The sequence below is a fragment of the Virgibacillus halotolerans genome (genome assembly GCF_016908515.1).
In the GTDB taxonomy this organism is placed as follows: Bacteria; Bacillota; Bacilli; order Bacillales; family Amphibacillaceae; genus Virgibacillus_M; species Virgibacillus_M halotolerans.
The window spans coordinates 288357-346027 of record NZ_JAFBEA010000001.1 but is presented as its reverse complement, the minus strand read 5'-3'; the positions used below and the strand labels follow the sequence as shown (position 1 = coordinate 346027).

Genomic DNA, 57671 nt, shown 5'->3' with positions numbered 1-57671 from the left:
ATCTCCGGTCATCATCCGCCCAATATTAATCGGATGAAAACCATCAACATCCTTAGCTGGGCTAATCGCTTCTATGATTTGTTTTTCGCTAATTTGATCTGGGAGCGGTAGTTGGACTAAAATTCCATGTACAGACGCATCCTCATTTAATTTTGTTATTTCTTGCAGTAATGCATCCTCTGTTGTGGATGCGGGCAGTTCAATAACATCCGAAGACATGCCTGTTTCAGCAGCTGCTTTTTCTTTCCCGCGAATGTAGGACCTTGATGCAGGGTTATCCCCTACTAAAATAACCGTCAAATGTGGTGTGATACCACTTTGTTTCAATTGACTGACCTGTTCTTTCATTTCCATTCGTAATTCATGTGCTAATTCTTTTCCATTAATAACTTCAGCTGACATAGCTTCCATCCCCTTTATGCTATGATCTTTGACAATACGCCATTAATAAATTTGCCTGACTTCTCGTCTCCGTATCTATTACCTAATTCAATTGCCTCATTGATGGAAACGTTTGTAGGTATGTCTTCCATATAATGAATTTCATATGTGGCCACGCGTAAAATAGTTTTTTCAACAGATGCGAGGCGTTGTAATGACCAATTCGCAAGGTTGTCCGAAATGATACGATCCACTTCGAGCTTATTTGTTGTAACTCCTTCAACTAGCAATGTTAAAAACATATCGTGTTCTTCTGCCTCTAAAAAATCATTCATTGCCTGTTTTGGTTCAAAATCATTCATATCCAGTTGAAATAATATCTGAAATGCCTTTTCCCTTGCTGTGTGTCGATTCATCTTTCATTGCTCCTTCTGAACATATCTCCTACAAATAATAACATGATTAACGGGAAATAGAAATTAAAAAACAATGTCAGAGGATCAGGTCCTCTGACACACATAATCTATTCGTCATATTCATCTGTTTGGTCTTTTCCATCCATTTGGATACCCACAACATGAATATTAATTTCATCGATTTCCAGTGCAGTCATATTTTTTAATGTCTGCCTTATGTTAGATTGCAGTTTTTCTGCTACTTTGGGAATGGAAACACCAAAATTCAGGACAACATACAGATCAATAAGTATGCCCGAATTCGTCAGTTCCACCTTCACCCCTTTACTATGCGCCTTCTTTCCAAAACGTTCTACAACACCAGTAGCAAAATTTCCTCTCATAGCGAAAAGTCCATCAACTTCTGTTGCTGCAATGCCAGTAATAACTTCTATTACCTCAGGGGCAATTTCCACTTTACCTAAACCAGTGTCATCACTTACATTCAATAAAGGTTGTTCACTCATGTTTTCACTCCTTCATTTTAGTAAATATTAGAAAACTTGGCTTTTTGCCAGGCTCTATGGCGAAAGCCTTAGTTGCACTTATGCAGAAAGAAAATGTGGATATAATTTCTTTCTGCGATCCAAAACGTAAAGCACTTTATTCCTCATTTTCCAGAATCGGATGTTCCTCTAGGAAGTTTGTGTTGAAATCGCCTTTCACAAAAACATCGTGATCCATTATGAGGCGATGGAAAGGAATCGTTGTAAATATTCCTTCAATGACAAATTCATCTAATGAGCGTTTCATCCGTTTGATCGCTTCTTCACGTGTTGGTGCATATGTGATTAACTTTGCAATCATCGAGTCGTAATATGGTGGGATGGTGTACCCTGGGTATGCTGCGGAATCCACTCTTACACCATATCCACCCGGCGGTAGGTACATATCAATCGTACCAGCAGAAGGCATAAAGTTTTTAAATGGATTCTCTGCGTTTATCCGACACTCAATTGCCCATCCCTCAAATGTAATTTCTTCTTGTGTAAACGAAAGGGCTTCATTATTTGCAATATTGATTTGTTCTTTGATTAAATCAACTCCTGTAACCATTTCCGTCACGGGATGTTCTACTTGAATACGTGTATTCATTTCCATAAAATAAAATGCCTTGCTTTTTCTGTCAAAAATAAATTCAATGGTTCCAGCACCTGTATAGTCAACTGCTCTTGCAGCCTTCACAGCCGCTTCTCCCATTTCCTTTCGAATGTCAGGCGTAATAGCGGGAGACGGTGTTTCTTCTACGAGCTTTTGTAGTCTTCTTTGAATCGAACAATCTCTTTCACCCAAATGGACGACGTTTCCATGTGTATCGGCTAACACTTGAATTTCTACATGACGAAAATCTTCAATGAACTTCTCAATATAGACCCCTGGGTTACCAAAAGCTGTTTCTGCTTCCTTCTGTGTAATCCGAATACCATTAATAAGTTCCGTTTCCGATCTTGCTACCCGGATCCCTTTACCACCGCCACCTGCAGTAGCTTTTATAATCACTGGGTACCCGATTTCTCCAGCCAACGCTTTCGCCTGTTCTTCACTCTCGATAATGCCATCTGAACCTGGAACAATTGGGACATCTGCATTTTTCATTGTTTCTCTTGCAACATCTTTGATACCCATCTTCTGAATGGCTTCCGGTGTCGGTCCTACAAAGATTATATTACACGCTTTACAGATCTCCGCAAAATCGGCATTTTCGGCTAAAAAACCATAGCCGGGATGAACAGCATCAACTTTTGTTAGGGTGGCAACACTCATGATATTGGTAAAATTAAGGTAGCTGTCCTTACTCAATGTTGGTCCGATACAATATGCATCATCAGCCAGTTGAACATGTAATGACTCTTTATCTGCTTCTGAATATACGGCAACTGTTTCTATATCTAATTCTTTACATGCTCGTATAATTCTTACAGCAATTTCTCCTCTGTTTGCTATTAGAAGTTTTTTAATCACATGCTCACCCCTCAGTTTTTCTTCACTCTGAATAACGGTTGGCCATATTCCACCAGCTCGCCATCTTCAACTAATACTTCTACAATTTCTCCAGTAACTTCTGCTTCAATTTCATTGAATAATTTCATTGCTTCTACTATACAAACAACGGTATCATTTGTTACTTTACTGCCTTGACTTACGAATGCATCTTTTTCGGGTGATGATGCAGCATAGAGTGTCCCAACCATTGGGGAAACAATTTCATAATCATAAGCTACTTCACTTTCTACAACAGGCTGTTCAGTCTGCTCCCCATTTGCTGACGGTTGCTGCACTGTCGGTGTCGCCACCTGTGTATGATCGATCGGAGCAATAATTTTTTCATGCTGGGCAACGGTTGGCTCTGATGACTTTTTCAATGAGACTGACGTTCCTTCTGTTTCATAAGTAAATTCGTTAATGGATGATTGATCAATCAATGCAATGATCTCACGTATTTCCTCAATTTTTAACATATATGACACTCCTTCATTTTCATTCTATTGTAATTAGATACGAATAACTCCTATTACATATTACGATAAACAAGTAGTAAACATCAAGAATTAATCCAAAAGCAAGTAATTCCATTATGTAAAAAGAAACTTAACCATTGTCATCTATATAATTATAACAATGTTATTGGTTCAATGCGAATCAAAAATCCGAACCATTAAAAGCGTTCGGATTTTACCAGTTTATTATTTACTTTCAGGTGTCTGGAAATTTACATCTACGGGAATTTCACCGAATTCATCTCTTACTATCTGCATGATATTATTTGCTTCTTCGCCAGATAATTTGTCCGTTTTAACATGAACATGTACTTTGTCTTCATCTGAACGTACTAACACGTCCTCATATTCTGCTTCATTTGCAATCGACTCTTCCAGTATCACCTCTTTGGATGACAAGTCCTCCAGCACATCTATATCTTTTAAAGCTTCGTCTTTCTCATTCGTTGTGGAACTACTGGAAGCAACCACATCTGTTAGCCGTTCTTTCTTCATATTACGCTCATCTTGTAGCTGCATGCGGATGGTTGTGAACAATTCATCATCTGCGACGTTCGTAATATCTGTTACTTCCGAGTCATCCTCTGCTTCTGTTGAATCCGTTGGTACCGCTTCCTGCTTACTATCCTGTCCATTATCAATATAGGCCAGATTTTCACTTCCATCTGAAAGCATGTAATAAGCACTTAACACAATCATTAAACTAAGCATTGTTAACAACCATACCGTTTGTTTCTTCATCATATTTTTTTCCTCCTTAATTTTTTGGCATTACAGATATTTTATGTGTTGGAACATCGAGTACACGTGAGACAGATTCAATCATCCATTTCTTTACTGTTGCATGGTCTACGCCTTTTGCTACAACAAACACACCCCTAACGTCCGGCTTTTCAGTTTGGATGAGCAGCGGCACCTCCTTTTCTCCCTGCCTAACTAGTACGGCTTGGGAATCCTCTGTGTTGTCTTCCACTTTTCTTGTCCCGCCATTACGATCCGATTCATCTGTTGTTTGTTGACCTTTCACTAAGTTTTTTTCATATACCTTCACGTTGGTGGAATCTAGATTTACCATTACCTCAACTTCAGATACGCCTTTTATTTTGTTCAACATTTCCACCAAATCCTTTTCATAGCTTTTTTCTAATTCGTTTACATCAGATGTCGCTGTTTCTTCTTCAGAAACTGATTTTTGCGCAGGCTGCTGGTTTTGACTATCCAATTGGTAGTCCGCATCTGTATCCGTTTCGTTTTTTGATGTACTAAATACATTACTGATAATGAGCAGCAGTAAGCCTGCAAGCGCAAGTACGATAATATACCTTGTTTTCTTCGATGGATTTTTCAATTTTTCCTTTACTTTTTCTGAATTGAATAGTTCTTCCGGTTTTTTTTTCAAGATGCCCCTCCCTCCCAATTCACCGTCAACTTCTTATCATGAAGCTCCCATATTTCATATAACAGTGATTTGATCTGTTCATCATCCTGTCCTTCTTCATGAACTATCGGGTCGTCATCTGTGTCAATTACCACTTCATCAATCGCATTCACTGCTCCCTCCCCGCCGTCTGATTCCCGAAGATATACAATGACTTCCTCCAGATCCTCAAATGTATAGTTATTCTCAGTTGAAAAGAGAAATTCTATATGTGCGATTTCTATTTGAAATTTCTCTAATAAAGGATCCTTTGCTATATCTTTTAATTGGACAGCCATTTGTTCTAAAATATATGCATCCTGTGTGCCTTCTATTTCACTTTTTTGCATTTCTATTAAATTTTCTACAGATTCATCTTTCCATTTCTCCTGATTAAGCTGTGAGAATGAGGTTTCCAGCGCTTGATGAATATCAATATTAAATAAAAAGAATACCGGCTTTAAGAAGATTAATATTAAAACCAGCCCAACCACAAGTCTGATATACTTCTTCATCGCAGTAGCTGGAATGAGTAAATCAATGACAGCTGCCAAAAGTAAAAATACAATGATTTGTGTCACCCATTGAATAAGCAAATCCATTTTTTATCACCTTATCGTAAGAGCAGTGTTATATTACTCGCCACAACAATGATGACGATGGCTAACAAAAACATAAATGATACCGCCAGCAAACAGGCTAAAATATAAACAATATATTTACTGATCGTATTTAAACTTGTTATGATAGGACCGTCGCCAATTGGCTGTAACACAGCTGCCGCTATTTTATATATGACCGCTATGGCGAAAATTTTAATTGCCGGAAATAAAGCAAAAAACAAAATGACAATAACGCCAACGAGCCCGACTGCATTTTTTAATAATAAGGAGGCACTTAACATCGTATCAGCAGCATCTGTAAAGGTCCTGCCTACAACCGGGATGAAATTTCCAGTAATAAACTTAGCTGTTTTCATAGCTACACCGTCCTGTACAGCACTAACAGCTCCTTGTACAGACATCACCCCAAGAAATATCGTCAAAAACACGCCAAGGACACCTAAACCGATGGACTTAAATAAGTTTGCCAAATGGGTTACTTTATAATTCTCATTTAAGCTGCTAACAATCAGTAACAATGCTGAAAAAAACAGTAATGGTAAAATAAAGTTAGAAACAAGCACACCACTGGAATGAATAAGGAAAATGACAATCGGATGAAAAAAGGATACTGCCGCAAGATTTCCAAACGATGCCATTAACCCCAGTACAAGCGGAAGTAAGGCAATCATAAAGCTACTCATTGTGTCAATGGCTTCTTTTGCATACCCAACTGCCGCGTAAAAACTATTTAAAGCAATAAACAGCAGGACAATATACACAACAAAATAGGCTATTTTACTGACTGCACTGCCTTCAAACGCAGTGTGCATCGTTTGTAATACGATAGAAAACAATGTAAGAATAAGCAATAACCCAAGTAATTTACCATTTAAAATAAGCTCGTGAAATAAATATTCAATAAATCCGAAAACGGTATTTTTAATCGAAAAGGATCCCTTACTCTTAATAAAATCATAGATCCCTGTTTTTTGTAGTTCTGGTATATAACCCCCATATTCATCTACAAGTTCATTCCAGTAAGACTCCACATGGTCAAATGAGATATCGTCTAAAATGGTATCTTCTGCGTTGTTATCGTCCGATTCCGATTCCGATTCTGATTCTGCTGTCACAGGTGCTTGTCCCATCAGGAAGAAAATTAAAGTGAATAAAATGGCTATGAACAACTTATTTGGTTTCATTCACTATAATTGCCTCCTTTATTTCCAAGCTTTGTAACTAAGTGGTAGGTAGAAAACTTAAAATAGATTCAATGACCGCAGTAATAATCGGTACGGCCAATAATAAAATAAAAATTTTACCGGCCATCTCAATTTTAGTGGCGACCGAAGTAAGACCAGCATCCTTGGTAAGACTTGCTCCTAGTTCAGCAATATAAGCAATGCCAATAATCTTTAAGATCGTTTCCATGTACATGCCTTCTACATTCGCTTTATCACCTAGAGACTGGATTAACGTAAGGATGGTGCCAATTTGTTGAATGATCGCTAAAAATATAATGATTCCGGTTATCAGGATAAGAAAAAATGCAAAGGATGCATGAATGTCTTTTAAAACAATATATAAAATGCTCGCTATAATCCCGAGAAGCACAATTTGTATGATGTCCATGTTGATTACCCCTGAAAAAGAAATACAGATTTAATCTGTTGAAACAAATCATCAAGGCCATTGATTACGATGACAAGGACGATAATAAATCCGAGTAATGTGGCAAATTGAGCGATCTCTTCTTTTCCCATTTGTTTTAAAATGGTATGAATTAATGCCACGATAATTCCAATTCCTGCAATTTGAAATAAGATAGTTGCATCGGTAAACACGGATCTACCCCTCTCTATCTAAATGAGCAGTAATACGATAAATAACCCACATAGAAATCCTAAGCTCTTTGCCATTTTGTTATATTTATTGTGATTATCCCTTGCATCTTCCAGCTCCCGATCCAAGTGGTTCACTGTAAGCTGAATGTGCTTTTGCTGTTGGTAGAAGTCATGCTGTCCCAATGTACGCCCAAATTGTTTTAGTATTTCCTTTTCTGTATCGCCTAAATACGATATCTGCATCAATTGGTCAATACTTTCATTCCATAGTGAAAATAGCTCCGTATTTTCACTTTGCATATGTTGACCCAGTAATTCAAAAAAGGATTTTGTTGGATCCGGGATTTGTTTAGCAACGACCGTAAAAGCGTCCTGTAATGGTAATTGACTATATAAAATCTCTGCCTCCAATATTTGCAGTGCACTTTTAAACTGTCTAATATGCTTCGGTCTTTTGGATAACCGTTTACTCCATTCAAACCCCATCCATGTAGTTGTGCCTATAAGAAGAAGTGCTCCTATCCATTTCATCTGATAAGCGCCTCGATTTCTGTAAAATATTTTCCTCATTCTGATTATAAATACGGTGAATATGGCCCGGTGTTGTATGCCTTTCTAAAATAACGATGCGTTCGAAAACTTTTTGTTGAAATAAACTGGTTAACGAGGGTCTTCTTTTTAGCTCTATTAAATCGCGCCCATGGATCGAACAAATAACAGTAACACCAGCATTGATCGCCTCAAGTAACGCATCCACATCTTTCCTGCTGCCAATCTCATCTACAACTAAAACATCAGGAGACATAGATCTGATCATCATCATCATACCTTCTGCTTTCGGACACGCATCCATAACGTCCGTTCTCGGTCCTAAATCATGCTGTGGGATACCTTTGATGCTTGCACCAATTTCAGAACGCTCATCAATAACACCGACCTTCTTTGCTGCAACGTTTTTCCAACCTGTTGCAATTAATCGGGTTATATCTCTAATCAACGTTGTTTTCCCTGTTTGCGGCGGGCCAACAAAAAGCGTATTAAAATAATTGCGCTTATATATATAGGGGAGTACTGGTAATGCTGCACCAATTTGTTCTTTGGCAATTCGAATATTTAAAAATGTAATATACTGAATCGCTTTTACTTCCCCGTTGCGCGTGTTTACTTTACCAGCTAATCCAACACGATGACCGCCTTCAATCGTCATATAACCTTCGCGAAGTTCATCCTCCATACGATACAATGAGAATTCACTAAGCTGATTGACTACAAATATGCTGTCCTGCTTTTCAGGTCTGATTGTTTCAATCGTTTCAATGTGTTTATCAAAGATGAATTCGATTGGCTGATCTAAGCGAAAACGAATTTCCTGAAGCAGATGCCATCTACCCGCAATTTTAATTTGGATGGCCTGTCTCATTTCAATTGGAAACAAGCGTAATATTTCTTCCATAGACATTCCCCGTTTTTAGTTGTAGCTTTATAGTAAAATGTATGTCACATGAAGCAATTTATGACTAACCTGTCTAAGCCAATTTATATTTTTCGCAAAAAAAGCAGCCCTATCAAATAGGACTGCTTCTAATCTTGGTAAATTATTAAGCTCTGGAAACATACTTTCCATCCGAAGTATTGATCACAAGTTTATCTCCCTTATTAATAAAGAAAGGAACTTGTACCGTAAGACCTGTTTCCAATGTTGCAGGTTTCGAGCCGCCACTTGCTGTATCCCCTTTAATTCCTGGTTCTGTTTCACTTACCTCAAGTTCCACATTGTTTGGCAGATCAACACCTAAGATTTCTCCTCCATACATGATTACGGATACTTCCGAGTTTTCTAGAATAAAGTTTAATTCATGTTCGATTTGGCTTGTCTGCATTTCAAGCTGCTCATACGTTTCTGTATCCATAAAGGCATGTGTATCACCAGATGCATATAAATACTGCATGTTCTTATGATCAATATGTGCCCTGTTTACTTTTTCTCCACCACGAAACGTTTTTTCCTGGATGTTACCACTACGTAAATTACGAAGCTTAGAACGAACGAATGCAGCACCTTTACCTGGTTTAACGTGCTGGAACTCCAACACCTGCCAAATACTGTTATCCACTTCAATTGTCAATCCTGTTTTAAAATCATTAACTGAAATCACATGTGTTTCCTCCTTGATTGTGAGCTTATAGTTGGATTAATTCCTTTTTCGCGAACGTTAGGCGCTCATTACCTGAATTTGTTACAACGAGATCATCTTCAATCCGGCAACCGCCAACGCCTGGAACATAAATACCCGGTTCAATAGTGACAACCATACCAGGCTCTAATTTTTGCTCTGACCGAGAAGCTAAACTAGGTGTTTCGTGTACTTCAAGCCCCACCCCATGTCCGGTAGAATGCCCGAAATAATCACCATAGCCTTTTTCTGTAATATAGTCACGCGTTATCGCATCAGCTTCTTTTCCAGTAATACCTGGCTTAATCCCATCTACCCCACGTAATTGTGCCTCTAATACTGTATCATAAATGGTACGCAGCTGCTCGTTTATTTCCCCAACAGCTACCGTACGGGTGATATCTGAACAATACCCTTGATACAATGCGCCAAAATCCAAGGTAACCAGTTCACCAGATTGTATTTCTTTATCTGATGCCACACCATGTGGAAGCGCAGAACGTTCGCCCGAGGCAACAATCGTATCAAAGCTAGAAGAAGTCGCACCTAATTTACGCATGTAAAATTCCAGTTCATTAGAAATATCAATTTCCTTCGCACCTGGTTTAATATAGCCTAGAACATGTTCAAATGCATCATCCGCTATCTTTGCTGCTTTTTTCATAATCGCTAATTCTTCAGCTGTTTTAATGGAACGGAGTGCTTCGACAATACCACTTACGGGAACTAATTCTGTTTCGAATATTGCTTTATATTTTTCATATTGACTGAATGTGATCGTATCTTTTTCAAAGCCCAACCGCTTGACATCCAGTGCTTTTAACTGATCTTTTATTTCCAATTCAATCACTTGTTTATGTTGGATAACTTTGAATTCCTTAGCTTGTGCTGTTGCTTGTGACGTGTACCGAAAATCGGTAATAAAACGCGCATCGTTTGTACTTATAATAGCAACACCAGCTGTTCCAGTGAAGCCCGTAACGTATCTTCTATTAATTGGGCTTGTAATTAAAATGGCATCTAAATTGTTTGCTTCAAGTGCATCTCTTAATTTTGTAAGTTTCTCCATGGGTTCATTCCTCTCTATGTAATTTACAACTTATTGCAGCTGCTTTTTAGTTTATCATAAACCAATTCATTTGAATAACGATTTTGTTTAAAAGGTTAGCTTCTTGCCTGCTTTCGATGCTTTTCTCTAACTTTCATATTATGATAATCAAAAGAAATAGCGTATCCAATAAATGCACCATATAATACAAATAGGCATATGCTGGAAACAACTGACTTAAATTGGAGATCTGTAAGCTGCGGAACATTGGAGAATAAGGGATGTAACACATAGAAGATCAACCCCCAGAGGATTACCCCATAAAGTATTCCTACCAACATGGAATTTATTTTTTTAAATACAGCAAAGTATATCACAGCTGGCAATAATGAAATGAAACCGGCCAGCAAAATCGAAAGGACATCCCCAAGCCAACCATTTGTCCATTCAGCAGTCAGCCATGATCTTAATAAAAACGATTTTGGTCCTACCTCAGAGAATTTAAAATAGTACATAATAACTCCAAAAGCACTCCATAGTAAACCGCCAATAAAACCCGTTAGCAATGCTTTAGAAAATATGCCTGATAAATTATCTTGTTTTTCTGAATGACTATCTTTTTTCATATCCAACACCTCCAATCTTATTATTGCCAACTACGCTAATTGCAATCAAAAACCATTTGAAGTATATAGTTATCTGAAAAAGAAAAATTTAACAAACACTTAACTAGTTATCTTGACACATTTCTAGTAAAATTGGAGATAAGGAAAATAAATAAACTTGAATAATTTTAGATTAAGAAGGAAAGAATTTAGAGTAATACCAGCTTTCTTGATTATTTTGCGATAATCATGATATAAAGCAAGTTAATTGTGGTATATAATATATAGAAGCATCATCATCTAATATAGAAGGGAGGACAAACAGATGGCTCGTAAGTTATTTCCCGTATTGATTGCTGGAATCATCGGTTTGGCAGCTGTTGGATTAATTACACAGCTATTCACTAATACCATGAGCTTTTTTACTAGTATCTTTATCATGATTGGTGTAGGTATCGTCATTTTTGCGGTAATCTATTTTGTCTTTCTCAATAAGAAACCCACTCCCAATGAAATGAAGAAATATAAAAAGGCAGTTAAACAATCAAAAGCCAAATACAAGCAGGAAAAACCCGCAAATTATACTGTAAATGCCAATAAAAAGCAGGGCATTCAAAAGAAGAAAAGAGGTAAACGTCCAACGCATTTGCGTGTGATTGATGGAAACAAACCAAAAGGAAAAGACCGGGCTTCGTTTTAAAAGCACGGTCTTTTTTTTATGTTGGCCAACGTGCTAAAAAACGATCAGCACTTTGCCTTCCGGACTGAAACAACTGCTCCTTGGTAGCTGTATCTAATTTAAAATTCATGGATTGAACATCATTTACGGGGATAAAAATAATATTATTTTTGTCTGAGGTTGAAATATATCGGGCATCGTGTGCCAATTTCATTGTTGAAAATAATGCATGAAACATATCCAGTGCATTTTTAATATACCGTGGCTGATTTTGCTCCTCGACTGATCCAGTCAATTTAACACCTAAAATAGGACGTTCTCTTTTGTATTCCCCTTTTTCAAATACCCATAAGGGGAAATTACTTAACAAGCCACCATCAACAATGATACTTTTATTCGATTTACCCGGCAATTTCTTCGGCATAAAAAAATAAGGAAATCCTGCACTCATTCTTACAGCTTTAGAAACGGGAAAATAGTTGGGTTCGATCCCATAAACCCTTTTTAAATCATCTGGGATAACAACCAGCTTCCCTAATGATAGATCACTGACAATCACCTTAAGATAACCTGGTTTCAAGTCACTAAATGTATAAATACCTTTGGCTGCTAACTGATTGTACAGCCAATTTTCCAGCTTATCACCTTTATTGATCCCAAGTTGAAAATAAAGAAAAAACCATTTACTAAATGGAATTATTTTTGTTAACGACGGTGGATCTGAGAATTGTTTTAAGTCCAATTTATCCATCAATATCTTTATTTCATTAAAAGGGTAGCCAGCTGCTATTAAGGAAGCAACAATCGCTCCTGCTGAGGTTCCCGCTACACGCTCCAAAAGTAATTGCTTTTCCTCGATACTTTCGAGTGCACCAACAAATGCGAAGGCTTTGACCCCACCACCAGAAAACACACCATCAATTTTCATGCCCTCTCCCCTTGTACTTTTTTAGACACTTATACAGATTACGCTTTTCTATCAGTGTAAGCATGGGGGACAGTAAATAGAACGTTTTTATAATTTAAAAATCCGCACGATTGCCTGAGTGCAACCGTGCGGATTCCAATTATTTCTCATCTCTTGCATGTATTTCTCTTAAATGAACCACGCGTTCCTTATCGGCTTTAAAGTAATTTACAAGATCTCCAATCCGATCAATCGAATTCCAGCTCAGATGGTGTTCTATTCCTTCTACATCATCATAAATATTCTCTTTCTCTACACCAATTATTTCAAGGAAATCTTCCAACAGCTCATGACGAAACACCAAACGTTCACCGATTTTTTTCCCTTTTTCGGTTAATACAAACCCTCTATATTTTTCATAATTTAAGTACGCATCTTTATCTAGTTTTTGAACCATTTTTGTTACAGACGATGGATGTACGCTTAATTGTTCAGCCATATCTGATACACGGGCGTAGCCTTTTGTGTCAATTAAGTTATAGATCAACTCTATATAATCTTCCATACTCGGCGTTGGCATAATGTCTCCCCCCATTTCTAGAATAGTTTTTAGTCAAGGCAACAATGTTTCTACCTATGAGGATACAGGATGTTTGCAAATTAGACAAGTAATTTTGATACAGCAAGAAGAAAGGATCAACGTTTGTCTGTTGATCCTTTCCGTATAAATACGCTTATAATCCACACTTCAGTTGTGCACCACAACTTGTACATGTATTACAGCCGCCAATATCCTCGATACTTCCTTCTCTACACACTGGGCATGTATCGCCAATCTCAGAACCAATCGTTACATTCGTGTTTCCCAGTTCCTGGATGGTATCCATTAACACAACTTTAGGTTGTTCTGTTTCAGTGAATAGTTCTGTTTGTTCACCGACTATATTATCCTCTGCTTTTAGAGTTAGTACTTGTGAGTCACGGCTGCCATCCACATAAACCGTTCCACCTTTCGCACCACCATTGTATAATCTACGGTAAACATTTTCCACTTGATCCACTGTATATCCTTTCGGTGCGTTCACCGTCTTGGAAATGGAGCTATCAACCCATCGCTGAATAACACATTGTGTATCCGCATGTGCTTCAGGCGGTAATTTCATTGCGGTAACAAACCACTCTGGTAACTTATCCGGATCGGCATCAGGATTTCGATCTAAATATTCCTGCACAATATCTGCTTTTACTTCTATAAATTTACCTAGTCTTCCACTTCTGTAATAAGAAAAGGAAAAATATGGTTCTAGTCCAGTTGATACGCCAACCATTGTCCCAGTGGAACCGGTTGGAGCAACGGTTAATAGATGTGAGTTACGAATACCATACGCTAGCACGCCTTCTCGAATATCTTCAGGCATTTGTTTCATATAGCCTGTATGAATAAAAGCGTCTCTTAATGCTGTTGTTTCCTCATCTGTCTTTCCGACTAAAAATGGGAAGCTTCCTTTTTCTTTGGCTAGTTTAATCGATTCACGATAGGCTGTGGTTGCAATCGTTTCGAAAATTTGATCAACCAACTTGTTACCTGCTTGCGAACCGTAAGCTGTTTCACAATAGATCAGCAGGTCATGCATACCCATAACACCTAATCCGACACGTCGCTCACCGAGTGCTTGCTTTCTATTTTCTTCTAGGAAATAAGGTGTTGCATCAATTACATTATCCTGCATTCTTACACCTGTTTTCACCGTTTGTTTTAACTTTTCAAAGTTAACTGTTTTTGTATCTTTATCAGCCATTTCAGCCAGATTAACTGCAGCTAAGTTACAAACAGAGTATGCTGCGAGCGGTTGTTCACCACATGGATTTGTTGCAACTACTTGATCTCCATAGGCTTTTGCATTTGTCATATCATTCGCATTATCAATGAAGAAGATACCCGGTTCTGCGGAATAGGTTGCACAAATATTAATCAAGTTCCATAGTTCTTTTGCTTTGACACGACGATAAACGCGTACACCATAACCCATTTCTTCCCATTTCCGTACATCTCCAACCTCATGCCAGTTTTCATTATATGCCTTCATTTGTTCTGGCGTATAATTTTCTACATCAGGGAAACGAAGGTCATACATATCATCATTTTCTACAGCTTCCATGAATTCCTTTGTTAAACATACAGAAATATTAGCACCTGTAAGAAATTCTGAGTTATGAACGGAATACCTTCCGCCTGTCGTCAGTTTTTCCTCTGCTTCACGAATTGCCGCTTCCGTAAACCCACCTAATCCAGGCATGGATCTGTAATTCACAATCCCCTGGTATAGATCGGATTCGGTGTCTGTTAAAGGGATAAAATCTAATTTTTCTTGTGCCTGACGTTTTATTTGCTCATCCGACGTATTTTCAATTAAATATCGAAGAATTCTTGGGTTTTGCATTTTTGAAATGATAAATTCAATAATATCAGGATGAGAATCAACTAGCATGATCATTTGAGCCCCACGTCTTGAACCGCCCTGTTCCACTAAATGTGTTAACTTCGCAATGTCATCCAGCCATGAAACAGAACCGGATGATTTGCCGTTAACACCTCTTGCTAATGTGTTTCTCGGTCTTAGGGTCGATCCATTTGTTCCGACGCCTCCACCCCTACTCATAATCTCCATCACTTGTTTACGATGATCGGAAATACCCTCACGGGAGTCCCGGATGAAAGGCATGACGTAACAATTAAAATAGGTCACATCTGTTTCAGCCCCAGCACCATATAACACTCTGCCTGCTGGTATAAAATTCAAGTTTGCTAATTCTTCATTAAATTTATTGAACCATTTTTGTTGATTTTCCTTCGTTTCTTCCACGCTTGAAAGCCCAGTTGCATTTCTCTTGGCTATTTGTTCATAGAACACTTCTAACGGCTTATCAATAACATCCAAACTACGATGGACTACACCAGTTGCTATTTCATCTTCATTATCCAGTACTGAAACAAAGTCCGGATCTACCTCAATTGCTGCTACCTTGTTTTCCCAGTCAATAGATTGGATAAAGCCTGTCCCACGTGCTGGAAATTTCGGATCTGCTTTTACTGTTAAAACAACGAAATCCCCTGTCTTTAGTGTTTTCTTTTCAGTATCTTTAAAAGCGTACCGATCGAGCATAACTAAACGGGAAACTCCTTTATGAGTTAGTTTCATATCTTCCGTAATCGGGTGCACCTGTGGATACATTTTAATATCTTGATTTAATGAGGCAACATCAATTGCCCTGATCGATTCTACAATAGTCGACATTTCACCGCTCCTTTATCCTATCAAAAAATATTCATTATTTACTATAACACGCTCATTATACAATACCATAATTCAACAGCTTAGAACAATATCTTGTATAACTTTTAGAAAAAAGCACTATATATGGTGTTAAAGCAAAAAGTGTTGATTTTGTCAATAATAAAAGCAGTAAAATATAGCTAATAGAAGTAATAAATGCATCTTATACTAAAAGTAGTCCATTTTATCACTTGCATAAATGTAAATGGTGTATTCCCCTCAATTGAACATCAAAATTCAAGTAACTTCACTTCATATTCGCTAATCTTTGAAAAAAAACCAAAATAACCATATAATAGAGGATGAATAAAAGTGAAAGACGGGGGACAATCATGCTAACAATTCTTATATTTGTATTAGTAATCCTAATCGCGGTTACTGTGTTCCGCTTCTTCAAACAGCGGACTTATTTAAAAACCTTAACGGAAGATCAGTTTAGAGAAGGCTATCGTAAAGCGCAATTAATAGACGTGAGAGAGCCGCAGGAATTTGAAAAAGGACATATTCTTGGTGCCCGAAATATTCCAGTGACACAATTGAAACAACGATTGGTCGAACTCAGAAAAGATAAACCTGTCTATCTTTATTGTCAGAGTGGATCACGATCTGGCAGAGCTGCACAGCTCCTGCACAAAAAGGGCTATGAAGACATCAATCAACTACAAGGCGGCTTTAAGAAATGGACTGGAAAAGTTAAAAAAAAATAGACATCTTTAAAACATACCTGGAGCAGCTAATGCTCCAGGTATGTTTTATTTAATCTGCTTTATTGTATCTTAGAATTGGTTTTCTCGCTGCTGTTGTTTCATCCATCCGTTTTACAATTGTATTATGCGGTGCTTCTTGCACCAGCTCTGGATTGTTCTTGGTTTCCTCAGCAATAGTCAGCATCGTTTCGATAAAACCATCCAGCGTTTCTTTAGATTCAGTTTCAGTTGGTTCAACCATCAAAGCTTCTTCCACATTAAGTGGGAAATAAATGGTTGGCGGATGGTATCCATAATCAAGCAAACGTTTCGCGACATCCAGTGTACGCACACCCAATTTCTTCTGTTTCTTACCAGATAGAACAAATTCATGCTTACAGTGCTGGTTATACGGTAATTCATATTCTTTTTCCAACTTGCGCATCATATAGTTTGCATTTAATACTGCAAATTCACTGACCTTTTTCAAACCTTCTGCACCCATTGTACGAATATACGTGTAGGCTCGAAGATTAATTCCAAAGTTACCATAATACGGTTTCACCCTGCCAATTGAATTGGGTCTGTCGTATTCAAATTTATAGCCATCATTAGCTTTCACAAGGATTGGCTTTGGTAAATAAGGTTCTAATTCTTTAGATACCCCTACTGGGCCAGAGCCCGGTCCACCGCCACCATGCGGGCCTGTAAAAGTCTTGTGGAGATTTAGATGGACAGCATCAAACCCCATATCTCCTGGTCTTGTATATCCCATAATTGCATTTAGGTTTGCACCATCATAATATAATTTTCCTCCGGCACCATGAACAACTGCTGCCATTTCCATGATTTCCGTTTCGAATAATCCCAATGTATTCGGGTTGGTTAACATCAGGGCTGCCGTATCTTTTCCTACCACCCGTTTAAGATCTTCTAAATCAACCAAACCTCTATCATTTGATTTCACGGTAACCGCGTCAAATCCCGCTACTGCTGCCGATGCTGGATTCGTCCCATGTGCGGAGTCTGGTACAATGACTTTGGTGCGTTCAAAATCGCCATTTGCTTCATGAAAAGCACGGATCATCATTAGTGCTGTCCACTCCCCCTGTGCGCCCGCAGCCGGTTGAAGTGAAACTTCATGCATCCCTGTAATCTCCCTTAATGCGGTTTGTAGATCATAGAGCATTTCTAATGCACCTTGAACACTTTTTGCATCCTGATGGGGATGAATGTGGCTAAACCCATCTAATCGAGCGACATCTTCATTTATTTTTGGATTATACTTCATTGTACAAGAGCCAAGTGGGTAAAAACCGGAATCTACTCCATAATTCCGATTAGAAAGCCCTGTATAATGGCGCATTAGTTCTAGTTCACTCACTTCCGGTAAATCCGGTGCTTCCTGACGAATATAGGCAACGTCCAGTTCAGCATCAAGATCCACTTCCGGAACATCCAATTCTGGCAGACTATAACTCGTTCTACCTGGTTTACTACGTTCAAAAATTAATGGAAAGTCTTTATTAGCCATTGATATCCCCCAATTCCTTTACAAAAGCATCAATTTCTTCTTTTGTACGAATTTCTGTAACCGCAACTAACATGTGTCCTTTCAGTTCCGGATAAGCAAACGCTAGATCATAGCCACCAATAATTCCTTGATCTAATAGCTGTTCATTTATTTCGGAAACTGATTTATGCAACGTGACAACCAACTCATTAAAGAAAGCTCCTTTGGTAAACACCGTGAAGCCTGCTTCTTCCAATTTCTGTTTTGCATATCTTGCTTTCTGCATATTTAATGCAGCCATTTTCTTTAGTCCATGTTTTCCAATGGAAGTCATTGCAACAGAGCTTGCCAGTGCGTTCAATGCTTGGTTGGAACAAATGTTCGAAGTGGCTTTATCACGACGAATATGCTGTTCTCTTGCCTGTAAAGTTAATACAAAACCACGAACACCATCTTCATCTGTTGTTTGCCCAACTAAACGGCCCGGGGTTTTTCGCATTAATTTCTTCGTTGTTGCAAAATATCCACAATGCGGACCACCAAATTGCGCAGGGATACCGAATACTTGCGTATCTCCTACTACGATATCAGCACCAAATTCTCCTGGTGGTGTTAAATAACCAAGTGCCAATGGATTACTTGATACGATAAACATCGCTTTCTTCTGTTGATCCATCAAATCCTTTACCTGTTGTAATGGTTCGATTTGGCCAAAGAAGTTAGGATATTGGATGACAACACTTGCTGTATTTTCGTCTAATTCTCTTTCTAATTGGTCTAAATCGGTCAATCCATTCTGATGATCGATTTCCACAATTTCAAGATTTGGTCCTTTAGCATAAGTTTCTATAACAGCTCTTGATTCTGGATGAATTGCTTTCGATACGAGAATTTTTTTCTTCTTCGTTTGTGCCGCTGATAAGTTCACCGCTTCAGCAAGTGAGGTACCACCATCATACATGGATGAGTTAGCCACCGGCATACCTGTCAATTCGGAAATCATCGTCTGAAATTCAAAGATCGCCTGTAGCTCGCCTTGGGAAATTTCCGGTTGATATGGCGTGTATGCTGTATAAAACTCCGATCTGGAAATCACATGATCAACAACAGATGGGATAAAATGATCATAAACCCCAGCACCTAAAAATGAACTATATTGTTTTAAATTCGCATTTTTATTTGCCATGGAAGACAATTCTTTCATTAATTGCTGCTCATTAGCAGGCTTTTTTAAATTCAGATCCCCTTGAAATCGAATCTTTTCAGGTATATCTGAGAATAATGCATCTGTTGACGGAATACCAATTGTATCCAGCATGTCTTGTTTATCTTCATTAGTCATTGGTAAATAACGAAATTCCATTGCTGTTCCCCCCTATTTTTCCCGTTTATAAAATGGTGATTTTACTACAACAGCTTTTAATGTACGTTTTCTTACTTGTACGTAAAGTTCTGTTCCTTCTTGCGCAAATTCTGATTTCACTAAAGCCATACCGATGTTTTTCTCTAGCGTTGGTGATTGTGTGCCCGATGTTACAAATCCAATATTTTCTTCACCTTTAAATACTTCATACCCATGACGTGGTATTCCTTTATCGATCATTTCAATATTTACTGATTTTCGATTCGGACCGTTTTCCACCTGATCTTTTAATACCGTTTTGCCAATAAAGTCCGCTTCCTTATTTACTTTCACAGCAAAAGATAAACCTGCTTCAATCGGGGTAATATCCTGAGACAGCTCCTGACCGTAAAGCGCCAAGTTTGCTTCAAAACGTAATGTATCCCTCGCACCAAGCCCAATTGGTTCTAACCCTTGATTTTTCCCGGCTTTCAGAACTGCGGTCCATAAATCTCTGCCACTTGATTTAGAAATATAAATTTCAAAGCCATCTTCTCCTGTATAACCTGTTCGGGAAACAATCGCAGTTTCAGTTATTCCAGCAAATTTCACCTGGTCATTAAAACGGAAGAATTTGATCTCACGCAAGTTGGTGTCTGTCATCGTTTGCAAAATGTTCTCAGCACGCGGGCCTTGTAATGCCAATTGAACATAATCCGCTGTCACATTTGTAATCGATACATCTGCATCCTCATAATCATTATGTTTGTTTAGCCATTCATAATCTTTGTCCGTGTTCGCAGCATTAACGACTAAGAAGTAATTATTTTCTGATATCATATAGATTAAAAAGTCATCAACAACACCACCGTTTTCGTAACACATAAACGTATAATGCGCACGTCCAGGAGTTAATTTCGCAACATCATTGGTTGTCATTTTTTGCAGAAAGTCCAAGCTTTTATCCCCTTGAACGACTATTTCTCCCATGTGAGACACATCGAATAAACCAGCCTTCGTTCGGGTTATCTGGTGCTCCTGTTTGATGCTAGTAAATTGTACAGGAAGATCCCAACCACCGAAGTCGATCGTCTTTGCTCCGAGTTTCTCATATTCGGGAAACAACGGTGTTCGCTTAAGATCACTCATTTCATCCACTCCTTATTCTTTTAAAATTTTGTGAATACCGTGAAAACACAAAAACAGAGATTTCTCCGCCGCGCAAAGAAATCTCTGTCCTTCAACCAGAAAGTTGCATATCGATATTGGAAATAATTTCAATCCATATCCATATTTGCTTCTTGGGTGGTTTACTTCTTGTAAACACTCTCCAGAGTCGCGTCCCACAAGAGTCTTTTTTGCCTGAGAGATTCGCTGATGCTTGCTCCTTCGGCGTCACAAAATGTGAGCTCTCCCCTTGTAATCATTCGCTTAATGAAAAAAGTCATATTTGGTTATACTATGTACAGCGCCTAAGAAAAACCTCTATAATCGAAACCATTATATCATAGAAATGATTTCAATTGTATAAAACTTAACGCAACTTAAGATTACTATTTAAAAAGGGTGTATATTATGAAGTCTATTCAATTGCAGCCAGATACAGCTTTTATTAATAACCTCGAAGCAACAATAGAAAACGATGGTCCCTTTTCCGCTTGGGAATTGTTCCGCATGACCTATCAGGTAGAACTTACTACCATGAGTCCATCTTTTAATGGATTGCGTTCATTAGAGCATCTGCCACATATCACCTTTTTGGATCATCAAGTTAAATGTGCCGAACTAGTGGTAGAAACCATGAATGGCAGAGCCATTTTGGCGGATGAAGTGGGACTTGGGAAAACGATTGAGGCAGGATTGGTCTTAAAGGAATATATGATCAGAGGCATGGTTAAAAAAGCCCTTTTACTCGTTCCTGCCTCTCTTGTCAACCAGTGGGTAACGGAATTAAATGAAAAATTTTATATTCCAGCCGTTGCCCATCGGAAAAATTACTCCTGGGAGCAATGCGACATCATCGTTTCCTCGATCGATACAGCCAAACGATCCCCGCACCGGGAAGCGATACTGGATATAGATTATGATTTTCTCTTAATCGACGAGGCACATAAGCTAAAAAATCATAAAACAAAAAACTATGCATTTGTTCGTTCATTGAATAAAAAATATTGCTTATTACTAACAGCTACCCCTGTGCAAAATAAGCTGATTGAAATTTTTAATCTGGTATCTATTTTGAAACCGGGACATTTAGGAAATTATGAATCCTTTCTCGAACAATATGGCAAAGACCGTACACAGGTAAAACGTGATGTCTATTTAAAGCAGCTAATCCAGAAAGTGATGATTCGCAATACACGAGAGAGTACATCGCTCAACAATACATCCCGAAAAATTGAAACAGTGTGGATTGATTTTACACCAGAAGAAATGGCTGTATATGATCAGATCAGTGAAAGCGTGGCATCCTTCTCCACATTTTCAAAGATTACCTTTCTAAGAGAACTTTGTTCCTCAAGGGAAGCTTGTTATTTGTCACTCAAAAAAACGGCGACAGAAGCGGAACAGGCAACTGCTATCGAGGATGTATTAACGGAAATAGAACAGCTGCCACATCATGTAAAAGCACAGAAAGCGGTTGAATTAATTAAAAATATTGGCGATGAAAAAGTAATTATTTTCACAGAATATCGAGCTTCACAGCATTATTTACAATGGTATCTACAGCAGCACGGTATTACATCTGTCCCTTTTAGGGGAGGATTCAAGCGTGGAAAAAAAGATTGGATGCGCCAGCTTTTTAAAGATCGTGCACAAGTATTAATTGCGACAGAAGCTGGCGGTGAAGGTATTAACCTGCAATTTTGCAACCACTTAATTAATTATGATCTACCTTGGAATCCAATGCGGATCGAACAAAGAATAGGAAGAATTCATCGCTATGGGCAAAATAAAGATGTTCATATTTATAATTTCGCCATCCGGCAAACGATTGAAGAACATATTATGAATCTGCTTTATGAAAAGATCAATTTGTTTGAGCAGGTTATCGGCCAACTCGATGATATTTTAACGGATTTGAATATCAATGATATGGAATCCGAAATTCAAGGTATATACGCAGAGTCTACATCTGTTGGCGAAGCGAAGATTAAGTTAAACAACCTATCGGAAATGATTAAACAAACTCAGGGAGTATCAAGGAGTGTGGAATAAATGATGGAAATAGCTAATTTAAGTGACTTTCTGGAAGGTTATTTCTCATCCCATCATTGTGAACTACTGGCTAATCATGATGGTGTCATGACGGTTCAATTAACAGAGCAAATGGACAGAGACTTGATGAACCGACCTTTTTACTGGCATTACGTAAAAAGCACTGGAAACAGTGGACAGCCAATGAAACTCACTTTAATTACAAACCCGAATCGACGAGATGAACAAGGTGAGTGGATTCATTTTGGCAGTCCGCGCCTCCAACAAATTATCAACCATCTCAAGCAAAATGAAAAATATACAAAGTTATTTCAAAGGGTGCACACAAATACCAATACGCCGTTATATCCTTGGCTTGTGTGCAATATAAAAATCAGTTATCAGGGTAAACAAAAAAAAGATGAGTTGATCTCGATTGGCCTGCATTTGGTAAATGGAACCATGCACACTGATATGATGCAGCGACTACAAGAAATTGGCCTGCACATGACAATATCTGATTATTGCTATCCGATTTCACCGATGATCAAGTTAAAAAGCGGCTATCTTCGCATTGAATCTGTTATTAACAATTATATCGAGCACCAATCACACGAATGGGCTGAGGCTTCACTGGAAACATTAGAAGAAGAAATAAAGACATTACAATATTTTTATACAGCGGATAACAATCCCGAACAAATGGAAAAAGAATTAAATGAGATAAGGCAAAGATATAATCCGAAGATAACTAGTGAAGTCATGAATGGCGGCATATTTTATCTTACAGAAGGATTCATTTAAAAGCAGTAGCAGGCAATGACTGGGTCATTACCTGCTACTGCTCCTTCCTGAAAAATATTTTAAACACAAATGGCAGTACACCAAACCAGCGATTCACATACATTCCTTGTGTGTCTTTTTGCTTTGTCTTTCTTTTTTTCCTCTCGTCCGGGGGCATATCTATATAAGTTACTACTTGTTCGGTCACAAACTTCAAATAATCATTTCCCGATATAATAATCACCCCTTCGTCAATATGGCTATTTATAGTTTTTACTGTTGAAGCAAAAGCTATTCGATTTTTTTATAAAGAATTTTTTCAAAAAAGAAGGACTTTATCTGTTTATGTCGAATATAGTAGTTGTTGCAAATTATTTAAGGAGGTGAAAAATGCATTGAATCCTGCCGCAGCCCTATCAAAGAAGCTACTTACAGCCGCGTTTGAAGTACAGGCATCAGATATTCACTTTTATCCATTCTCAGATGATACCGACATTTACTTTCGCATCCATGGCAAACGAATCTTTTACAAAAGAATCCGTATACAGCAGTATCAATTGTTGCTAACCTATTATAAATTCACATCAGAAATGGACATTGGTGAAATCAGAAAACCGCAAAATGGTGTCATTAACTATCGGGAAACATCTCAAGTCTACTCCCTTCGCTTATCAACGCTACCAATTAACCACACGGAAAGCCTGGCAATTCGTATCCTTCCACAAGAAGAAAATCTCACCCTGGAACAACTTTTCCTTTTTCCAAATCAATTACATCAATTAAAGGAATGGATTACAAATCGAGCAGGAATCATCCTGTTTACCGGACCAACCGGAAGTGGTAAGACCACTACGCTTTATGCTTTATTGCAAGCTATTTTAAAAGAAAAATCGTACCAGACCATTACATTAGAGGATCCCATCGAGAAAGAAATCAATGACATTCTGCAGGTCCAAGTGAATGAAAAAGCGGGCATTACTTATCAAACAGGATTAAAGGCCGCCCTTAGACATGATCCAGATATCATTATGATTGGAGAAATCCGCGATAAATATACGGCACAATTTGCTTTTGATGCTTCATTGACGGGACACCTTGTCTTAAGTACGCTACATGCTAAGAATGCTGAAGGAACCATTCATCGACTCTTAGAAATGGGACTTAATCAAACCGATTTGCAACAATCATTAATTGCAGTTGCTGCATTACAATTAATACCCGTTCAACAAAATAACCATACGAAAAGACGTGCAGCTATATTGGAGTTATTAGATGGAAAGTCACTGGAAAATACGTTGAATAGCAATGCCAGTGATAAAGCAAGTACCATCCAGTCTTTTGACCATTTGAGAAAGAAGGCTTTTGCATATGGATATATTTCTGAAGCGGTTTACAAAAACTCGCAATAAAAAACTGCCAAAAGAGGTTCAATTACGATTCTTAAAACTGCTGCATCGGCTTTTAAATAACGGTTATCCCTTACTTTCTGCATTAGAATCCATTCAATGGGATAAGCAGATGATTGAACCCGCTACACAGATTACGACAGCATTGAAAAATGGATTAACGATTGATAAAGCCTTTGAACAAGCTACTTTTAACCATTCGATTACATCTTATCTGTATTTTGTAAAAGCCAATGGCGATCTACTAGGAAGTATCGATAAATGTATTGAGATGTATGAGCAGCGGATGAATTACACAAAAAAGTTTCAACAGATCGTGCGATATCCGCTCATATTATTATTTATCTTCTCTGTGCTCCTATATTTCATTAAAAAATCCGTGCTCCCTTCATTTGTAGACCTCTTTCAAACAAGTACAGAAGCTTCGGCAACCGTAAATTTCTCCATGATGATCATCGAATTTCTAGGTAATCTTGTCGTCATCCTACTCATCTTAATCATTATCGCAATATTTGTTTGGCACGTGACGAAAAAGCATGTTCCCATTGAGAAACAGATGAAACTTTACAACCAAGTACCGATTTTCCGAACTTTTTTAAAGCTGCAAACCTCTTTTTTCTTTGCAACACACTTCAGTAACCTTCTAAAAACAGGTATGTCCTTCAAAGAAATTCTCGAACATATGACACACCAACAGAAATTACCTATCATTGCACATTACTCAACCTTAATGACAACAGAATTAACGCGAGGATTACACATTACAAGCTTAATTTCGCAATTTGCATTTTTGGAGCGACAATTAACTACGATTTTTCGCAATAATGCGGATGTACAGGCATTGGAGAAGGATTTAACTGTTTATGCTGGAATGTTGATGGAAGAAATCGAACGAAAAATAATCAAGGCGATTACATTTATTCAGCCTTTGTTTTTTATCATACTTGCAAGCTTTATCATTTTTATTTATATAACACTGATGTGGCCGATGTTTCAACTCATAAAAACCATTTAAAAGGAGATTTTAAATATGTTTAAAAACGAAAAAGGTTTCACACTAATAGAAATGCTAATTGTAATGATGATTATATCCGTATTAATTATACTAATTGTACCGAATTTGAGCGGCAGGAGTAAAGATGTGAATGAAAAAGGATGTGAAGCACTTGTTTCCGTCGTCCAAGCCCAAGTCGAAGCCTACCAATTAGAGAAAGGTAAGCGCCCAGTCAGTCTAGATGATTTAGTACCAGAATTTATTACGAATGATCAGAAGTCATGTAAAAGCGGTGGCGCCTTAATACTTAAAGATGGTGTCGTCACAGCACCCAGTAAGTAACGATGCGTAACAATAATGCATTTACACTATTAGAAGTTCTTTTTGCAATGGGCATTTTGTCCCTTCTATTGTTCATTAGTATCCCATTAAATCTGACAACACTGGAAAAGCAACAGATTGAACAGTTTTTTAAAACATTTGAATCTGATGTGCTTTATATTCAAAATTCCTCCATCACAACTGATGAAATAATCTATCTGAGATTTTTGGATGATCGTTATATACTTCGTAAGGCGAACGGTAACTCCATGGCAACTCGCAATTATCCCAAAGGATTAAAAATAGATTCAAGAACAAAACCAGATATCGTCTTCCATGAAACAGGTACGATCATCAATCCAAGGACGATAAAGGTAACAACAAATAACGGAACGTATCATATTGTTTTTCCCCTTGGGAAAGGCAGGTGCTATATTGTTAAAATCTGATGGATTTACCTTGATTGAGGTTTTAATCGCCACTAGCTTGCTGATGTTTATCATCTCAACCTTTGTTCCGATTTTTTCCCTATTAAACAATGAACGTGTAATCTTGAGTGACCGACGAACAATTTCATCCCAACTTCATGATGAATTACAAGCTTTTCTATGGGACGATCCGAACGTAATACCTGTGCATTTCACAAAAAACAGCAAACACAAAAAGATATCCTTTGATTTCACAAAAGAAAAAAACTTGATAAAAGGGTGTGCAAACTGGGAAAATGTTAAAAAATCCAAAGAAACGATCTGCCTTTATGGCTATCCACAAAAATGAAAAAGGGTTCACCTTTATATCGATGCTGTTAATGCTCACGATACTGGCAATGAGTTTACCGTTGTTAGCTTATGTAACCAAATCTGCTAACTATTCAACCAAGTATGATGAAATGGCCATTAACCAGTTTTTTCAATTTTTACGTGATGATTTCATACAGGCAACAGATTACCAAGTGAGTGAAACGGCACTAATATTAGTGATCGATGACACGACTACGGTAACCATTGAAAAATATCAGGACCTGATTCGTAGGCAAGTGAATAGAAAGGGGCATGAGACTTATTTGCGCGATGTAAAGGATTTATCTTTTAGCTCCCATGATTATGGTATCCGCGCAGCTGTGACTTCATTACAAGGAGAACACTATGAAAAAACAATTGTCTTTTATAACTAACCAACATGGATTTTTCTTATCGTATGTGCTTTTTATTACTTCGCTCATTTTTATTTTAACCATGTCCAACATTGCAATTTACCGAAATGATTTGCAAATAACAGCAAACCAAATAGATCAGGTTAAAATAGAAAGCTTATTTCAAATGGGACGTACAAAATTTAAAGAAGAGCTCGATAAATATAATAAACAAAAAGATATCGTAAGCTATGCATTTCCTGATGGAACTGTGGACATATTAATTGATGATATCCATGGTAATCAATATGAACTTTACTTTACAATCCTTACAAAAGAACAGCAATCAAAGTATAACATCACCAATACACTACAAGTGAATAATGATATAGATTGAATTTTGTCGGAAAATAAGCGATAAATATGTTACTATCTGGCAAAAAATTCATTTGTTTAGTAAGTTTCATTTACAATCTGCTTCACCTGGTTTATAATAACTTTGATAAGGTTACCAAAAAGGAGGGGGAAAAGCATGGATCGAATGTTTCGTGTGCTTGCCTTTTGGACAGGGATATTTACAGTCATGTTTTTTATTGGAGATATGCAAAAAACAGCACTATTATTCTTAGTACAAACGGCTTTTTTCCTTACAGTAAGTTATTTGAGATTATCTGAACGCATGTATATGTATCTGTTCGGTGCTTATTGTACCATTTTTATGGTTGGATTTACTTGGTATTCAGAGTTTATTCTCGTACCAGGTTTTGGACAGTAAGAAGAACAGGAAAACCCTGCTTATTAAAATAAGCAGGGTTTTCTTAATCATTGATAAAGGTTATAGTCACAATTTAAGATCGATCAGGGAAAAAAGGATTGTTTCTTTTTTCTGCTTTAATCGTTGTCTCTGGACCATGACCAGGATACACCGTAAGCGAATCGTTCAATGCGTAAAGCTGATTTCTTATACTTGTCTCTAGCTGATCAATGTCTCCGCCCGGTAAATCGGTACGCCCGATACCTTGCTGGAATAACACATCTCCGCTAATAACAAACCCTTCTTCTGCAAAAACAAAGCTGACACTCCCTGGAGAATGTCCAGGTGTATGTATGATTTCAAACTGGAATGGACCGATTTTCAGTTCACCTGGTTTTAGCATGTGTTCAGCAGGATCAGTGACGACCTCCGATCCAAACGATCCGGACCTATTTAAATCAGGATTACCGAGCCAATCCTGTTCATTTTGATGCAGGTATACATCTAGTCCTAAATCAGTTCTTAACGCCTGTACCCCACCAATATGATCGAAATGTGCATGTGTTAATAAAATTGCCTGAGCTGATAACTGTTCCTGCTGGAGAAAGGCAATAACTTGGTTTGCCTCACCTCCCGGATCAACCACCAGCGCCTGTCCTTCGTCATATACAATATAACAATTGGTTCCCAATGGTCCCAATGACATTTGTTTCATTTTCAACATATCATCTTCCACTCCCTTTTATAAAAACTTATGAAATAACTCGACAAAAACTAAAATATACTATAAAATAAATAATATAACTGTTTCATTACATAATAATACAAATGACATTCCATTACCAATTAGGAAGAAGTACACAAGGAGGATGAAATAAATGCATGTCGTATTAGCAATCTTACTATTACTTGTTGCTTTACTTGCAGTTGTGTCCGTGATTCGCCAGCTGAAATATAAAAATTTATTTGCTTTGGCTTTTTCAGCAATCGCAGCAGTAGCATTTGGATTTTTCTCAATAGCAACGATTATTTCTGAGATTTCCGGTTAATTAAAACCTATAACGATAAAAGCTAACTCAAAAAGTTAGCTTTTTTTATTTGTTTGCCTTTAGCAGTAACAACATATTGTACCAGTTACTACTCATCAAAACTTTTCCTCCTCGTTATCCTATCTTCCTAGCCAGAGGCAATCCTAGTTAAAATTTTACGTTTAATTCCTTTTGTTTCACTAGAAAAGCACTGCCAATCATGCCAGCATCATTTCCTAATTGGGCAACTCTTATATCGCACACTGCAGCAGCCCGCGGTAAGGCGTATCGGTCAAAAGCAGCAATAATCTCTTTTAATAACTGCCCACCTGCCTTTGATACGCCACCACCAATTAACACTTTAGATGGATTGAGCGTAACGGCCATATTCGCAATGAACATGCCCAATATATCCGCGGTATGCTGAATGATGCTTTCACTTAATGTATCCCCTTCCCCTGCTAATTGAAATATATCCTTCGTTGTAATTTCCCCGTACTCCTGAACAAACGCAGCCAATTTACTTGTAGGATTTCCAGTAATTACTTGTTTCGCCTGACGTACTATCCCTGTCGCCGATACAATCGTTTCCAAGCAGCCTCTGCGACCGCAATTACATGGCCAGCCATCCGGATCGATAGTCATATGACCAATCTCCCCTGCCATCCCATTCTCGCCGTCAACAACTGAACCATTAGCAATGATTCCACCGCCAACTCCCGTTCCTAGCGTAATCGCAATCACGTTTTTCGCCTGATTTCCTGCGCCCTTCCAATTCTCACCTAATACCGCTACATTGGCATCATTTTCCAAAAAGACTGGAAGTCCTGATTTGGCTTTTAATTGATCTGTTAGATCCACATTCTTCCAGCCAATATTTACTGCTTCAAACACAAATCCAGTATCCACATCAATAAAACCGGGCGCACCTACACCAATTCCAAGAATTGTGGAACGATCGATTGCCTCTTCCGTTAACCGTTGATCAAGTGAATGCCATATATCATCTATAATAGATTTTCCCGCATTTGTAGTATTTGTAGGTATTTCCCATTTTGTCAAAATATCACCATGATTATGTATAATACCGATTTTTACTGTAGTTCCTCCAATATCTATTCCGATAATGTAATCTGCCAAGTGTATAACCTCCTTTTGGTTTCTTGTAACTGTCTTTTTTCTTTTCGTAAAATTAATTTTGCCAATTGAAACACTTCTGTCTGGATAAATTCCATTTGATACAGTTCATCGATGTCCATTTCCATCAATTCCAGGTCGCCAATTCTATCTCCCGTATATACAAACGTACCAAACTTTTTTAATAATTGTTGCACATCATAAACCGTTTTCATTTTCATCACCAATTCCATTATACCAAATTCATTTGTGTTTAGGAATTACTCACATGGCATAAATGTCTTCCACTTTCATATATTCTTAAAAAGGACAACTTATCAAAGGATGAAATGTAATGAATAAATGGATCGTTCTTTTCTCTCTTATCTTATTAATTGGTGTGATTGGTATAACTTATTTCATGAAATCAAGTACGCTTCCTGTTGTCGGTTACTTCCCACTTGATGAACAGAGTCAATTTACCTTAGCTGAATCAAATTTAGAAATGGATACAGATCGAAAGATAAACTGGACAAGTGATTCCACAAGTGACAAAAGCATGTATTTAAGACAGGATGTTTCTTTATTATTTGAGAATGGTAAATTAAGAGGTGCCCGTAGTAAATGGAAACAAGACACGAATCAGATTGCCATCAAAGAATCATTATCTGTTAAAGAAAGCAGTTTATTTCAAACCATATCCTTTCATCACGGGGAAATTCACTTTCCCAACGATCAAATCAAGAGTATTCAACATATGTCAGCAGCAGAATTATATGTTGTTGACACCACTAAAACAGCTTTAACAGCTTTCACATCACCTGAAAACCGCGAAGAGACAGAATGGAAAAGCTTACTGGATAAGACAACAAAACAGCAATTGCTGTTTCACTGGCATCAATTATTTTCTTATTTCGATATTGACAGTGATTCCTACCTCGCCGTACCTATCACTGCGTTAAACAAGTACGATAATGAACCACTTCCATCGTTGTCACAAGCTGAAACCAACCAAATCATTGGTCAATTGTGGGAAGGTTTATACAAAAATTATGTTATCCCTGCAACAACTTTGAACGAAAAACAGGATTCCAATTTTATCCCGATCGTCTTATTTAATAAACAACAAGCGCATTTACTCGTACTATTCGAACTCAATGGTAAGAAACAGCAACTGATCCAAAAATATCCTGAATAAAAAAGTGCCGAAATGGCACTTTTTTTATTCAGGGGATTCACCAATGATTTCCTCATATAATTCCAAATATCCTTCATCATCCGGATTCAGTTTGTATGCTTCCTTAATACTATCTTCTGCCTGCGTTTCCTGGCCTGTATTATGGTACAGCAAGGCTAGATTATAGTGTGCTTCAGGAACCGTATTATCCAACACGATACTACTCTCCAGATCTTCAATCGCCAAGTCAATGTCATTTAATTGAATGTAAGCAAATGATCGTTGGAATAATATAAAGGCTTCCAGTTCTCCAGCATTTTTCAATGCTTCTGTCGCAACATCGACTACTTCTTCATAATTTGCTTGATCATTTAACGCTTCTATTTTTGTTAATTGATATGCATCACTATTCAAGTTATTATGGACACCAAATACACCTATACCAATTACCAAAACAAGATAAACAATCAATGCGATAAATTGCAGCAAAAAACTTTTCTTTTTTGGCAAATGAACAATTGCAGCAGCGATAAACCCTGCAATCAATCCGCCAATATGTGCCCCCATATCAATTTGCTGTACGGTAAAGCCAAACACAATATTAATACCGATTAAAAGCAAGATGCCACTTCCCATGGTTTGGAAGAATATTTTCTTATACTTCAGCCCGAAGAATAGTAGCGCACCAAATAGGCCAAATAATGCGCCGGATGCTCCGGCAGAAACGTTCGTCGTAAATGCAAAACTCGCTAACGATCCACCAATTCCGGCCATAAAATAAATTAATAAAAATCGCCAGGAACCATAAATACGCTCCACAGTTGCACCTATGTAAAAGACAGCAAGCATATTCATAAATAGATGGATAAAGCCAATATGTAAAAACATCGAGCTGATCAATCGCCACCATTGTCCATCAATGATGTCCGGGTTATATTTGGCGCCATATTGGATCAGTGTTTCTGTTTGTGTGCTTCCACCATTTAACTCAAGCAATAGGAAAATAAGCACATTAATTGCCAATAAAATATAAGTGAAAAATGGCTTTCCAAACGTCAAAACTTCTTCCGTTTCTTTTTGCACGCTTTGCTGTGTGCCTATTAAATAGGTTTGATATTCAGCAATCTTCTCTTCTATCGTTTCTTCCGGGTCTTCTTGTGACATATTCATGGAGGGGACGCCAATAGATTGTTCAAATCTTGTTTTCTCAGTTGTGAAGTCATTTTCCGATAAATAAAAGACGTGCATTTTTATCGGATTCTTTTCATTCAGCTGCATCGGTTTTTTAAACATTTCCCAATCGTCTATCGGTGTTTCTGAAGATATATAAACATTATAAAGTTCCACTTGTTTCCCGGTTAATAATGTTTTCATCGCTTTCGCCTTTTGAAATACTACTGCAATATCCCGCTTTAAATGATTTTTCCAAGCGAATCCTGTAGGTATTAAACGGATAACCTTCGATACTTTATTTTCATATTTTTCCAACCATATTTCATGATGATCCCTATCGATATGTAATACTTCATATTGATTGTCAGTCACTAATTGATATGCTAACTCGTATACGGCATACGGTTCATTGAAATACATACATCAACCCCCTGACATCCATCATAACAAAATCAGGCATACATTAGCCACTTAATTCCTCAAATAGATGGAAAGTAATCGTGAAAGGTCATTTCCCTGCATTATTGTCTGTTTTACTGCATATAAAAAGAAGTTGTTAGGTAACAACTTCTTTTTATATAGATAGGAAACTTCCCTATTGTATCAATGCCTTCGAACGTCTCCTAACGAAATCTAGGATTGAGTTTTAAATAAACCTGGTAGCACTTTTGCACGTATCGCAGGCATATTCATGGATATGATAACAGCCAACTTACGTAGAAAGCTAATGGCCAGTAGAGTATTGACCACACGATAACGCCATTTAAAGAGAAACGTCAATACAGTAGCAGCACAAGCCAAAACAATCAGTATTCTCATTCAAACACCTTCTTTTCCGTGGTGTTCTTAGTTATTTTCTAATTTCGTTTAAATTATGCATTACGAACCAATATAACGGTCATACATGGTGCGGGCAACAATAGGGTCCTCTGTCCCTTGAACAAGTACCCTGCCGTCAGGAAACAACACGAAATCGATGGAGTCAACGACTGCCTTTAATAAAAAAGGGGTTCGCTGAACAGTAGCAACCTTCGTGAGACGAGATTCCCATTGTTGAAGATCGATGGCTGTTTTTTCATGTATCTGGACAGTATTTCGACCACATAATATCGTTTCCTGATCCGCTGCTTTTGCCTGAAGTGCTGGAAATTCCTCCCGTTGGCAAGCCGGGCACTGTGGATTTGGTTGCTTAAACTTCATATCGTATTGTTGATTGAACCAAACATCGAAAGTAAGCAATGTATACCGCAAATACTGCTGATTGCCGGTCAAATATTTCATCGTTTCCGTTACTTGCAGAGATGAAACAACATCCACTGCAGGTGAAATCACTCCTACCGTGTCACATGTTTGTCCATGGTCTGCGCCCTCTTTTACAATACATCTTAAGCATGGTGTCTCTTTTGGGATAAAAAAAGCAGTCATCCCGCGTGAGCTTACGACACCCCCATAGGAAAACGGAATACCTTTTTTATAGCATATGTCGTTGAGAAGATATCTTGTAGAAAAGTTATCAGTACCATCCATGACAACATCAACACCGTCTGTTAACTCCTTTATATTTTCATAAGTAGCATTGCCAACAATCGCTTCAATTGTAATGGAACTGTTTATTTTTTCTAATTTTTGTTTTGCAGCCACGGATTTCGGTAGTGCCTGACGAACATCTTCCTCATCAAATAGCATCTGCCTTTGTAAATTACTTAATTCAACATAATCACGATCAATCAGCCTGATTTTCCCAATCCCGGAACGAACCAGATGATTGCATATAACCGTTCCCAAAGCTCCAGCACCAACAACGAGTACAGTGCTCCCTGCCAACATCTCTTGCCCTTTTTCCTGAATCGATGAGAATAATACCTGACGAGCGTAGCGGTTCACGTTCATTTAAAGTCCCTCCTACATATTCGTAATCAGATGTTGAACAGGGATATCAAATGATTCTGATGGCACTTTATCCACTAATTGTATGGCACTAACCAACGAAACTGTTTGGTTAGGAAAATCGATTAAAAATCGATCATAATACCCTCCACCAAAGCCAATTCGATAGCCCTGCTGATCAAACAAAATACCTGGTACAATCAATAAATCAATTGCTTTTTTGTCCATTTGCTTCTTCGGATCAGGTTTTGGCTCCAATAATTTGTAATATACAACCTCTAATTGATCATATGTATCCAATTGATAAAAAGTAAGTTTCTTTTGCTGTGGTTCGCATTTTGGAACACAAACGGTTTTATCTTGTTCCCATGCCCGCTCGATGATCGCCTTTGTATCCCATTCAAATCCTTGGGACATGGTAACACCGATTGTGTTTGCCTGCTGCCACAATGTGGAACTTACCAATTGATTAATTAAACTTTCCTCTATTTGTTGTTTCTCCTTCGTTGTCAGTTCTTTTACTTTTTGGATGGTTGTTTGACGCAGGTTCTGCTTATCCATATTAATCCTCCTTGTATCATGACCTGAACATGAATTATTGTGTAAAAATAAAACTCTTATCAATTTGTATGATAAGAGTTCCGCTGAAATTATTTCGTTTCACGATGCAAAGTGTGTTTTTTAACACGTGGGCAATATTTCATAAGCTCAATACGCTCAGGATTCGTACGTTTATTTTTTGTAGTAATATAATTACGCTCTCCTGTTTCAGTGCAAGCTAAAGTAATGTTTACGCGCATGGTTTTCCCTCCAAACTATTAAAACTCGCTTTATAGAGATAAAATTTTTCATTTCAGACTTAATTATAATAGCAGATGTTAGAAAAATTTTCAAGAATCTGATGAAAAATAAAAAATATTTTTGTTTTCTCCAAGCCAATTATATGGTATAAATATATTGTACCATATAATACAATGCCTTGTACAAATATGTCTATTCATGGCGGATTTCGTTTTAGTGCGTTATATTAATACACGGAATAAACTATATTGGTGGAACCGAAGAAATGGAGGGTAATAAATGTTTTTTACAGTAATGGCAATGATTGGCGTTGCGGTGGTTTTATTCATTTTATCATTTTTTCTTCATGATAAATTTGCAGATTTGGAAAACCAGATTGAACAATTTTCAATAACAACGATGCAGGATACATATCAGATGAAGAAAAAAATTAAAATATTAGAAGAAGAATTACTGTCTGATGATATTGGTCAGGATAAACGTTAAAATAGACAAGTTATGAATGTGAACATATAGAGGGAGAGAAATATGAGACAACCAGTACGAGCATTTGCTATCGGCTTATTTACTGCAGGTATTATCATGCTGATCGGCATCTTCTACTTTGATGATTCTGTTAGAACCGCAGATGATTTATCCATTGACGAGATGACTTCCAGTTTAAAAGAGGAAGGCTATCGCGTGGTAACCGAGGAAGAATATATTGCAGTTTCTGTTAATAATGATAAAACGCAACAAAAAGCAAACGAAGCGGAAAAACCAGATGCTGATCAGAAGAAAGACGATGAGCAAAATAAAGATAAACAAAATGTCGACAAAGCGGACAAGTCAGACAAAGCAGTAGATGATAAAGAAAAAACTTTTAAGAAAAAAGATGACAAAGAGGATGCTAAGGGTAAAGGAGATAAAAAAGATAAAGATGACGAAAAAGACAAAGATGAGACTAAAACATACACAATTAATATTAATGATGGTGTACTATCTTCCACAATCAGCGATAGACTTGAAGCTAACGGCATCATAGATAATTCTACGAAGTTCAATCTTTACTTAACAGATAATGGCTACGGTGAAAAAATACAGCTTGGTAAGTTTAAGGTAAACAGCGACATGAGCTTCAAAGAAATAGCTGAAGCAATAACGAGGTAACGGTTCAATTACTGTACAAAAACACAGTGTCTGATTGCAGGCACTGTGTTTTTTTGCTTGTGATAGGTTTAATTTGGTGTTGAATATGTGTAACAAAATAAAATCCTTCCATCCCAAATTTGGATGGAAGGATTTCTGCTTAATCTTCTTTTTCTTTACTATCGTCATCTCTTTTTTCTTTTAAATCAAAATAAGCGTCCATCAGTCTTGTACCGATATTATGTTGGATCTTATATTGGTTATTTTTTCCTAGGTAAGGAACAATAACAGCAAAAGCAATTTCTGGCTCGTCTCTTGGCGCATAGCCGACTAAAGAATAATTATCCGTTTCTACCAAATTATCCCCGTCTTTATAAAAACTCTCAGCAGTTCCTGTTTTTCCCACAGGATCGTAAGATTTACCACCCCAATAGCTGTAACCAGTACCACCCTGTTCCTGGAAAGCTCTTCGAAATCCTTCTTGAACACGTTCGATATAACTGTCCTGCATTTGTAACCGATTCATTACATCGGTACCTACACTTTTAAATACCGGCCCCATTTTATCTTTATCACCAGTTGGTTCCCGTACCTCATTTAAAAAATGCGGTCGGACGCGGTAGCCATCATTTGCAATTGTTGATACATATTGTGCCATTTGTAAGGTAGTGTACGTATCAAACTGACCAATTGCAAGGTTCATTAGTAAACCCGCGTCATTTTTAACTTCCCCTTCATAACCTACTGACTCAAACGGATAATCAATCCCCGTTTGCACGCCTAGACCAAATTGGCCGTAATAATTCCGCATCTTCTGAAAGGCTCCCGTATCAAACCTAGCTGAAGCATTGTCAGGAAATGGATAACGATTTTCTCCACCGATACGTAAGGCAATATAAAACATATATACGTTAGATGATTTTTTTAATGCATCCGTATCACTGGCTAATCCAATGTTTTTAGAAAGAGAGCTCTTCTGTGCCGTCCCTTTAATTTTAATTGGACTATCGTAAATTGTTTCACCAGGAGAAATGACACCTGATTGTAGCCCCGCTAATACTGTGGCACCTTTAATGGAGGAACCTGGTACATGCGCATCGTACAATGCTTTATATGCTGCATTATCATACTTATTCTTCTTTTTATCATAGTGCTGTCCGGACACAGCTAAAAGTTCTCCTGTTCTTGGGTTGATTGCGACAGCAAGTGCATCTTCCAAATAACGATTATCATAAGGTTGACTGCTCTTCGCCTTCTTCAGCTCATCACGAACAATTTCATCAACCTTTTCCTGATAATCTATATCAATCGACAACACTAAATCTTTACCACGCTGTCCTTCTACAACCGTTTTCGAATCAAGAATCGTACCATTTTTCGTTGTGGTATGTTCTATTTTTTCTTTTCTTCCCCGGAGCATATCTTCATAATACTCTTCTAATCCGCTTTTTCCAATACGATCATTCCGACTATATCCCCTGGTCAGAAAGTAATCTTCCTTGTCTGCTGGAATACCTTGTTCTTGTGAGGTGATGGATCCAATCAGACTACTGAATGTCTCGCCGGATTTAAACTCTCTTTCCCAGTCTGTTGTAGCATTTACACCTGGTAGATCATCCAGGTGTTCAGCCACCTGTGCATATTCATCTGGTGTAACGCCCTCATTCTTAACCGTTTGTGGTGTTAATGAATAAGCCTTATCCAGTTCTTTTTTTACCGCGATTACTTGAAGTTCATCTTTAGAGAAATCTTTAATCTCTTCATCCGTGATTTTCTCTAAGGTTTTCTTATATTGTTCAGCATTATCCAGTTCATTAATTTCTTTTTCAGATAATCGTGAATCTGCCTCATCGGTATGTTTTAGATACCAATACTCCTTTTTATCCCGATCAGTAACGCTTTCAGTGTCCATCGAAATAAAATTAGCCAATTTCTCCGCTACTTTCAAGCGTTCTTCTGCCTGAACACCCTTTGCAGGTGTATATGTAATCGAATAGAGCGGCTTATTATCTACAATTACCTTATGGTTACGATCCACTATTTTACCGCGCGGAACTGGGTTCTCCGTTGTATCCTGGATTGTGCGTTCGATTTCGCTTCGATAGGAGTCCCCATTCAATATTTGTACAATACCTAGTTGTAAAATTAATACCGAAAACATTAAAAACACAATAAAAAATAATATATTTAACCGAATAGGCAATTGTGCCTTTTTCTTTTTCTCTTTGGCCATTAAATATCCCCCGCAAAAATGTTAATTTATCTATATTAGATTTTACCATATTTAGCGGCTTTTTTCGTCAGTTATTTGTTCTTTCATGATAACTTCTTTTTTGGGGGACCCTCCAAGGTAAATATTTTTAACGAAAAGATAAACAAACAAATGTCCAGCACCAAAAATAACTAATAATAATGGGATAACTTTCTCGGCATTAAACATCGATACGGCGATAAGAAAAATAGTAATGGAAATGATTCGACCAATGTTTGCAAATAGTTCAAGTACGACAATATACTCCACACGCATGTCTTTCGCTTTCCATGCTTTTCCAATCACATCATAGGTCATCGACATGTATGGCACATTAATAATCGGATAAGCAATCCCAATCAATATTGCGTATACAACGAGTAATAGATAACTACTTTTAAACAGGATGACAAAGATTGCAAGGTAAAGTATAATCCCACCAACTAATATCGCCTTTTTCCTCATCGGCGGTTTAATAAATTTCGTTACGATAAAATAAAATACAAACGAAAGTCCCGATAAATACAAATTAAACATACCAAGCGAGAATTCACTTTTGGTGATTAGGAAAACCCAGATAGAAATCACGAAAAGAAATATCCCTTCCCTTAATCCCTGAAATAGATGTGCATATAATATCCGTTTCCAATTTTTATTATGCTTTCTTTCCTGCAAGATGCGAACAAAGTGAAAATCTCCCTCTGCTTGACGTCTTTTTAGGAAAAAGCTACACGAAACCGCACAAATAAATAGTATAAAAGATATGCTGAAAATTGTAGTATACCCAGCATTCGCAGTCATTTTGGCAATAATTGTTCCGGCTATAAGTGGCCCAACCATTCCACCAAAAGATTGTAATACGCCTAAAAATCCATTGAAAAAATCCCTTGTTTCCGGCTCTGTGATCTCAAAGGTTAACACATTAAAGGCAAGCCAGTAAAAACCATAACCGATTCCCAATAAGCTTCCTAACATAAAGTTATATTTTGCTGCATGTTCCCCAATGATTAATACACTTAAGAAAAACAGCGATAAAAATATCACACCTAAGCGTAATACAATAATCCTGTCGATTTTCTTTGCAAGTTTACCTGCCAAAATAAATGTAATTGGCTGGAAAATACAAACCGCTAAATTATAAACTGCAATGGTAATATAATCACCCGATTGTTTCCATAAATAAATGTTAACAAAAGTATTAGAAAGGAAGATCCCTAATGAATAAAGACCGCCAATAACTAATAAAAATAACAAATCCCGGTTAATATCCATTTTTCCTACAATAAATTGAAGACTTTTATGCATAGCTCATGACCCCTTTTGTATATCATAGTGTGGTCGATTCACATAGAGATATGCATTAGAAAACTTGGTAATTACCAATCTTTTTATTGTCCATTTCTTAGTAACACCTATACAGTAGGTAATTTTGATTCCTTATTTCTAAAATTGAAAACTGACGTTTTTGACACACAAAAAAACACGGAGAGCAGATCCCCGTGTTTTTTTATTTATATCTTTATTTTGCTTCGTTATAATTTTTTGCAACTTCATCCCAGTTTACAATGTTCCAGAATGCAGAAATATATTCTGGACGTTTGTTTTGATATTTAAGGTAATAAGCATGCTCCCATACGTCAAGACCAAGTAATGGTGTTTTACCTTCCATTACTGGACTGTCTTGGTTCGGTGTACTTGTTATTTCCAGTTCACCATTGTCAAGAACTAACCATGCCCAACCAGATCCAAAACGACCTGTTGCAGCGGTTGCGAATGCTTCTTTAAATTTATCAAAGCTACCAAACTTGCTGTTGATTTTATCCGCTAGTTCGCCTGTAGGTTCTCCACCACCATTTGGTGAAAGTAATTTCCAGAAAAAGCTGTGGTTAGCATGTCCCCCACCGTTGTTACGAACCGCTGTACGAATATTTTCAGGTACAGCGTCCAAGTTGCTAATAAGATCTTCTAATGATTTACTAGCAAGATCACTATTACCTTCTAGTGCGCCATTTAGTTTCGTCACATAGGTATTGTGATGCTTCGTATGATGAATGTTCATTGTTTCCTTATCGATTGTAGGTTCTAAAGCATCGTATGCATAAGGTAGTTCGGGTAATTCAAATTTTGCCATGATTAAACTTCCTCCTCTGAATATTTCAATGATTATAAAGGATTCTCATCCTTATATCATAAGATTATCAAAGCATTCTCATTGATGCAAACAATATGCCCAACAGAACATGTCTCAGATAATCTATCTTATAAAAACTATATTCCCACTGAGATAGGCTCGTAAACATTTTAGACAATAAAAAAACAAGCAAATTATCTGCTTGATGATTACGTATATATATGGTGGCTCGGGACGGAATCGAACCGCCGACACAAGGATTTTCAGTCCTTTGCTCTACCGACTGAGCTACCGAGCCATTTGGGATTAATACTTTTTTCATACTGCAAAATATGTATGGAGGAGGAAGAGGGATTCGAACCCCCGCGGGCTTTGACACCCCTGTCGGTTTTCAAGACCGATCCCTTCAGCCGAACTTGGGTATTCCTCCGAGCTTTTATGGTGGACCCTGCAGGACTCGAACCTGCGACCGATCGGTTATGAGCCGATGGCTCTAACCAACTGAGCTAAGGGTCCTAATCTTTCATTTATGGGGCGACCGGTGGGGATCGAACCCACGTATGCCGGAGCCACAATCCGGTGCGTTAACCACTTCGCCACGACCGCCATAACTGTTTAAATATAATATAAATGGTAGCGGCGGAGGGGATCGAACCCACGACCTTACGGGTATGAACCGTACGCTCTCGCCAGCTGAGCTACGCCGCCATTTGGCTCCACAGGTAGGATTCGAACCTACGACCGATCGGTTAACAGCCGATTGCTCTACCACTGAGCTACTGTGGAATAATCAATTAAGTTTAATATATGTATTGGACTGTTTAACATTATAATTAACAGCACGAAATATAATTTACCATGTACGACAAGATCTGTCAATAACTTTTATTTAAAATATAATTCAATGCAAGAACGCTAAAACAACAATATTCACTATAGCATTAAAAAAGTTAGATTTCAATACCAAACAATTATTTTTTGTATAATGATGTAATATTTTCGATAACTATGTGATAAATGATCCAGAATAAGCGTTTTTTAGCCTTATTCTGGATCATTCAATGATGTTAATATCTACATGAATAAATTTAAAATATAAAACACCACTCCACTAAGTAATGCGGTGATTGGCAAAGTAATCACCCAGGTGAAAAGCATTCGTTTGGCCACACCCCAATTTACACTTTTGACACGATGCGATGATCCTACCCCAAGAATTGACGAAGAAATAACATGTGTTGTACTCACTGGCAAATGAATCAAAGTCGCACCAAAAATAATAGCTGCTCCAGTCAAATCAGCAGCTACACCATTGACGGGACGGATTTTCATGATTTTTCCACCTACAGTTTTAATGATGCGCCATCCCCCAACTGACGTTCCAAGTGCCATCGCTAGCGCACAGGAAAATTGTACCCAAAAAGGAACATCTGTTGTTTGATGCATCCCGCCTACAATCAAGGCCATCGTTATAATCCCCATTGATTTTTGAGCATCATTTGTGCCATGTGAATACGATTGTAGAGCTGCAGTTAGAACTTGTACCATTCGAAATCGCTTATTTGTTTTTGCCAAATTACTATTTTTAAAAACAACTTTTATGACTGCATACATGATAAAGCCTACTACGAATGCAAGAACAGGTGATATGAATAATGCCTTAAGAATACTTAAAAAACCAGTATATTGTATGGCAGTGAATCCGGCAGAAGCAATTACAGCCCCAGTGATTGCACCAATGAGCGCATGGGAGGAACTGCTCGGGATTCCAAAATACCAAGTAATCAGGTTCCAGGCAATAGCCGCAAATAATGCGGCAAGAATAACTGTAGTACCATTATTTAACTCAAACGGATCAGCAATACCACTCGTAATTGTTTGGGCAACACCAGTAAACGTTAAGGCCCCCACAAAATTCATAACTGATGCCAGTATAATTGCTTTCCTAGGGGTCAAAGCTTTTGTTGATACAGATGTTGCAATTGCATTTGCAGTGTCATGAAAGCCATTGATAAAATCAAAGATGAGTGCAAAAATAACGATCAAAATGACGATTATAAATAAACTGTCCATAAATTATCCCTCATTACGCGTTTTTCATAATAATACTTTGTAGTGTACTGGCAACGTTCTGACAGTAATCTGCAATATTTTCAAGTGTTTCATAAATTTCTTTATATTGAATGACTTTAATTGCGTCTTTTTCTGTTTGGAAAAGGTTTTTTAAAGACTTTCGATATAAATCATCACACTTGCTTTCGTGATCCTTGATTTTGATCGCATGTGGTTCCACTTCTTTCAACCGACCCTTCGCCATTAATTCGATTGATAACAAAATTTCCTGCGAAGATTTCAAAATATATTCAGCGAACTCAGTAATATAACTATCTGAGGACAGGATTTGATGGATATCCATCAAAGCTGTGAAGTCTTCCATACCATCAATTACATCATCAAGATTCAACGTTAACTGGAGAATGTCCTCACGCTCGATTGGCGTAATAAAGGCGTCGTTTAAATTTTTAATGATCAAATGCACTTTTTCGTCTGCTTCTGACTCATATCGCTTAACTATTTTTGCAAATTCCTTTAGTGTTTCTACATCCTTCACCTTATAATTAACGAAATAATTCGTTGTTTCATTTAAATGTTTCGCAAAATCAACAAGGTAAAGTAAAAATTTATCCGGTGTTTTCTTGAACACTGCAAACCCTCCATATACTATTTTTCTAAGACTTCTTCAATAATGTTTACTGCATGATCGCCAATCCGCTCTAGATTACTAATAATATCAACGAATACAATCCCCGCTGAACCACTGCATTGCCCTTCGTTCATGCGAATAATGTGTTTCTTACGGTAAACACGTTCCATTTTGTCTATCTGGTCCTCTTTTTGGATTACGGCAAGGGCTGCTTCTCTATCGCTATTTTCCAATGATTTAATAGCTTGTTTTACAGTTGAAAGCGTTAAATCAAACATATCATTAAGATCTTCTTTTGCTTCCTCTGTCACGGTTACTTTATTAGATATTTTATAATCAATCAGCTCAATAATATTTTCAAAATGGTCACCGATTCGCTCAATATCCCGAACAGAATCCATTAATGCTGTATGTTGATTACTTTCCAATTCTGACATGGTACCTGAAGAAATATGAACTAAATAATCGGTTATTTTACGGTCCAAATTATTTAGTGCCCCTTCAATTTGCATTCCCATTTCAGCATGTTTTTGATTTTGCGTTGTCAAATACAAGTTTGTTTCTTCCAAGCCCTGGTGTGCATATTCACCCATTCGTACAATCTCCGCCTTCGCCTGGTTCAGCGCTAATGCTGAGGATTGTTGAATAAGCAACGGATCCAAATGTTTCGGATTAAATTCAATGACCGTATCTTCACCAGGTACAAGTTTCGTAACTAGCCATGCTAAAGCACCGATGAATGGAAACTGTATGATCGTATTAAAGATATTAAAATTACCATGTGCAAAGGCAATTGTCATCTCCGGATTCAAGTTAAACTGTCCTTGTAGAAATGTAATGTACGTTGTAAATAATCCTAAGAATATAAGGAAAATCACTGCACCAACTAGGTTAAATATAACATGCGTAAACGCTGCTCTTTTAGCTGCTACGCTAGTCCCAATTGCCGCTAGAACTGCAGTAATTGTTGTTCCAATATTGTCACCAAATAATACAGGTATTGCCGCTTTTAGCTCGATAGCACCTTCAGAGAATAATCCCTGCAATATTCCGATCGTAGCACTGGAACTTTGTACAATTAACGTAAAGACTGTTCCGACCACTACACCCAATACTGGACTATCACTCATTTTCACAGTTAATTCGTGAAATGTCTCCAAACTTTGCAATGGAGCCATGCCACTGCTCATTAATCCTAGACCAAAAAACAGAGATCCAAAGCCAAACACTGCTTGTCCAACTGCATTTACTTTTTGATTTTTAAAGAAAAATAACAAGAAACTACCAACTGCCATAATTGGCAATGAATATTCCCCAATGTCTAAACCTATTATGAAGGCTGTAACAGTCGTACCAATGTTTGCCCCCATAATAACGCCAATTGCTTGTCTAAATGTCATAAATCCGGCATTTACCAAGCCAACTGTCAATACGGTTGTACCGGAACTACTCTGAATAAGTACAGTCACAATAATACCTGCCAGTACACCTAAAAAAGGATTACTCGTAAATTTATCAAGGATATCCTTTAAACGATCACCAGCAGATTTTTGTAATCCTTCTCCCATAAATTTAATACCAAGGAGGAAAATCCCCAGACCACCAATAAATTCAAATAGCAGTGTTTGTAAATCAATATCCAATGAAATACTCCGCCCCTCCATAAAATGTTGGATTCTGTCGCATCCACCATTATTATTAGATGAAAATAAGCACTTTGTAAAGATGATTTCAATAAACTTAACACTAAATTTACATTCGACTTCATTTTGCCCTAATTATGTATAATTAAATAAAAAAATAATTCTCGACGGACGATATTTCTCCGTTCGAAAATTATTTTTTTGCGTTAAGCCTGTTCTATTTTTTCAACAAGTATCTTAGTACCATCTACTTCGATCACTCGCACCGGGCTATCCTTAGCAATCCATTGTCCATTAGAAACGGCACTATAATTATTGTCGTGGATTTTAATTGTCCCCACAGGTCTTAAATCGGTTAAAGTTATAGCTTCTTCGTTCACAAGTTTCTCATAACCTTCATTCATTGAGTTGTAGCCGCCTTCTTTTGTCAGCTGATATTTCAAGGTGATTTTCGTCCACATTTTTCTTTTTTTGAATACCTTTAGAAAAAGGAAAGATGCACCCCCACCGATAAGCACACCAACAACAGCATACAATCCGGAAGTTAAATCAGGAGCCGCGAGCGCGACGGACGTTAACATACTTGCTGCACCAAGTGTGGCGAGTGTTCCATCATTTAATATTTTACCATCAATAATGATCAGTAATAATCCAACAAAGTAAATAATAAGCATAATGATAAAGGAGCTCGTTTCAACAAAGGCAGAAAAATAAACGATCATAAATCCAAGTCCTAAAAGACCAAAAATGCCGCGCATATTTACTAGTATTTCACCAAGTAGGAATAATGTGCCTAACCCAGTAATAACAAACCCCATCCAGACATAATCAAAAATCTCCATTCTCCCATCTCCTTTCTCTCTATTTGTTTATACGTATGATGACGGCCATTTGTTTCAATAAAAGGAGCAAAACAAGATGAAAAAATTTCTTTTGTATGTATTCATTATATTACTATTTATAAGTATATATAAAGACTTAGCAGAAAATAACCAGCATACTGAATCAATTAACACATATCATACCCCAGACCAGAGGAATACAGACTTTGCCATCATGCATATAAAGGTCGAGCCTGGGGATACTGTTTTGTCAGTTGTTGAAGAAATGAATCATCATCATATTAAAAAATTAGACCTCAACCAAATTATAGCAGATTTCCAAAGGATAAATCCAACTGTTGACCCTTACCATCTTCAACCACACGTCTTTTATTACTTTCCAGCATATAAAGAATAAAAAACGAGGCCGGTTTATTCAGGTACCAGCCCCGTTTTCGTTACATAAAAGGAATTACTAAAAATCTTACTAAAATAGAGATAACACCTGCTGCGATCGCTATATTACCAAGCGTATCTGCTCCTCGGGCCCTGGAAACAAAGCCTAAGATGATTCCTGCAGCACCTAAGATGACAGGCATCATGAAAAAAGATACAACCGATAATGCCAATCCGATCCAGCCATACGTACTATTGACATCGCTATGATCATCATGATCCCTATCTACTCTGCTATCATAGTCATCAGCTGTTATTTCAGTCGCGAATTCTTCATTTCTGGAGCTGTCTGGGTCGATTTCAACAAAATCGTTATGATCTGTATGCGCTCCGTGTTCACCCGGTAAATCGCCTTCTTTATCCCTTTTAAAGTCATCCATTAATGAAACCTCCCTGCACGTTATATTAAGGTGCGGTTATAGTTTATGGAGTCTTCCCTTATATAATTATGTTACTTTATGGAAGACAATATGCTGGTCAAGTTGCATTTAAAAATTGAATGCATACAGTACCTAAGGAATCCCTTTCAAAGGAGGTGGATTATGTCTATTTTTATAAAGGAAATGGTAAAAAGTAAATTAAAGCAGCTAACAAGTGAGGAATTGCTTTATTATGGAAAGCAATACGATTTTTCCCTAACCGAAAACGAAGCCCAGAAGATTGTAGCCTATTTAAAAAACCATACCGTTGATCCGTTTAATACACATGATCAAAAGAAAATGTTTACCGCACTAGCTGAAATTACAGATCCTGGAACAGCAAACAAAGCGGATCTGCTTTTTAAAGAAATTATTCAATCCTATGGTTTAGGCCATCTTTTCAATTAAAAAAAGGCATAACGACTTCAGATCGTTATGCCCTGTCCTTTATTGATTCATAATTTGTTCTTTTAAATTACTTATAAATGTACCATCTTTGATCATGTCAATTTCAAATTTATACGGTGGTTTTTTATTTTTCTTGTCCTCACCAACATAAGGCGTTTCTAAAATTTTTGGTAAGTCCTGTAGCTGTGGATGATGGATGACATGATGTAAAGCATCAAAACCAATATAACCGAAGCCAATATTTTCGTGACGGTCTTTATGGGCTGAGCGTTCATTTTTACTGTCATTCACATGGATTACTTTCAGACGGTCTATGCCAACAATTTTATCAAATTCATTTAGAACATTGTCAAAATCATGGACAACATCGTACCCGGCATCATGAATATGACACGTATCCATACAAACCGATAATCGCTCATTGTGTGTTACACCATCAAAAATTTTCGCTAATTCATCAAAGCTTCGGCCAATCTCCGTACCTTTTCCTGCCATAGTTTCCAGTGCAATTTGCACATCTTTATCTTTTTCCACTACTTCGTTTAAGCCTTCAATGATTTTCTTGATTCCAACATCGGCACCTGCGCCAACGTGGGCTCCAGGATGCAGAACAATTTGTTTTGCTCCAAGTGCAGCGGTTCGGTCAATTTCACTCCGGAGGAAATCCACCCCTAATTCAAATGTTGCTGGCTTTGTGGTATTGGCAATATTAATAATATAGGGGGCATGTACAACAATGTCTGACATGCCATGTTCTTTCATATGTGCACTGCCTGCTTCGATGTTCAACTCTTCGATTGGTTTTCTTCTAGTATTTTGCGGTGCACCTGTGTAGATCATAAATGTGTTTGCACCATAGGATGCGGCTTCTTCACTTGATCCAAGCAACATCTTTTTACCACTCATTGATACGTGTGATCCAATTTTTAACAAAACTAACACCTCTCCCGTTTCCCTCTATAATTTATCTATTATTTTTTGTACTTTGATTTTTTGGTTAACCGTTTTTTAATCGATTCTTGTTGCATTTTCATTTTCTTTTTATAACCAGGTTTTACTTTATTGGTTTTCCGTACTTGTTTCCATGCTTCTTTGTCCATATTTGTAGTTGTTTTTTTTCTTAGTTTTCGTTCATTCCAAGGCTTTGCTTCTTGCCATTCACCATCTTTTACGTCAAAATACGTAAAAGTTAAACCTTTTTGTTCCAATTTATCAATTAATAGCAAATCTTCTTCTGTGTAGAGGCTGATTGCTGTGCCTTCCATACCTGCACGGGCTGTTCTGCCTACTCGGTGGATATAAAAATCTTCTTCTTTTGGCAACTGTGCATTAATTACATGACTTACCCCTTTAATATCAATACCTCTGGATGCTAAATCCGTTGCAACAACATATTGATAACGAAGGCTTTGAATATCCTTTAAGACCCTTTTACGTTCTCTCGGTGTTAGCCCGCCATGGATGACACCCGCATCCATTCCTCTTTGTTGCAAGGAGGCGGCCAATTGATTAGCCTTTTCCTTACTGTTTGCAAAAATGATTGCCAAATAAGGCTGAATCGTTTTAGATAACGCAATAATAACATCCGATATGTCTCGATGTTTTGCAGCAATCAAGTGGTGTTCCATCGCTTCCGGAGAAAAATGATCGTCAATTTTGACATGGACTGGATTAATTAAATACTTTTTAAAAAAGTGTTGCAGTCTTTGTGGAATCGTAGCCGAAAATACCAATAACTGGATATCTTTTTTGGATCTTACTAGTAGCTGGTCTACATCATTAATAAAACCGAGATCAAGCATTAAATCCGCCTCATCAATGACAAAGGACTTCGCCTTATAAATCGACACAGCATCCGCTTTAACTAAATCGAGAATTCTCCCTGGCGTACCTACAATAATATGGGGTGGGTGCTTTAACTTCTCGGCCATTCTTTGTTTATCTGTACCACCAATCAGCAGCTTGGTCGTACACTGCTGATCCTTATCCGCAAATCGGATAATCTTTTTAACTTCATCATAAAGCTGGGTCGCAAGCTCCCTTGTTGGCGCTGTAATAACAAATTGCACTTCCTCGAGATTCGTGTCAATCTGATTAAATAAAGGAAGCAGGAAGGCATGTGTCTTTCCGGATCCTGTTCGTGATTGACCGATGACACTTTTTCCAGATAGAACTTCTGGGATTACCTTTTCTTGTATTTCTGTTGGTTCGCGAAATCCCAACTTGCGAATCACTTCCTGTAATTCGGGCTGTAAAGTAAAATGATTAAAATCGTTTTTATTCATAAACGTACTCCTCTTTGATTCATTAATTTCGTACTTTATAACATTTGAAAAGGATCAGTATTCACCTTTGATACGATAATTTCAACCGCATCATCCTGTAGTTCATCATCTAAGTGATTTTTCGTTGAATGCTTCATGACCTCTTCAATATAGTGGCCAGCATCAATCACCGGTATACCACTAACCCATGCATCCTGGGCTACATGAAATGTCATATCACCGGTAATATAAACATCTGCACCTTTTTGCTTGGCTGTGTGAATGTACTTTTCACCACTTCCGCCTAGGATTGCAACTTTGTTCACCTTTTTTGTTATATCTCCAATTACCCTTACATGAGAAATATTCATCACGGCTTTTACATGCGCCGAAAGCTCCTCCACATTCATCGCTGGGGTTAATGTTCCTATCCTGCCAATTCCAATGTTTTTACCAGCATTTTTCAATGGGAAAATATCATAAGCAACCTCTTCATATGGATGTGCTTGAATAATGGCGTTAATTACGGATGAGAGCTTTTGTTCTTGTACAATTGTTTCTATTTTCACTTCATCCACGAATGCTATTTCATCCTGAAACCCAATAAAAGGATCGGTTCCTGCAAGTGGTTTAAATGTTCCTTGTCCTGGTGTTTGAAAAGTACAATGACTATAATTCCCAATATGGCCAGCACCCTGCCCACTTAACGCATCACGAACCGTATCCAAATGCGTCGTCGGAACATATACAGCTAGTTTGTACAGCCGTTCTGTATCGGTATCAACGAGTACCTCCCTGTCATCCACTCCCAGACGATCACAGAGCATGTCATTGACGCCGCCTTCTGCTGCATCTAGATTCGTGTGCGCCGCGTAAACAGTAATATCATGTTTGATTAGTTTTTCCATCACGCGACCTGCAGGTGTATCTGTATTAATCTGTTTGATGGATTTGAATAAAAGTGGATGATGCGCGATAATCAAATCAACATGATTTTCGATTGCTTCATCAACAACCGGTTCAAGCACATCCAAAGTGATCATCACCTTTTTTACCGGCTTATTATAAGAACCGATTTGCAGTCCGACATTATCCCATTCATAGGCTAAGCTTTTAGGTGCCCATTGCTCCATGATGTTAAATATAGCATTATTTGTTAAATGCGTCATTATACTGCAATACCTCCTTCATCCAAGCTAACTCTTTCTCGAATTGTGTTAATTTTTCTTCGTTTTGTTGTTTTGCAGATTTCATTTGTTCAATAATAAGACTGCGTTTTTCATATTCCGCCTGCCATTTTTGTTGAAATACTGGTGTTCTATTTTTCAACAAAAGTGGACCGAATAATAATTGCTGCTCAAGCACAGTTTCATCATATGGATTCATCTCTGATCCCTTATCTGCAACGATAATTTCATAGATATGCCCATGATCCTCTATAATCGTCTCGCTTATAATCGTAAATCTATTTTCTAAAAGCCACTGACGCACACTTCTTGCATCCACATTGGGCTGTGTGATAATACGATGGACGGAAGCTAGTTTTTCCTGTCCGTCCTGCAAAATCGTTTTAATCAAAGCGCCCCCCATGCCTGCAATAACGACCTCTTTCACTTTATCTTCATTATTTATTACTTGTAAGCCATTCCCCAAACGAACATCAATCTTCTCTGTCAATCCATAATATTGAACAGTTTCCTGTGCCCGCATAAACGGTCCTTCATTTAATTCCCCTGCGATTGCTTTAGCCGTTTTATCACGTGAGCAAACATAACATGGCAGATAAGCGTGATCAGAACCAATATCTGCAAAAATTGTCCCTGCACTAAGATAAGACGCTACTAGTTGTAACCGATCAGAAAGTGGTAATTTTTTTAACATTATTAACTCCTTATATGAAGAGAAAAAGCTTTCTGCATTATATCAGAAAGCTTTTATCCATGAAATATGTTTTTTATTACTTCTTTTCAGAAAGCCATTTCGCTAAAACTTCGGCTTCTTCATCTGTTGCCATTCCTGGAGGCATAGATCCTGTTCCGTTTACAGCGATATCATGGATTTCTTCTTCAGAATGATCGCTGCCTACTTTGGTTAAATCAGGACCTGCTCCCCCTGATAAATCAGCACCATGACAGCTTGCACAATTACTTTCAAAGATTTCTTCAGGATCATCTGAAGTTTCTCCATCTTGTGATTCTTCTTCTGTAGCTTCGTCGTTCCCTTCATCAGCTATATCATTTCGCTGTCCTATGCCAACAGCAGATATAACAATTACCAGAAGTACCCCAATAACAGCAATAATTGCAAAAGGGATAACCGGGTTCTTTTTCATTACGCTTCCTCCTTATGTAATCCCAACCATTAATGAAAGACTATATATATTTTACTCGATAATCCAAATAGTTTAAAGGCATAATATGTGAAACTTTATAAAAAATAGTAAAATTCCTTTAATATATGAAAAAATTGTTACGAGAAGCGTTTTTTTATCATGGCTTCTATAGAATAAACATAATAGAAAAGTCATTGCACACACCGCTTGTGCCCAATGACTAAACATATCAATCCAAAAAGTCTTTTAATCGTTTGCTGCGGCTTGGGTGTCTTAATTTACGTAACGCTTTCGCTTCTATTTGTCTGATTCTTTCTCTTGTTACACCAAAAACTTTTCCTACCTCTTCCAATGTCCGTGTACGTCCATCATCAAGTCCAAAACGTAACCGTAGTACATTCTCTTCTCTGTCTGTCAGTGTATCCAGTACGTCCTCCAATTGTTCTTTCAGTAGCTCATATGCAGCATGATCAGATGGAGATACTGCTTCATTGTCTTCAATGAAGTCACCAAGATGGGAATCATCTTCCTCACCAATAGGCGTTTCCAACGAGACAGGCTCTTGTGCGATTTTAAGAATATCGCGAACTTTATCAGGTGACAGCTCCATTTCTTCCCCAATTTCTTCAGGAGTTGGTTCCCTGCCTAAATCCTGCAATTGTTGACGTTGAACACGAATTAGCTTATTGATTGTTTCAACCATATGCACCGGAATCCGAATGGTTCTGGCCTGGTCAGCGATTGCACGTGTAATTGCTTGGCGTATCCACCATGTTGCATACGTACTGAATTTAAACCCTTTTCGGTGGTCAAACTTTTCAACCGCTTTGATTAAGCCCATATTTCCTTCTTGAATCAGATCTAAAAACAGCATGCCCCTTCCGACATATCGTTTAGCAATACTAACCACAAGACGGAGGTTCGCTTCTGCAAGACGCCGTTTCGCCTCTTCATCACCTTTTTCAATACGGGTTGCAAGCTCAATTTCTTCTGCAGCGGATAATAAATCAACCCGACCGATTTCTTTCAGATACATACGCACTGGGTCATTAATTTTAATACCTAGTGGTACACTCAGATCCTTAAGATTTACTTCTTCCTCTTTTGCAATTTGTTGCATGTTTGGATCATCTTCAGATTCACCAATAATTTCGACACCTTGTTCTCCTAGGTACTCATAAAACTCATCCATTTGATCTGATTCAATCACAAAATTCGACAGGCGATCCGCTACCTCTTCATACGCCAACACACCGCGTTTCTTTCCCATTTCAAGTAGTTGATCCTTTGCTTGTTCCAGTGTTAACTCCTGCTCGTTATCTTTTGTTTGTGAAGATTTGTTTTCGGCCATGAGTCCCCCTCCTTCCAGACTACGTAAAGATTTAATTTGACTGTTCCCATTGTTTCCGTATTTCTATGATCTGCATCGCAATTTGCGCAGCTTTAATTGGATCGTTCTGTTGCTCTGCTAACTTTTGTGCCTCTTTAAGCGATTTAACACTTACTTTATCGCTCATTTCAGCACGAATAATTCTAATATAATCATGAATTACTTGATCGCTGATATCTTCGAGTACAGGTGCCATTGCAATTTCAGCAACCAACTGCTTGACTCGTTGGTCTGATAGTTTTTCAATAAACAAACTAACATCAGCCGGATGACCTGCTTCATAAAAGGCATATAAATGTGTTGCAATTATTTTATGCTCATCCACATTAAAGGCAGCTCCAATTTCCTCCTGCACTTTATCAGTAATGTTCACGTCTTGCAACATATATGAAATAAGCTGTCTTTCAGCATTATGAAAAGCTGGTAGTAATTTTCTTTGTTTGGTAAAACTTGATCCCCTATTAGTATATCTGTTCTTTTCTCTCTTATCCTTATGAATTCCTGCCTCTTGACGATTATTGTTTAATTCATCTTTTAATGTATCTAAAGAAATACTATATTCATTACTGAGCTCTTTTAAATAATATTCCCGTTCAATCGGTGAATCAATCATTGCCAATTGTTTTAATACATTTTCTACATATTCTATGCGATCCCCTTCAAGATTTAAATGGTAATCTTTTTTCAAGTACCGCATATAAAATCCCATATAGGTGTCACTTGCTTTAATCACTTGATTGTCGAATGCTTCCGCACCAAACTGTTTAATGAAATCGTCCGGGTCCATACCGTTTTCCATGTTGGTAACTTTGACCTGGCAACCGGTTTTGCGCAGTAGTTCTGCGGCCTTATAAGTTCCTTCAAGCCCAGCATTATCAGAGTCATAACATAAGATAACAGTATCCACATAACGCCTTAATAATTTAGCTTGATTTTCAGTCAAGGCTGTTCCCATCGTTGCAATAACATTTTTAAACCCGGCTTGGTATGCAGATATTACATCCATATATCCTTCAAATAAAATGACTTCATTTTGTTTGCGAATATGCCTTTTTGCTAAATCAAAGTTATATAGCAGTTTTCCCTTTTGAAATAATTCACTTTCAGAGCTGTTTAAATACTTTGGTTCTTGTTCCATGATGGCCCTGCCACCAAAACCGATCGTCTTTCCTAAATGATTGCGAATCGGAAATATGACTCTTCCCCGAAAACGATCTGTTACACTATGATCATCCTGTAAGGAAAGCAAACCAGCTTTTATAAGTAATTGCTGATGAAATCCTTTTTTTTCAAGGAATTCTGCAGTGAAGTCTTTTACATTCGGTGCAAATCCCAGTTGAAATGCATCAACGGCTTCTTCATTAATACCTCGTTCCTTAAAATAGTTGTAGCCTGCTTTACCATCCTTCGTAAACTTGAGCAAATGATGATAAAGTTTCGTAAGCCATTCATAAGCGGATAGGATGCTCTGATTTTCTCCCGATAGTGAAGATTCTTTTCGGTATTCCTGCTCCGGTAACTGTACGCCAGCCCTATCGGCAAGGTGCTTTAATGCTTCGTAAAATGAAAAGTTTTCCATTTCCATTAAAAACGTCACAACATTGCCACCTTTTTGACAACCAAAGCAATGAAAAATCTGTTTTTCCTGTGTGACGGAAAATGATGGCGTCTTTTCGCCATGAAATGGACACAATCCGAAATAATTTTTTCCTTGTTTCTTTAACTGTACATACTCGCCAATGACATCTACTACATCATTTGCTTTACGAATCTCTTCTATTACCTCTTCAGGTATCTGATTGGCCATATAATCACCATGCTAACTTATATTCGAGATAACTTAAGAAAATCCTTCAAGATTCGACATTTTTACTAAAACGAAAAACATCCCCCTTATCCACTATCACTCTACTGAAGGACCATACACTTTCTCGTTCTAATGATCTTGAGCTATTTACATACCATTGTACCTCATGATGTTGACATATAAACCCTATAATGTACAGAACAGAAAAAGCGTATAAAATAGTATTTAAAATACCTTTATTATCTATTTCTACACAATCCTATTAAATTCCTTCTTTATTGTACATATTTTTTATTATTATATGCCTGTCTACTTATTATATATCTTTACACAAAGAACAATTATAATACAGATACACATAAAATGCTATTAAATTGTTTACTTTTTCCCAACAGCAGAAAAAACATTCAACAAAATTTCCGAAGAATGTTTTTCTATATAACTCAACTTTCGCATCAAAAAAACGTTTAAAGAGTTAGACAAGTTAAACCTAGAGTGTTTCTAATAATTCCCTTGACAACCTTGTAAAATAAAAGGTTGTTTTTTACACAAGAAGGGATAATTTGCGACATAAATTCTGTCTTTGTTAGATCTTAACGCTGACAATGAAACAAGTTTCTTAGTCGTCCGCAGCCCCATATACACTCCGCTTTCCGCGGGCGGCTGCTGAGCCTCCTTGTGCTTAAGCACTGCGGGGTCTCACCGATGCCTTTCCTCCCGCTGGAGTCTTCGTGTATATGGGCTGCTAAGTATAATGTTTGCCAATAAAAGCATGCTTTGGCTGGATGAAATGACAAAGTACCTACCCTAAATAAGCATTACCAGTCCGGATGAAAGAAGGGCGGTGACTCCAGCGGGAACAAAGATTTTCGGTGGGACGAGTAATCGCAGTCCCAGCACGTGTCCGAAGACCCCCGAGAGTGGTTTTCTCGAGGTGGCTGAGGCCGTGCCCGCGGAAAGCATCCGCCCGGATCGATTCCGGACGGCGAATAACACACCTCTTGGGAAATCAACATGCTCTTATGACGCAGTTTATATAAATGCTGTAATAAAAGCGTCAAAATTAACGAAAAGGCTCTATCGAAAGTCAACTTGAGCAGTTGTATTATCATCTTACCTAATTCTATCAAGGTTTATTTGTCAATTTTACTCTGCGAAAGTTGAGTATATAATTATATTTCATGCTGCATCTTTTAATGACTTCTAATCGTTTGTAAAATAATATTGGCGGTTTCTTCAACTGCTTTGTTGGAAACATTAATCACTTCGCAACCAATTCTATCCACAATTTTATTAAAGTATTCCAGTTCCTGATGAATGCGTTTGATATTGGCATATGTTGCTTGATCACCGAGTCCAAGTGCTTTTAATCGTTCTTTTCGAATATCATTTAATTTCTCCGGGCTGATTCTGAGGCCAATACATTTAGATGGATCTACACCAAACAATTCCTCTGGTGGATCAACTTCTGGAACGATAGGAACATTCGCCACTTTAATTCTTTTATGGGCCAGATATTGAGATAAAGGTGTTTTCGACGTACGAGATACTCCGATTAATACAATATCTGCCCTGGAAATACCTCGTGAATCTCGTCCATCATCGTATTTTACCGCAAATTCTATTGCTTCAACACGTTTAAAATAATCCTCATCCAACTTGTGAACCAGACCAGGCTCCAGTCTTGGAGAACTTTCAAATACCTTTTCCATTGCCAACATCATGGGCCCCATAATATCAATTGCTTCGATATGCAATTGACCGGCGCGTTCATTTGTGTAATTGCGCAGTTCCGGATCTACTAAAGTAAAGCCGATTATTCCATTATTTTCTTTCGCTAACTGTACCGCTTCTTCAATAGTTGCTTTATCTTCAATATAAGGGATGCGATGAATTTTAAACTCCCCATTATTAAATTGACTTAATCCTGCTTTAATCACCAATTCAGCAGTCTCCCCAACAGAATCTGATAAAACATAAACAATCGGTTTTGCTCCCATATGTAAGCCCCTTCCCCTTTTCTAATTATCCCCTGCTATACATGATCTTCCATGACTAACTCAACAAATACCTTTGTTATCGTTGTTTTGGTGATCCGCCCGACAACTTCCAGACCATGCTCAGTATCCTTTACTACTGGTACACCATCAATCTGCTTGTTGATGAGCTTCTGGGCAACTTCAATCAATGCGTCTTCTTTTCTGCACACCGTAATATTCGGCATTCTTGTCATAATAATATGAACAGGTACAGCATTTAAATCCTGTTGGCCAATACTTGCTCGTAATAAATCCTTGCGTGATAATACGCCAATTAAACAAGCATGATCGTCCACAACAAACAATGTGCCAACATCCTCTAAGAACATTGTTGATATCGCATCATATACAGAAACATCTTCCTTTACAACCACCGGAACATGCTGGTAATCATGGACTTCCATTTTTTTTATATTCTCTGTCAGCAATTCAAATCCGGTCTTGCCTGTGAAAAAATAGCCAACACGAGGTCTTGCATCAAGAAAACCAGCCATCGTTAAAATCGCTAAATCTGGCCGTAATGTAGCTCGCGTTAAATGGAGGCGATCCGCAATATGCTCACCGGTAATCGGTCCATTTCCCTTTACTATTTCAATAATTTGTTCTTGTCTATTCGATA

General features: G+C 37.7%; 65 protein-coding genes, 6 tRNA genes and 2 riboswitches (2 of these 73 cut by a window edge). Of the genes, 18 read left to right on the top strand and 53 right to left on the bottom strand.

Annotated features, from left to right (window positions below):
* The 16 genes from folD to JOC34_RS01730 form a co-directional block, all read right to left on the bottom strand.
* A protein-coding gene (gene folD / locus JOC34_RS01805; RefSeq protein WP_205134993.1) for a bifunctional methylenetetrahydrofolate dehydrogenase/methenyltetrahydrofolate cyclohydrolase FolD crosses the window boundary here: on the bottom strand, positions 1 to 402 show its 5' portion. Its footprint begins 453 nt before the window's first position; 402 of the gene's 855 nt are visible here — the first part of the coding sequence; it begins with the start codon at positions 400 to 402; its stop codon lies beyond the left edge, outside the window.
* A gap of 14 nt (positions 403 to 416) precedes the next feature.
* A complete protein-coding gene (nusB, locus tag JOC34_RS01800; RefSeq protein ID WP_205134992.1) occupies positions 417 to 797 on the bottom strand; it encodes a transcription antitermination factor NusB in 381 nt (126 codons plus the stop codon).
* Between the two features lie 107 nt (positions 798 to 904).
* A complete protein-coding gene (locus JOC34_RS01795; protein WP_205134991.1) occupies positions 905 to 1303 on the bottom strand; it encodes an Asp23/Gls24 family envelope stress response protein in 399 nt (132 codons plus the stop codon).
* Positions 1304 to 1439: 136 nt separating this feature from the next.
* Complete coding sequence (gene accC, locus JOC34_RS01790) at positions 1440 to 2798, bottom strand: acetyl-CoA carboxylase biotin carboxylase subunit (RefSeq protein ID WP_205134990.1); 1359 nt, start codon at positions 2796 to 2798, stop codon at positions 1440 to 1442.
* An 11-nt stretch (positions 2799 to 2809) separates the two neighbouring features.
* The gene (gene accB, locus JOC34_RS01785; RefSeq protein WP_205134989.1) at positions 2810 to 3295 is read right to left on the bottom strand and encodes an acetyl-CoA carboxylase biotin carboxyl carrier protein; all 486 of its coding nucleotides are present in this window, start codon (positions 3293 to 3295) and stop codon (positions 2810 to 2812) included.
* Positions 3296 to 3520: 225 nt separating this feature from the next.
* Complete coding sequence (locus JOC34_RS01780; RefSeq protein ID WP_205134988.1) at positions 3521 to 4078, bottom strand: SpoIIIAH-like family protein; 558 nt, start codon at positions 4076 to 4078, stop codon at positions 3521 to 3523.
* A 13-nt stretch (positions 4079 to 4091) separates the two neighbouring features.
* Positions 4092 to 4733, bottom strand: coding sequence for a stage III sporulation protein AG (gene spoIIIAG / locus JOC34_RS01775; protein WP_205134987.1), 642 nt, complete (start codon positions 4731 to 4733; stop codon positions 4092 to 4094).
* Positions 4730 to 5353, bottom strand: a complete 624-nt coding sequence (gene spoIIIAF / locus JOC34_RS01770) for a stage III sporulation protein AF (protein ID WP_205134986.1) — start codon at positions 5351 to 5353, stop codon at positions 4730 to 4732. The genes spoIIIAG and spoIIIAF overlap by 4 nt, the downstream gene beginning before the upstream one ends.
* Before the next feature lie 11 nt (positions 5354 to 5364).
* Positions 5365 to 6558 carry a stage III sporulation protein AE gene (gene spoIIIAE / locus JOC34_RS01765; RefSeq protein WP_205134985.1) on the bottom strand — a complete coding sequence of 398 codons (1194 nt, stop codon included), beginning with the start codon at positions 6556 to 6558 and terminating at the stop codon, positions 5365 to 5367.
* A 37-nt stretch (positions 6559 to 6595) separates the two neighbouring features.
* Complete coding sequence (gene spoIIIAD / locus JOC34_RS01760; RefSeq protein WP_205134984.1) at positions 6596 to 6988, bottom strand: stage III sporulation protein AD; 393 nt, start codon at positions 6986 to 6988, stop codon at positions 6596 to 6598.
* Positions 6989 to 6993: 5 nt separating this feature from the next.
* On the bottom strand, positions 6994 to 7200 hold the full coding sequence (spoIIIAC, locus tag JOC34_RS01755; RefSeq protein WP_205134983.1) for a stage III sporulation protein AC: 207 nt from the start codon (positions 7198 to 7200) through the stop codon (positions 6994 to 6996).
* Positions 7201 to 7218: 18 nt separating this feature from the next.
* On the bottom strand, positions 7219 to 7731 hold the full coding sequence (spoIIIAB, locus tag JOC34_RS01750; RefSeq protein ID WP_205134982.1) for a stage III sporulation protein SpoIIIAB: 513 nt from the start codon (positions 7729 to 7731) through the stop codon (positions 7219 to 7221).
* Complete coding sequence (spoIIIAA, locus tag JOC34_RS01745; protein WP_205134981.1) at positions 7676 to 8653, bottom strand: stage III sporulation protein AA; 978 nt, start codon at positions 8651 to 8653, stop codon at positions 7676 to 7678. Before spoIIIAA ends, spoIIIAB begins: the two co-directional genes overlap by 56 nt.
* A 145-nt stretch (positions 8654 to 8798) precedes the next feature.
* Positions 8799 to 9356 (bottom strand): elongation factor P, encoded by a 558-nt coding sequence (efp, locus tag JOC34_RS01740; RefSeq protein ID WP_205134980.1) that lies wholly within the window; start codon positions 9354 to 9356, stop codon positions 8799 to 8801.
* A 25-nt stretch (positions 9357 to 9381) separates the two neighbouring features.
* Positions 9382 to 10443 carry a M24 family metallopeptidase gene (locus tag JOC34_RS01735; RefSeq protein WP_205134979.1) on the bottom strand — a complete coding sequence of 354 codons (1062 nt, stop codon included), beginning with the start codon at positions 10441 to 10443 and terminating at the stop codon, positions 9382 to 9384.
* Between the two features lie 95 nt (positions 10444 to 10538).
* Positions 10539 to 11048, bottom strand: a complete 510-nt coding sequence (locus JOC34_RS01730) for a YqhR family membrane protein (protein ID WP_205134978.1) — start codon at positions 11046 to 11048, stop codon at positions 10539 to 10541.
* Positions 11049 to 11352: 304 nt separating this feature from the next.
* Between JOC34_RS01730 and JOC34_RS01725 the strand changes: the two genes are divergently transcribed.
* Positions 11353 to 11727, top strand: coding sequence for an SA1362 family protein (locus JOC34_RS01725; RefSeq protein ID WP_205134977.1), 375 nt, complete (start codon positions 11353 to 11355; stop codon positions 11725 to 11727).
* Between the two features lie 16 nt (positions 11728 to 11743).
* Here JOC34_RS01725 and JOC34_RS01720 read toward each other — a convergent pair whose 3' ends face one another.
* The 3 genes from JOC34_RS01720 to JOC34_RS01710 form a co-directional block, all read right to left on the bottom strand.
* On the bottom strand, positions 11744 to 12634 hold the full coding sequence (locus tag JOC34_RS01720; protein ID WP_205134976.1) for a patatin-like phospholipase family protein: 891 nt from the start codon (positions 12632 to 12634) through the stop codon (positions 11744 to 11746).
* Between the two features lie 139 nt (positions 12635 to 12773).
* Positions 12774 to 13193 carry a transcriptional regulator MntR gene (gene mntR, locus JOC34_RS01715; RefSeq protein ID WP_205134975.1) on the bottom strand — a complete coding sequence of 140 codons (420 nt, stop codon included), beginning with the start codon at positions 13191 to 13193 and terminating at the stop codon, positions 12774 to 12776.
* 154 nt (positions 13194 to 13347) lie between these two features.
* Positions 13348 to 15909, bottom strand: a complete 2562-nt coding sequence (locus tag JOC34_RS01710) for a vitamin B12-dependent ribonucleotide reductase (protein ID WP_205134974.1) — start codon at positions 15907 to 15909, stop codon at positions 13348 to 13350.
* Positions 15910 to 16280: 371 nt separating this feature from the next.
* Between JOC34_RS01710 and JOC34_RS01705 the strand changes: the two genes are divergently transcribed.
* Positions 16281 to 16655 (top strand): rhodanese-like domain-containing protein, encoded by a 375-nt coding sequence (locus JOC34_RS01705; protein ID WP_205134973.1) that lies wholly within the window; start codon positions 16281 to 16283, stop codon positions 16653 to 16655.
* A 49-nt stretch (positions 16656 to 16704) separates the two neighbouring features.
* On the opposite strand, the gene gcvPB is transcribed toward JOC34_RS01705, so the two are convergent.
* Genes gcvPB through gcvT form a run of 3 tightly spaced genes read right to left on the bottom strand, consistent with a single transcriptional unit; the run spans position 16705 to position 20638 of the window.
* Positions 16705 to 18168: an aminomethyl-transferring glycine dehydrogenase subunit GcvPB gene (gcvPB, locus tag JOC34_RS01700; protein WP_205134972.1), complete on the bottom strand. Its 1464-nt coding sequence runs from the start codon at positions 18166 to 18168 to the stop codon at positions 16705 to 16707.
* Positions 18161 to 19510 carry an aminomethyl-transferring glycine dehydrogenase subunit GcvPA gene (gcvPA, locus tag JOC34_RS01695; protein WP_205134971.1) on the bottom strand — a complete coding sequence of 450 codons (1350 nt, stop codon included), beginning with the start codon at positions 19508 to 19510 and terminating at the stop codon, positions 18161 to 18163. Before gcvPA ends, gcvPB begins: the two co-directional genes overlap by 8 nt.
* A 12-nt stretch (positions 19511 to 19522) precedes the next feature.
* Positions 19523 to 20638, bottom strand: a complete 1116-nt coding sequence (gene gcvT / locus JOC34_RS01690) for a glycine cleavage system aminomethyltransferase GcvT (RefSeq protein WP_205134970.1) — start codon at positions 20636 to 20638, stop codon at positions 19523 to 19525.
* Between the two features lie 82 nt (positions 20639 to 20720).
* Positions 20721 to 20825, bottom strand: a riboswitch (glycine riboswitch).
* A 3-nt stretch (positions 20826 to 20828) separates the two neighbouring features.
* Positions 20829 to 20916, bottom strand: a riboswitch (glycine riboswitch).
* 148 nt (positions 20917 to 21064) lie between these two features.
* On the opposite strand from gcvT, the gene JOC34_RS01685 reads away from it, so the two are divergent.
* Positions 21065 to 22708, top strand: coding sequence for a DEAD/DEAH box helicase (locus JOC34_RS01685; RefSeq protein ID WP_205134969.1), 1644 nt, complete (start codon positions 21065 to 21067; stop codon positions 22706 to 22708).
* Entirely contained in the window at positions 22709 to 23491 is a 783-nt protein-coding gene (locus tag JOC34_RS01680) for a YqhG family protein (RefSeq protein ID WP_338062627.1), read from the top strand. It begins immediately after the preceding gene.
* 34 nt (positions 23492 to 23525) lie between these two features.
* Here the strand turns inward: JOC34_RS01680 and JOC34_RS01675 are convergent, their stop codons facing one another.
* Positions 23526 to 23714, bottom strand: a complete 189-nt coding sequence (locus tag JOC34_RS01675; RefSeq protein ID WP_338062626.1) for a YqzE family protein — start codon at positions 23712 to 23714, stop codon at positions 23526 to 23528.
* 151 nt (positions 23715 to 23865) lie between these two features.
* Between JOC34_RS01675 and comGA the strand changes: the two genes are divergently transcribed.
* The 8 genes from comGA to JOC34_RS01635 all read left to right on the top strand — a co-directional run bounded on the left by comGA (position 23866) and on the right by JOC34_RS01635 (position 28098).
* Entirely contained in the window at positions 23866 to 24879 is a 1014-nt protein-coding gene (comGA, locus tag JOC34_RS01670) for a competence type IV pilus ATPase ComGA (protein ID WP_205134968.1), read from the top strand.
* Entirely contained in the window at positions 24839 to 25891 is a 1053-nt protein-coding gene (comGB, locus tag JOC34_RS01665) for a competence type IV pilus assembly protein ComGB (RefSeq protein WP_205134967.1), read from the top strand. Before comGA ends, comGB begins: the two co-directional genes overlap by 41 nt.
* Positions 25892 to 25906: 15 nt before the next feature.
* Complete coding sequence (gene comGC / locus JOC34_RS01660) at positions 25907 to 26212, top strand: competence type IV pilus major pilin ComGC (protein WP_205134966.1); 306 nt, start codon at positions 25907 to 25909, stop codon at positions 26210 to 26212.
* 2 nt (positions 26213 to 26214) lie between these two features.
* Entirely contained in the window at positions 26215 to 26640 is a 426-nt protein-coding gene (gene comGD / locus JOC34_RS01655) for a competence type IV pilus minor pilin ComGD (RefSeq protein WP_205134965.1), read from the top strand.
* A complete protein-coding gene (locus JOC34_RS01650) occupies positions 26627 to 26968 on the top strand; it encodes a prepilin-type N-terminal cleavage/methylation domain-containing protein (RefSeq protein WP_205134964.1) in 342 nt (113 codons plus the stop codon). The genes comGD and JOC34_RS01650 overlap by 14 nt, the downstream gene beginning before the upstream one ends.
* Entirely contained in the window at positions 26916 to 27365 is a 450-nt protein-coding gene (gene comGF, locus JOC34_RS01645; protein WP_205134963.1) for a competence type IV pilus minor pilin ComGF, read from the top strand. The genes JOC34_RS01650 and comGF overlap by 53 nt, the downstream gene beginning before the upstream one ends.
* Entirely contained in the window at positions 27337 to 27720 is a 384-nt protein-coding gene (locus JOC34_RS01640; protein ID WP_205134962.1) for a hypothetical protein, read from the top strand. The genes comGF and JOC34_RS01640 overlap by 29 nt, the downstream gene beginning before the upstream one ends.
* Positions 27721 to 27855: 135 nt before the next feature.
* Entirely contained in the window at positions 27856 to 28098 is a 243-nt protein-coding gene (locus JOC34_RS01635) for a DUF2626 domain-containing protein (protein ID WP_205134961.1), read from the top strand.
* 73 nt (positions 28099 to 28171) lie between these two features.
* On the opposite strand, the gene JOC34_RS01630 is transcribed toward JOC34_RS01635, so the two are convergent.
* Positions 28172 to 28801 carry an MBL fold metallo-hydrolase gene (locus tag JOC34_RS01630; RefSeq protein WP_205134960.1) on the bottom strand — a complete coding sequence of 210 codons (630 nt, stop codon included), beginning with the start codon at positions 28799 to 28801 and terminating at the stop codon, positions 28172 to 28174.
* A gap of 154 nt (positions 28802 to 28955) precedes the next feature.
* Here JOC34_RS01630 and JOC34_RS01625 point away from each other — a divergent pair, with 154 nt between their 5' ends.
* Positions 28956 to 29126, top strand: coding sequence for a DUF2759 family protein (locus tag JOC34_RS01625; protein ID WP_205134959.1), 171 nt, complete (start codon positions 28956 to 28958; stop codon positions 29124 to 29126).
* A 147-nt stretch (positions 29127 to 29273) separates the two neighbouring features.
* On the opposite strand, the gene JOC34_RS01620 is transcribed toward JOC34_RS01625, so the two are convergent.
* Positions 29274 to 30245 carry an ROK family glucokinase gene (locus JOC34_RS01620; RefSeq protein ID WP_205134958.1) on the bottom strand — a complete coding sequence of 324 codons (972 nt, stop codon included), beginning with the start codon at positions 30243 to 30245 and terminating at the stop codon, positions 29274 to 29276.
* The gene (locus JOC34_RS01615; protein WP_205134957.1) at positions 30221 to 30457 is read right to left on the bottom strand and encodes a YqgQ family protein; all 237 of its coding nucleotides are present in this window, start codon (positions 30455 to 30457) and stop codon (positions 30221 to 30223) included. The genes JOC34_RS01620 and JOC34_RS01615 overlap by 25 nt, the downstream gene beginning before the upstream one ends.
* 119 nt (positions 30458 to 30576) lie before the next feature.
* Here JOC34_RS01615 and JOC34_RS01610 point away from each other — a divergent pair, with 119 nt between their 5' ends.
* Positions 30577 to 31419, top strand: coding sequence for a hypothetical protein (locus JOC34_RS01610; RefSeq protein WP_205134956.1), 843 nt, complete (start codon positions 30577 to 30579; stop codon positions 31417 to 31419).
* Between the two features lie 24 nt (positions 31420 to 31443).
* Here the strand turns inward: JOC34_RS01610 and JOC34_RS01605 are convergent, their stop codons facing one another.
* The 4 genes from JOC34_RS01605 to rpmG form a co-directional block, all read right to left on the bottom strand.
* The gene (locus tag JOC34_RS01605) at positions 31444 to 32991 is read right to left on the bottom strand and encodes a rhomboid family intramembrane serine protease (protein WP_205134955.1); all 1548 of its coding nucleotides are present in this window, start codon (positions 32989 to 32991) and stop codon (positions 31444 to 31446) included.
* 459 nt (positions 32992 to 33450) lie between these two features.
* Positions 33451 to 34461 (bottom strand): ThiF family adenylyltransferase, encoded by a 1011-nt coding sequence (locus tag JOC34_RS01600; RefSeq protein ID WP_205134954.1) that lies wholly within the window; start codon positions 34459 to 34461, stop codon positions 33451 to 33453.
* 12 nt (positions 34462 to 34473) lie between these two features.
* Entirely contained in the window at positions 34474 to 35019 is a 546-nt protein-coding gene (locus JOC34_RS01595) for a 5-formyltetrahydrofolate cyclo-ligase (RefSeq protein ID WP_205134953.1), read from the bottom strand.
* Positions 35020 to 35108: 89 nt separating this feature from the next.
* Positions 35109 to 35258, bottom strand: coding sequence for a 50S ribosomal protein L33 (gene rpmG, locus JOC34_RS01590; RefSeq protein WP_205134952.1), 150 nt, complete (start codon positions 35256 to 35258; stop codon positions 35109 to 35111).
* A 280-nt stretch (positions 35259 to 35538) separates the two neighbouring features.
* Between rpmG and JOC34_RS01585 the strand changes: the two genes are divergently transcribed.
* Both JOC34_RS01585 and JOC34_RS01580 read left to right on the top strand, forming a co-directional pair.
* The gene (locus tag JOC34_RS01585; RefSeq protein WP_205134951.1) at positions 35539 to 35745 is read left to right on the top strand and encodes a hypothetical protein; all 207 of its coding nucleotides are present in this window, start codon (positions 35539 to 35541) and stop codon (positions 35743 to 35745) included.
* Positions 35746 to 35787: 42 nt separating this feature from the next.
* Positions 35788 to 36408, top strand: a complete 621-nt coding sequence (locus tag JOC34_RS01580; protein ID WP_205134950.1) for a hypothetical protein — start codon at positions 35788 to 35790, stop codon at positions 36406 to 36408.
* Between the two features lie 139 nt (positions 36409 to 36547).
* Here JOC34_RS01580 and JOC34_RS01575 read toward each other — a convergent pair whose 3' ends face one another.
* The 13 genes from JOC34_RS01575 to JOC34_RS01515 all read right to left on the bottom strand — a co-directional run bounded on the left by JOC34_RS01575 (position 36548) and on the right by JOC34_RS01515 (position 45958).
* Positions 36548 to 38620, bottom strand: coding sequence for a peptidoglycan D,D-transpeptidase FtsI family protein (locus tag JOC34_RS01575; protein WP_205134949.1), 2073 nt, complete (start codon positions 38618 to 38620; stop codon positions 36548 to 36550).
* A 51-nt stretch (positions 38621 to 38671) separates the two neighbouring features.
* On the bottom strand, positions 38672 to 39943 hold the full coding sequence (locus JOC34_RS01570) for an MFS transporter (RefSeq protein WP_205134948.1): 1272 nt from the start codon (positions 39941 to 39943) through the stop codon (positions 38672 to 38674).
* Between the two features lie 214 nt (positions 39944 to 40157).
* A complete protein-coding gene (gene sodA / locus JOC34_RS01565) occupies positions 40158 to 40769 on the bottom strand; it encodes a superoxide dismutase SodA (RefSeq protein ID WP_205134947.1) in 612 nt (203 codons plus the stop codon).
* A 222-nt stretch (positions 40770 to 40991) separates the two neighbouring features.
* A tRNA-Phe gene (locus tag JOC34_RS01560) sits at positions 40992 to 41067 on the bottom strand.
* Between the two features lie 39 nt (positions 41068 to 41106).
* Positions 41107 to 41199: transfer RNA gene (locus tag JOC34_RS01555), tRNA-Ser, on the bottom strand.
* A gap of 9 nt (positions 41200 to 41208) precedes the next feature.
* Positions 41209 to 41285 (bottom strand) — tRNA-Ile (locus JOC34_RS01550).
* Positions 41286 to 41299: 14 nt separating this feature from the next.
* Positions 41300 to 41375, bottom strand: a tRNA-His gene (locus tag JOC34_RS01545).
* 25 nt (positions 41376 to 41400) lie between these two features.
* Positions 41401 to 41477 (bottom strand) — tRNA-Met (locus JOC34_RS01540).
* Between the two features lie 3 nt (positions 41478 to 41480).
* A tRNA-Asn gene (locus JOC34_RS01535) sits at positions 41481 to 41555 on the bottom strand.
* A gap of 288 nt (positions 41556 to 41843) precedes the next feature.
* Positions 41844 to 42842, bottom strand: coding sequence for an inorganic phosphate transporter (locus JOC34_RS01530; protein WP_205134946.1), 999 nt, complete (start codon positions 42840 to 42842; stop codon positions 41844 to 41846).
* Positions 42843 to 42855: 13 nt separating this feature from the next.
* A complete protein-coding gene (locus JOC34_RS01525; protein WP_205134945.1) occupies positions 42856 to 43473 on the bottom strand; it encodes a DUF47 family protein in 618 nt (205 codons plus the stop codon).
* A gap of 17 nt (positions 43474 to 43490) precedes the next feature.
* Positions 43491 to 45116, bottom strand: coding sequence for a Na/Pi cotransporter family protein (locus JOC34_RS01520; RefSeq protein ID WP_205134944.1), 1626 nt, complete (start codon positions 45114 to 45116; stop codon positions 43491 to 43493).
* 206 nt (positions 45117 to 45322) lie between these two features.
* The gene (locus JOC34_RS01515) at positions 45323 to 45958 is read right to left on the bottom strand and encodes an NfeD family protein (RefSeq protein ID WP_205134943.1); all 636 of its coding nucleotides are present in this window, start codon (positions 45956 to 45958) and stop codon (positions 45323 to 45325) included.
* 76 nt (positions 45959 to 46034) lie between these two features.
* Between JOC34_RS01515 and JOC34_RS01510 the strand changes: the two genes are divergently transcribed.
* Positions 46035 to 46355: a hypothetical protein gene (locus tag JOC34_RS01510; RefSeq protein WP_205134942.1), complete on the top strand. Its 321-nt coding sequence runs from the start codon at positions 46035 to 46037 to the stop codon at positions 46353 to 46355.
* A 40-nt stretch (positions 46356 to 46395) separates the two neighbouring features.
* Here JOC34_RS01510 and JOC34_RS01505 read toward each other — a convergent pair whose 3' ends face one another.
* Positions 46396 to 46773, bottom strand: coding sequence for a hypothetical protein (locus JOC34_RS01505; RefSeq protein ID WP_205134941.1), 378 nt, complete (start codon positions 46771 to 46773; stop codon positions 46396 to 46398).
* Between the two features lie 162 nt (positions 46774 to 46935).
* On the opposite strand from JOC34_RS01505, the gene JOC34_RS01500 reads away from it, so the two are divergent.
* Positions 46936 to 47220 (top strand): DUF2624 domain-containing protein, encoded by a 285-nt coding sequence (locus tag JOC34_RS01500; protein ID WP_205134940.1) that lies wholly within the window; start codon positions 46936 to 46938, stop codon positions 47218 to 47220.
* Between the two features lie 39 nt (positions 47221 to 47259).
* Here the strand turns inward: JOC34_RS01500 and JOC34_RS01495 are convergent, their stop codons facing one another.
* From JOC34_RS01495 to ccpN, 9 genes are all read right to left on the bottom strand, one after another.
* Positions 47260 to 48153, bottom strand: coding sequence for a deoxyribonuclease IV (locus JOC34_RS01495; RefSeq protein WP_205134939.1), 894 nt, complete (start codon positions 48151 to 48153; stop codon positions 47260 to 47262).
* Positions 48154 to 48191: 38 nt separating this feature from the next.
* Positions 48192 to 49505, bottom strand: coding sequence for a DEAD/DEAH box helicase (locus tag JOC34_RS01490; RefSeq protein ID WP_205134938.1), 1314 nt, complete (start codon positions 49503 to 49505; stop codon positions 48192 to 48194).
* Positions 49506 to 49540: 35 nt separating this feature from the next.
* The gene (locus tag JOC34_RS01485) at positions 49541 to 50653 is read right to left on the bottom strand and encodes a Nif3-like dinuclear metal center hexameric protein (RefSeq protein WP_205134937.1); all 1113 of its coding nucleotides are present in this window, start codon (positions 50651 to 50653) and stop codon (positions 49541 to 49543) included.
* Positions 50634 to 51365, bottom strand: a complete 732-nt coding sequence (locus tag JOC34_RS01480) for a tRNA (adenine(22)-N(1))-methyltransferase (protein WP_205134936.1) — start codon at positions 51363 to 51365, stop codon at positions 50634 to 50636. The genes JOC34_RS01485 and JOC34_RS01480 overlap by 20 nt, the downstream gene beginning before the upstream one ends.
* Positions 51366 to 51441: 76 nt before the next feature.
* Positions 51442 to 51816, bottom strand: a complete 375-nt coding sequence (gene cccA, locus JOC34_RS01475) for a cytochrome c550 (RefSeq protein WP_205134935.1) — start codon at positions 51814 to 51816, stop codon at positions 51442 to 51444.
* Positions 51817 to 52045: 229 nt separating this feature from the next.
* Positions 52046 to 53167: an RNA polymerase sigma factor RpoD gene (rpoD, locus tag JOC34_RS01470; protein ID WP_205134934.1), complete on the bottom strand. Its 1122-nt coding sequence runs from the start codon at positions 53165 to 53167 to the stop codon at positions 52046 to 52048.
* A gap of 31 nt (positions 53168 to 53198) precedes the next feature.
* The gene (gene dnaG, locus JOC34_RS01465) at positions 53199 to 55013 is read right to left on the bottom strand and encodes a DNA primase (protein ID WP_205134933.1); all 1815 of its coding nucleotides are present in this window, start codon (positions 55011 to 55013) and stop codon (positions 53199 to 53201) included.
* A 1193-nt stretch (positions 55014 to 56206) separates the two neighbouring features.
* A complete protein-coding gene (locus JOC34_RS01460; protein ID WP_205134932.1) occupies positions 56207 to 57013 on the bottom strand; it encodes a pyruvate, water dikinase regulatory protein in 807 nt (268 codons plus the stop codon).
* Between the two features lie 35 nt (positions 57014 to 57048).
* Positions 57049 to 57671, bottom strand: partial view of a transcriptional regulator CcpN gene (gene ccpN, locus JOC34_RS01455; RefSeq protein ID WP_205134931.1) — the 3' portion only. Its footprint extends 7 nt past the window's final position; the window shows 623 of its 630 coding nt (coding positions 8-630); its start codon lies beyond the right edge, outside the window; its stop codon occupies positions 57049 to 57051.

Bases quoted from the DNA above. Each gene is read 5' to 3' on its own strand.
- nusB (WP_205134992.1), bottom strand. From the start codon at position 797: ATGAATCGACACACAGCAAGGGAAAAGGCATTTCAGATATTATTTCAA.
- JOC34_RS01795 (WP_205134991.1), bottom strand. From the start codon at position 1,303: ATGAGTGAACAACCTTTATTGAATGTAAGTGATGACACTGGTTTAGGT.
- accB (WP_205134989.1), bottom strand. From the start codon at position 3,295: ATGTTAAAAATTGAGGAAATACGTGAGATCATTGCATTGATTGATCAA.
- JOC34_RS01780 (WP_205134988.1), bottom strand. From the start codon at position 4,078: ATGATGAAGAAACAAACGGTATGGTTGTTAACAATGCTTAGTTTAATG.
- spoIIIAF (WP_205134986.1), bottom strand. From the start codon at position 5,353: ATGGATTTGCTTATTCAATGGGTGACACAAATCATTGTATTTTTACTT.
- spoIIIAE (WP_205134985.1), bottom strand. From the start codon at position 6,558: ATGAAACCAAATAAGTTGTTCATAGCCATTTTATTCACTTTAATTTTC.
- spoIIIAD (WP_205134984.1), bottom strand. From the start codon at position 6,988: ATGGACATCATACAAATTGTGCTTCTCGGGATTATAGCGAGCATTTTA.
- spoIIIAB (WP_205134982.1), bottom strand. From the start codon at position 7,731: ATGAAATGGATAGGAGCACTTCTTCTTATAGGCACAACTACATGGATG.
- spoIIIAA (WP_205134981.1), bottom strand. From the start codon at position 8,653: ATGGAAGAAATATTACGCTTGTTTCCAATTGAAATGAGACAGGCCATC.
- JOC34_RS01735 (WP_205134979.1), bottom strand. From the start codon at position 10,443: ATGGAGAAACTTACAAAATTAAGAGATGCACTTGAAGCAAACAATTTA.
- JOC34_RS01730 (WP_205134978.1), bottom strand. From the start codon at position 11,048: ATGAAAAAAGATAGTCATTCAGAAAAACAAGATAATTTATCAGGCATA.
- JOC34_RS01725 (WP_205134977.1), top strand. From the start codon at position 11,353: ATGGCTCGTAAGTTATTTCCCGTATTGATTGCTGGAATCATCGGTTTG.
- JOC34_RS01720 (WP_205134976.1), bottom strand. From the start codon at position 12,634: ATGAAAATTGATGGTGTGTTTTCTGGTGGTGGGGTCAAAGCCTTCGCA.
- mntR (WP_205134975.1), bottom strand. From the start codon at position 13,193: ATGCCAACGCCGAGTATGGAAGATTATATAGAGTTGATCTATAACTTA.
- JOC34_RS01710 (WP_205134974.1), bottom strand. From the start codon at position 15,909: ATGTCGACTATTGTAGAATCGATCAGGGCAATTGATGTTGCCTCATTA.
- JOC34_RS01705 (WP_205134973.1), top strand. From the start codon at position 16,281: ATGCTAACAATTCTTATATTTGTATTAGTAATCCTAATCGCGGTTACT.
- gcvPB (WP_205134972.1), bottom strand. From the start codon at position 18,168: ATGGCTAATAAAGACTTTCCATTAATTTTTGAACGTAGTAAACCAGGT.
- gcvPA (WP_205134971.1), bottom strand. From the start codon at position 19,510: ATGGAATTTCGTTATTTACCAATGACTAATGAAGATAAACAAGACATG.
- gcvT (WP_205134970.1), bottom strand. From the start codon at position 20,638: ATGAGTGATCTTAAGCGAACACCGTTGTTTCCCGAATATGAGAAACTC.
- JOC34_RS01685 (WP_205134969.1), top strand. From the start codon at position 21,065: ATGAAGTCTATTCAATTGCAGCCAGATACAGCTTTTATTAATAACCTC.
- JOC34_RS01680 (WP_338062627.1), top strand. From the start codon at position 22,709: ATGATGGAAATAGCTAATTTAAGTGACTTTCTGGAAGGTTATTTCTCA.
- comGB (WP_205134967.1), top strand. From the start codon at position 24,839: ATGGATATATTTCTGAAGCGGTTTACAAAAACTCGCAATAAAAAACTG.
- comGC (WP_205134966.1), top strand. From the start codon at position 25,907: ATGTTTAAAAACGAAAAAGGTTTCACACTAATAGAAATGCTAATTGTA.
- comGD (WP_205134965.1), top strand. From the start codon at position 26,215: ATGCGTAACAATAATGCATTTACACTATTAGAAGTTCTTTTTGCAATG.
- comGF (WP_205134963.1), top strand. From the start codon at position 26,916: ATGTTAAAAAATCCAAAGAAACGATCTGCCTTTATGGCTATCCACAAA.
- JOC34_RS01640 (WP_205134962.1), top strand. From the start codon at position 27,337: ATGAAAAAACAATTGTCTTTTATAACTAACCAACATGGATTTTTCTTA.
- JOC34_RS01635 (WP_205134961.1), top strand. From the start codon at position 27,856: ATGGATCGAATGTTTCGTGTGCTTGCCTTTTGGACAGGGATATTTACA.
- JOC34_RS01630 (WP_205134960.1), bottom strand. From the start codon at position 28,801: ATGTTGAAAATGAAACAAATGTCATTGGGACCATTGGGAACCAATTGT.
- JOC34_RS01625 (WP_205134959.1), top strand. From the start codon at position 28,956: ATGCATGTCGTATTAGCAATCTTACTATTACTTGTTGCTTTACTTGCA.
- JOC34_RS01615 (WP_205134957.1), bottom strand. From the start codon at position 30,457: ATGAAAACGGTTTATGATGTGCAACAATTATTAAAAAAGTTTGGTACG.
- JOC34_RS01610 (WP_205134956.1), top strand. From the start codon at position 30,577: ATGAATAAATGGATCGTTCTTTTCTCTCTTATCTTATTAATTGGTGTG.
- JOC34_RS01605 (WP_205134955.1), bottom strand. From the start codon at position 32,991: ATGTATTTCAATGAACCGTATGCCGTATACGAGTTAGCATATCAATTA.
- JOC34_RS01600 (WP_205134954.1), bottom strand. From the start codon at position 34,461: ATGAACGTGAACCGCTACGCTCGTCAGGTATTATTCTCATCGATTCAG.
- JOC34_RS01595 (WP_205134953.1), bottom strand. From the start codon at position 35,019: ATGGATAAGCAGAACCTGCGTCAAACAACCATCCAAAAAGTAAAAGAA.
- rpmG (WP_205134952.1), bottom strand. From the start codon at position 35,258: ATGCGCGTAAACATTACTTTAGCTTGCACTGAAACAGGAGAGCGTAAT.
- JOC34_RS01585 (WP_205134951.1), top strand. From the start codon at position 35,539: ATGTTTTTTACAGTAATGGCAATGATTGGCGTTGCGGTGGTTTTATTC.
- JOC34_RS01580 (WP_205134950.1), top strand. From the start codon at position 35,788: ATGAGACAACCAGTACGAGCATTTGCTATCGGCTTATTTACTGCAGGT.
- JOC34_RS01575 (WP_205134949.1), bottom strand. From the start codon at position 38,620: ATGGCCAAAGAGAAAAAGAAAAAGGCACAATTGCCTATTCGGTTAAAT.
- JOC34_RS01570 (WP_205134948.1), bottom strand. From the start codon at position 39,943: ATGCATAAAAGTCTTCAATTTATTGTAGGAAAAATGGATATTAACCGG.
- sodA (WP_205134947.1), bottom strand. From the start codon at position 40,769: ATGGCAAAATTTGAATTACCCGAACTACCTTATGCATACGATGCTTTA.
- JOC34_RS01530 (WP_205134946.1), bottom strand. From the start codon at position 42,842: ATGGACAGTTTATTTATAATCGTCATTTTGATCGTTATTTTTGCACTC.
- JOC34_RS01515 (WP_205134943.1), bottom strand. From the start codon at position 45,958: ATGGAGATTTTTGATTATGTCTGGATGGGGTTTGTTATTACTGGGTTA.
- JOC34_RS01510 (WP_205134942.1), top strand. From the start codon at position 46,035: ATGAAAAAATTTCTTTTGTATGTATTCATTATATTACTATTTATAAGT.
- JOC34_RS01505 (WP_205134941.1), bottom strand. From the start codon at position 46,773: ATGGATGACTTTAAAAGGGATAAAGAAGGCGATTTACCGGGTGAACAC.
- JOC34_RS01500 (WP_205134940.1), top strand. From the start codon at position 46,936: ATGTCTATTTTTATAAAGGAAATGGTAAAAAGTAAATTAAAGCAGCTA.
- JOC34_RS01490 (WP_205134938.1), bottom strand. From the start codon at position 49,505: ATGAATAAAAACGATTTTAATCATTTTACTTTACAGCCCGAATTACAG.
- JOC34_RS01485 (WP_205134937.1), bottom strand. From the start codon at position 50,653: ATGACGCATTTAACAAATAATGCTATATTTAACATCATGGAGCAATGG.
- JOC34_RS01480 (WP_205134936.1), bottom strand. From the start codon at position 51,365: ATGTTAAAAAAATTACCACTTTCTGATCGGTTACAACTAGTAGCGTCT.
- cccA (WP_205134935.1), bottom strand. From the start codon at position 51,816: ATGAAAAAGAACCCGGTTATCCCTTTTGCAATTATTGCTGTTATTGGG.
- rpoD (WP_205134934.1), bottom strand. From the start codon at position 53,167: ATGGCCGAAAACAAATCTTCACAAACAAAAGATAACGAGCAGGAGTTA.
- dnaG (WP_205134933.1), bottom strand. From the start codon at position 55,013: ATGGCCAATCAGATACCTGAAGAGGTAATAGAAGAGATTCGTAAAGCA.
- JOC34_RS01460 (WP_205134932.1), bottom strand. From the start codon at position 57,013: ATGGGAGCAAAACCGATTGTTTATGTTTTATCAGATTCTGTTGGGGAG.